At 63.1% G+C, this 52,100-nt stretch carries 58 protein-coding genes (2 of these 58 cut by a window edge); 34 read left to right on the top strand and 24 right to left on the bottom strand.

Annotation, left to right across the window (positions count from 1 at the left end):
* On the bottom strand, nucleotides 1-625 hold the 5' portion of the coding sequence (gene sseA / locus AC6BYQ_RS05955) for a 3-mercaptopyruvate sulfurtransferase (RefSeq protein WP_074054759.1). Its footprint begins 221 nt before the window's first position; 625 of the gene's 846 nt are visible here — the first part of the coding sequence; the start codon lies at nucleotides 623-625; its stop codon lies beyond the left edge, outside the window.
* Nucleotides 626-731: 106 nt separating this feature from the next.
* Here sseA and AC6BYQ_RS05950 point away from each other — a divergent pair, with 106 nt between their 5' ends.
* Nucleotides 732-1,154, top strand: a complete 423-nt coding sequence (locus tag AC6BYQ_RS05950) for an NUDIX hydrolase (protein ID WP_198635619.1) — start codon at nucleotides 732-734, stop codon at nucleotides 1,152-1,154.
* A gap of 10 nt (nucleotides 1,155-1,164) precedes the next feature.
* Here AC6BYQ_RS05950 and AC6BYQ_RS05945 read toward each other — a convergent pair whose 3' ends face one another.
* The 4 genes from AC6BYQ_RS05945 to AC6BYQ_RS05930 form a co-directional block, all read right to left on the bottom strand.
* The gene (locus tag AC6BYQ_RS05945) at nucleotides 1,165-1,830 is read right to left on the bottom strand and encodes a Rossmann-fold NAD(P)-binding domain-containing protein (RefSeq protein WP_498056495.1); all 666 of its coding nucleotides are present in this window, start codon (nucleotides 1,828-1,830) and stop codon (nucleotides 1,165-1,167) included.
* The gene (locus tag AC6BYQ_RS05940; protein ID WP_435981274.1) at nucleotides 1,827-2,852 is read right to left on the bottom strand and encodes an AraC family transcriptional regulator; all 1,026 of its coding nucleotides are present in this window, start codon (nucleotides 2,850-2,852) and stop codon (nucleotides 1,827-1,829) included. Before AC6BYQ_RS05940 ends, AC6BYQ_RS05945 begins: the two co-directional genes overlap by 4 nt.
* 10 nt (nucleotides 2,853-2,862) lie before the next feature.
* Complete coding sequence (locus tag AC6BYQ_RS05935) at nucleotides 2,863-3,750, bottom strand: Rossmann-fold NAD(P)-binding domain-containing protein (protein WP_498056494.1); 888 nt, start codon at nucleotides 3,748-3,750, stop codon at nucleotides 2,863-2,865.
* Nucleotides 3,751-3,828: 78 nt separating this feature from the next.
* Nucleotides 3,829-5,265: an aminotransferase-like domain-containing protein gene (locus tag AC6BYQ_RS05930; protein ID WP_498056493.1), complete on the bottom strand. Its 1,437-nt coding sequence runs from the start codon at nucleotides 5,263-5,265 to the stop codon at nucleotides 3,829-3,831.
* Between the two features lie 176 nt (nucleotides 5,266-5,441).
* On the opposite strand from AC6BYQ_RS05930, the gene AC6BYQ_RS05925 reads away from it, so the two are divergent.
* The 3 genes from AC6BYQ_RS05925 (at nucleotide 5,442) to AC6BYQ_RS05915 (ending at nucleotide 7,622) form a co-directional block, all read left to right on the top strand.
* Complete coding sequence (locus AC6BYQ_RS05925) at nucleotides 5,442-5,630, top strand: DUF1127 domain-containing protein (protein ID WP_019454672.1); 189 nt, start codon at nucleotides 5,442-5,444, stop codon at nucleotides 5,628-5,630.
* A gap of 9 nt (nucleotides 5,631-5,639) precedes the next feature.
* The gene (locus AC6BYQ_RS05920; RefSeq protein ID WP_498056492.1) at nucleotides 5,640-6,263 is read left to right on the top strand and encodes a glutathione S-transferase family protein; all 624 of its coding nucleotides are present in this window, start codon (nucleotides 5,640-5,642) and stop codon (nucleotides 6,261-6,263) included.
* A gap of 228 nt (nucleotides 6,264-6,491) precedes the next feature.
* Entirely contained in the window at nucleotides 6,492-7,622 is a 1,131-nt protein-coding gene (locus tag AC6BYQ_RS05915; RefSeq protein WP_498056491.1) for a Gfo/Idh/MocA family protein, read from the top strand.
* A gap of 102 nt (nucleotides 7,623-7,724) precedes the next feature.
* Here the strand turns inward: AC6BYQ_RS05915 and AC6BYQ_RS05910 are convergent, their stop codons facing one another.
* From AC6BYQ_RS05910 to AC6BYQ_RS05900, 3 genes are read right to left on the bottom strand one after another with little or no spacing between them, the layout of a single operon-like run.
* Nucleotides 7,725-9,596, bottom strand: a complete 1,872-nt coding sequence (locus AC6BYQ_RS05910; RefSeq protein WP_498056490.1) for an amidohydrolase — start codon at nucleotides 9,594-9,596, stop codon at nucleotides 7,725-7,727.
* 21 nt (nucleotides 9,597-9,617) lie between these two features.
* A complete protein-coding gene (locus tag AC6BYQ_RS05905) occupies nucleotides 9,618-10,163 on the bottom strand; it encodes an antibiotic biosynthesis monooxygenase (RefSeq protein WP_019454668.1) in 546 nt (181 codons plus the stop codon).
* 49 nt (nucleotides 10,164-10,212) lie between these two features.
* Nucleotides 10,213-10,857 carry a hydrolase gene (locus AC6BYQ_RS05900; protein WP_004939390.1) on the bottom strand — a complete coding sequence of 215 codons (645 nt, stop codon included), beginning with the start codon at nucleotides 10,855-10,857 and terminating at the stop codon, nucleotides 10,213-10,215.
* Between the two features lie 140 nt (nucleotides 10,858-10,997).
* Between AC6BYQ_RS05900 and AC6BYQ_RS05895 the strand changes: the two genes are divergently transcribed.
* The 9 genes from AC6BYQ_RS05895 to AC6BYQ_RS05855 all read left to right on the top strand — a co-directional run bounded on the left by AC6BYQ_RS05895 (nucleotide 10,998) and on the right by AC6BYQ_RS05855 (nucleotide 18,749).
* On the top strand, nucleotides 10,998-11,909 hold the full coding sequence (locus AC6BYQ_RS05895; RefSeq protein WP_063918998.1) for a LysR substrate-binding domain-containing protein: 912 nt from the start codon (nucleotides 10,998-11,000) through the stop codon (nucleotides 11,907-11,909).
* Nucleotides 11,910-11,952: 43 nt separating this feature from the next.
* Complete coding sequence (locus AC6BYQ_RS05890; protein WP_025159996.1) at nucleotides 11,953-12,327, top strand: cell envelope integrity TolA family protein; 375 nt, start codon at nucleotides 11,953-11,955, stop codon at nucleotides 12,325-12,327.
* Between the two features lie 140 nt (nucleotides 12,328-12,467).
* Nucleotides 12,468-12,944 (top strand): OsmC family protein, encoded by a 477-nt coding sequence (locus tag AC6BYQ_RS05885; protein WP_019454665.1) that lies wholly within the window; start codon nucleotides 12,468-12,470, stop codon nucleotides 12,942-12,944.
* Between the two features lie 89 nt (nucleotides 12,945-13,033).
* Nucleotides 13,034-14,092, top strand: coding sequence for a fatty acid desaturase (locus AC6BYQ_RS05880; protein WP_498056489.1), 1,059 nt, complete (start codon nucleotides 13,034-13,036; stop codon nucleotides 14,090-14,092).
* A 13-nt stretch (nucleotides 14,093-14,105) separates the two neighbouring features.
* The gene (gene osmF / locus AC6BYQ_RS05875) at nucleotides 14,106-15,035 is read left to right on the top strand and encodes a glycine betaine ABC transporter substrate-binding protein OsmF (RefSeq protein WP_019454663.1); all 930 of its coding nucleotides are present in this window, start codon (nucleotides 14,106-14,108) and stop codon (nucleotides 15,033-15,035) included.
* Between the two features lie 61 nt (nucleotides 15,036-15,096).
* On the top strand, nucleotides 15,097-16,257 hold the full coding sequence (locus AC6BYQ_RS05870) for an ABC transporter permease (RefSeq protein ID WP_498056488.1): 1,161 nt from the start codon (nucleotides 15,097-15,099) through the stop codon (nucleotides 16,255-16,257).
* Nucleotides 16,254-17,189 carry an ABC transporter ATP-binding protein gene (locus tag AC6BYQ_RS05865; protein WP_498056487.1) on the top strand — a complete coding sequence of 312 codons (936 nt, stop codon included), beginning with the start codon at nucleotides 16,254-16,256 and terminating at the stop codon, nucleotides 17,187-17,189. The genes AC6BYQ_RS05870 and AC6BYQ_RS05865 overlap by 4 nt, the downstream gene beginning before the upstream one ends.
* On the top strand, nucleotides 17,186-17,959 hold the full coding sequence (locus AC6BYQ_RS05860; RefSeq protein WP_498056486.1) for an ABC transporter permease: 774 nt from the start codon (nucleotides 17,186-17,188) through the stop codon (nucleotides 17,957-17,959). The genes AC6BYQ_RS05865 and AC6BYQ_RS05860 overlap by 4 nt, the downstream gene beginning before the upstream one ends.
* Nucleotides 17,960-17,966: 7 nt before the next feature.
* A complete protein-coding gene (locus AC6BYQ_RS05855) occupies nucleotides 17,967-18,749 on the top strand; it encodes a phosphate/phosphite/phosphonate ABC transporter substrate-binding protein (RefSeq protein WP_025159995.1) in 783 nt (260 codons plus the stop codon).
* 6 nt (nucleotides 18,750-18,755) lie between these two features.
* Here AC6BYQ_RS05855 and AC6BYQ_RS05850 read toward each other — a convergent pair whose 3' ends face one another.
* The 3 genes from AC6BYQ_RS05850 to AC6BYQ_RS05840 all read right to left on the bottom strand — a co-directional run bounded on the left by AC6BYQ_RS05850 (nucleotide 18,756) and on the right by AC6BYQ_RS05840 (nucleotide 20,327).
* The gene (locus tag AC6BYQ_RS05850) at nucleotides 18,756-19,475 is read right to left on the bottom strand and encodes an SDR family oxidoreductase (protein WP_498056485.1); all 720 of its coding nucleotides are present in this window, start codon (nucleotides 19,473-19,475) and stop codon (nucleotides 18,756-18,758) included.
* Between the two features lie 106 nt (nucleotides 19,476-19,581).
* A complete protein-coding gene (locus tag AC6BYQ_RS05845; protein ID WP_019454657.1) occupies nucleotides 19,582-19,962 on the bottom strand; it encodes an HVO_A0114 family putative DNA-binding protein in 381 nt (126 codons plus the stop codon).
* Nucleotides 19,962-20,327: a toxin-antitoxin system TumE family protein gene (locus AC6BYQ_RS05840; protein WP_498056484.1), complete on the bottom strand. Its 366-nt coding sequence runs from the start codon at nucleotides 20,325-20,327 to the stop codon at nucleotides 19,962-19,964. The genes AC6BYQ_RS05845 and AC6BYQ_RS05840 overlap by 1 nt, the downstream gene beginning before the upstream one ends.
* A 98-nt stretch (nucleotides 20,328-20,425) precedes the next feature.
* Here AC6BYQ_RS05840 and AC6BYQ_RS05835 point away from each other — a divergent pair, with 98 nt between their 5' ends.
* Complete coding sequence (locus AC6BYQ_RS05835; RefSeq protein ID WP_019454655.1) at nucleotides 20,426-21,337, top strand: LysR family transcriptional regulator; 912 nt, start codon at nucleotides 20,426-20,428, stop codon at nucleotides 21,335-21,337.
* Here the strand turns inward: AC6BYQ_RS05835 and AC6BYQ_RS05830 are convergent.
* The 4 genes from AC6BYQ_RS05830 to AC6BYQ_RS05815 all read right to left on the bottom strand — a co-directional run bounded on the left by AC6BYQ_RS05830 (nucleotide 21,325) and on the right by AC6BYQ_RS05815 (nucleotide 23,964).
* Entirely contained in the window at nucleotides 21,325-21,501 is a 177-nt protein-coding gene (locus AC6BYQ_RS05830; protein ID WP_016928550.1) for a YohO family small membrane protein, read from the bottom strand. The genes AC6BYQ_RS05835 and AC6BYQ_RS05830 overlap by 13 nt on opposite strands.
* Nucleotides 21,502-21,607: 106 nt before the next feature.
* Nucleotides 21,608-22,528 carry a drug/metabolite exporter YedA gene (gene yedA / locus AC6BYQ_RS05825; protein WP_498056483.1) on the bottom strand — a complete coding sequence of 307 codons (921 nt, stop codon included), beginning with the start codon at nucleotides 22,526-22,528 and terminating at the stop codon, nucleotides 21,608-21,610.
* Between the two features lie 108 nt (nucleotides 22,529-22,636).
* Entirely contained in the window at nucleotides 22,637-23,131 is a 495-nt protein-coding gene (locus AC6BYQ_RS05820) for a DUF2878 domain-containing protein (RefSeq protein WP_063919001.1), read from the bottom strand.
* Nucleotides 23,132-23,310: 179 nt separating this feature from the next.
* On the bottom strand, nucleotides 23,311-23,964 hold the full coding sequence (locus tag AC6BYQ_RS05815; protein ID WP_025159993.1) for a helix-turn-helix transcriptional regulator: 654 nt from the start codon (nucleotides 23,962-23,964) through the stop codon (nucleotides 23,311-23,313).
* 103 nt (nucleotides 23,965-24,067) lie between these two features.
* Here AC6BYQ_RS05815 and AC6BYQ_RS05810 point away from each other — a divergent pair, with 103 nt between their 5' ends.
* The 6 genes from AC6BYQ_RS05810 (at nucleotide 24,068) to AC6BYQ_RS05785 (ending at nucleotide 28,651) form a co-directional block, all read left to right on the top strand.
* A complete protein-coding gene (locus tag AC6BYQ_RS05810) occupies nucleotides 24,068-25,522 on the top strand; it encodes an MFS transporter (RefSeq protein WP_498056482.1) in 1,455 nt (484 codons plus the stop codon).
* 30 nt (nucleotides 25,523-25,552) lie between these two features.
* On the top strand, nucleotides 25,553-26,401 hold the full coding sequence (locus AC6BYQ_RS05805; RefSeq protein ID WP_019454650.1) for an AraC family transcriptional regulator: 849 nt from the start codon (nucleotides 25,553-25,555) through the stop codon (nucleotides 26,399-26,401).
* Nucleotides 26,402-26,472: 71 nt separating this feature from the next.
* Entirely contained in the window at nucleotides 26,473-27,183 is a 711-nt protein-coding gene (locus AC6BYQ_RS05800; protein WP_498056481.1) for an AzlC family ABC transporter permease, read from the top strand.
* Nucleotides 27,180-27,491 carry an AzlD domain-containing protein gene (locus tag AC6BYQ_RS05795; protein ID WP_019454648.1) on the top strand — a complete coding sequence of 104 codons (312 nt, stop codon included), beginning with the start codon at nucleotides 27,180-27,182 and terminating at the stop codon, nucleotides 27,489-27,491. The genes AC6BYQ_RS05800 and AC6BYQ_RS05795 overlap by 4 nt, the downstream gene beginning before the upstream one ends.
* 69 nt (nucleotides 27,492-27,560) lie before the next feature.
* Complete coding sequence (locus AC6BYQ_RS05790; RefSeq protein WP_074054741.1) at nucleotides 27,561-28,130, top strand: helix-turn-helix domain-containing protein; 570 nt, start codon at nucleotides 27,561-27,563, stop codon at nucleotides 28,128-28,130.
* 2 nt (nucleotides 28,131-28,132) lie between these two features.
* Nucleotides 28,133-28,651 carry a GNAT family N-acetyltransferase gene (locus AC6BYQ_RS05785; RefSeq protein ID WP_498056480.1) on the top strand — a complete coding sequence of 173 codons (519 nt, stop codon included), beginning with the start codon at nucleotides 28,133-28,135 and terminating at the stop codon, nucleotides 28,649-28,651.
* Between the two features lie 3 nt (nucleotides 28,652-28,654).
* Here AC6BYQ_RS05785 and AC6BYQ_RS05780 read toward each other — a convergent pair whose 3' ends face one another.
* From AC6BYQ_RS05780 to ompC, 3 genes are all read right to left on the bottom strand, one after another.
* Nucleotides 28,655-29,485, bottom strand: coding sequence for a 5'-nucleotidase, lipoprotein e(P4) family (locus tag AC6BYQ_RS05780; RefSeq protein WP_154746772.1), 831 nt, complete (start codon nucleotides 29,483-29,485; stop codon nucleotides 28,655-28,657).
* 16 nt (nucleotides 29,486-29,501) lie between these two features.
* A complete protein-coding gene (locus AC6BYQ_RS05775; protein ID WP_154746773.1) occupies nucleotides 29,502-30,350 on the bottom strand; it encodes a GNAT family N-acetyltransferase in 849 nt (282 codons plus the stop codon).
* Nucleotides 30,351-30,529: 179 nt separating this feature from the next.
* Nucleotides 30,530-31,627, bottom strand: coding sequence for a porin OmpC (gene ompC, locus AC6BYQ_RS05770; RefSeq protein ID WP_498056479.1), 1,098 nt, complete (start codon nucleotides 31,625-31,627; stop codon nucleotides 30,530-30,532).
* A gap of 241 nt (nucleotides 31,628-31,868) precedes the next feature.
* On the opposite strand from ompC, the gene AC6BYQ_RS05765 reads away from it, so the two are divergent.
* The 4 genes from AC6BYQ_RS05765 (at nucleotide 31,869) to dinG (ending at nucleotide 35,629) form a co-directional block, all read left to right on the top strand.
* Nucleotides 31,869-32,525: a glutathione S-transferase family protein gene (locus AC6BYQ_RS05765; protein ID WP_498056478.1), complete on the top strand. Its 657-nt coding sequence runs from the start codon at nucleotides 31,869-31,871 to the stop codon at nucleotides 32,523-32,525.
* A 124-nt stretch (nucleotides 32,526-32,649) separates the two neighbouring features.
* Nucleotides 32,650-32,982 carry a carboxymuconolactone decarboxylase family protein gene (locus AC6BYQ_RS05760; protein WP_019454641.1) on the top strand — a complete coding sequence of 111 codons (333 nt, stop codon included), beginning with the start codon at nucleotides 32,650-32,652 and terminating at the stop codon, nucleotides 32,980-32,982.
* The gene (locus AC6BYQ_RS05755; protein ID WP_019454640.1) at nucleotides 32,972-33,364 is read left to right on the top strand and encodes a tautomerase family protein; all 393 of its coding nucleotides are present in this window, start codon (nucleotides 32,972-32,974) and stop codon (nucleotides 33,362-33,364) included. The genes AC6BYQ_RS05760 and AC6BYQ_RS05755 overlap by 11 nt, the downstream gene beginning before the upstream one ends.
* Before the next feature lie 66 nt (nucleotides 33,365-33,430).
* Nucleotides 33,431-35,629: an ATP-dependent DNA helicase DinG gene (gene dinG, locus AC6BYQ_RS05750; protein ID WP_498056477.1), complete on the top strand. Its 2,199-nt coding sequence runs from the start codon at nucleotides 33,431-33,433 to the stop codon at nucleotides 35,627-35,629.
* Here dinG and AC6BYQ_RS05745 read toward each other — a convergent pair whose 3' ends face one another.
* Nucleotides 35,630-36,064 (bottom strand): Lrp/AsnC family transcriptional regulator, encoded by a 435-nt coding sequence (locus tag AC6BYQ_RS05745; protein ID WP_038880548.1) that lies wholly within the window; start codon nucleotides 36,062-36,064, stop codon nucleotides 35,630-35,632.
* A 136-nt stretch (nucleotides 36,065-36,200) separates the two neighbouring features.
* On the opposite strand from AC6BYQ_RS05745, the gene AC6BYQ_RS05740 reads away from it, so the two are divergent.
* Nucleotides 36,201-37,109, top strand: coding sequence for a DMT family transporter (locus AC6BYQ_RS05740; RefSeq protein ID WP_498056476.1), 909 nt, complete (start codon nucleotides 36,201-36,203; stop codon nucleotides 37,107-37,109).
* 3 nt (nucleotides 37,110-37,112) lie between these two features.
* On the opposite strand, the gene prpR is transcribed toward AC6BYQ_RS05740, so the two are convergent.
* Entirely contained in the window at nucleotides 37,113-38,711 is a 1,599-nt protein-coding gene (gene prpR / locus AC6BYQ_RS05735; RefSeq protein WP_154746777.1) for a propionate catabolism operon regulatory protein PrpR, read from the bottom strand.
* Between the two features lie 245 nt (nucleotides 38,712-38,956).
* Here prpR and prpB point away from each other — a divergent pair, with 245 nt between their 5' ends.
* From prpB to AC6BYQ_RS05715, 4 genes are all read left to right on the top strand, one after another.
* Nucleotides 38,957-39,847 carry a methylisocitrate lyase gene (gene prpB / locus AC6BYQ_RS05730; protein WP_063919012.1) on the top strand — a complete coding sequence of 297 codons (891 nt, stop codon included), beginning with the start codon at nucleotides 38,957-38,959 and terminating at the stop codon, nucleotides 39,845-39,847.
* Nucleotides 39,848-39,880: 33 nt separating this feature from the next.
* Nucleotides 39,881-41,044 carry a bifunctional 2-methylcitrate synthase/citrate synthase gene (gene prpC, locus AC6BYQ_RS05725; protein WP_498056475.1) on the top strand — a complete coding sequence of 388 codons (1,164 nt, stop codon included), beginning with the start codon at nucleotides 39,881-39,883 and terminating at the stop codon, nucleotides 41,042-41,044.
* Nucleotides 41,045-41,094: 50 nt separating this feature from the next.
* Complete coding sequence (locus AC6BYQ_RS05720; protein ID WP_498056599.1) at nucleotides 41,095-42,546, top strand: bifunctional 2-methylcitrate dehydratase/aconitate hydratase; 1,452 nt, start codon at nucleotides 41,095-41,097, stop codon at nucleotides 42,544-42,546.
* Between the two features lie 79 nt (nucleotides 42,547-42,625).
* Nucleotides 42,626-43,255, top strand: coding sequence for a LysE family translocator (locus AC6BYQ_RS05715; RefSeq protein WP_309531024.1), 630 nt, complete (start codon nucleotides 42,626-42,628; stop codon nucleotides 43,253-43,255).
* On the opposite strand, the gene AC6BYQ_RS05710 is transcribed toward AC6BYQ_RS05715, so the two are convergent.
* Nucleotides 43,252-44,091, bottom strand: a complete 840-nt coding sequence (locus AC6BYQ_RS05710; protein ID WP_498056474.1) for a helix-turn-helix transcriptional regulator — start codon at nucleotides 44,089-44,091, stop codon at nucleotides 43,252-43,254. The two genes, AC6BYQ_RS05715 and AC6BYQ_RS05710, sit on opposite strands and share 4 nt — an antisense overlap.
* A gap of 99 nt (nucleotides 44,092-44,190) precedes the next feature.
* Here AC6BYQ_RS05710 and AC6BYQ_RS05705 point away from each other — a divergent pair, with 99 nt between their 5' ends.
* From AC6BYQ_RS05705 to AC6BYQ_RS05690, 4 genes are read left to right on the top strand one after another with little or no spacing between them, the layout of a single operon-like run.
* Nucleotides 44,191-45,615 carry an MFS transporter gene (locus tag AC6BYQ_RS05705; RefSeq protein ID WP_063919016.1) on the top strand — a complete coding sequence of 475 codons (1,425 nt, stop codon included), beginning with the start codon at nucleotides 44,191-44,193 and terminating at the stop codon, nucleotides 45,613-45,615.
* Nucleotides 45,616-45,672: 57 nt separating this feature from the next.
* Nucleotides 45,673-46,302, top strand: a complete 630-nt coding sequence (locus AC6BYQ_RS05700; RefSeq protein ID WP_019454631.1) for an FMN-binding negative transcriptional regulator — start codon at nucleotides 45,673-45,675, stop codon at nucleotides 46,300-46,302.
* Between the two features lie 38 nt (nucleotides 46,303-46,340).
* On the top strand, nucleotides 46,341-47,300 hold the full coding sequence (gene ybiB, locus AC6BYQ_RS05695; protein ID WP_019454630.1) for a DNA-binding protein YbiB: 960 nt from the start codon (nucleotides 46,341-46,343) through the stop codon (nucleotides 47,298-47,300).
* Between the two features lie 46 nt (nucleotides 47,301-47,346).
* Nucleotides 47,347-49,203: a M3 family metallopeptidase gene (locus AC6BYQ_RS05690; RefSeq protein ID WP_498056473.1), complete on the top strand. Its 1,857-nt coding sequence runs from the start codon at nucleotides 47,347-47,349 to the stop codon at nucleotides 49,201-49,203.
* Nucleotides 49,204-49,265: 62 nt separating this feature from the next.
* Here AC6BYQ_RS05690 and AC6BYQ_RS05685 read toward each other — a convergent pair whose 3' ends face one another.
* The 3 genes from AC6BYQ_RS05685 to AC6BYQ_RS05675 form a co-directional block, all read right to left on the bottom strand.
* Nucleotides 49,266-49,901: a carbonic anhydrase gene (locus tag AC6BYQ_RS05685; RefSeq protein ID WP_004939270.1), complete on the bottom strand. Its 636-nt coding sequence runs from the start codon at nucleotides 49,899-49,901 to the stop codon at nucleotides 49,266-49,268.
* A 289-nt stretch (nucleotides 49,902-50,190) separates the two neighbouring features.
* Nucleotides 50,191-50,451 (bottom strand): multiple stress resistance protein BhsA, encoded by a 261-nt coding sequence (bhsA, locus tag AC6BYQ_RS05680; RefSeq protein ID WP_025159991.1) that lies wholly within the window; start codon nucleotides 50,449-50,451, stop codon nucleotides 50,191-50,193.
* 167 nt (nucleotides 50,452-50,618) lie between these two features.
* The gene (locus AC6BYQ_RS05675) at nucleotides 50,619-51,248 is read right to left on the bottom strand and encodes a flavin reductase family protein (protein WP_498056472.1); all 630 of its coding nucleotides are present in this window, start codon (nucleotides 51,246-51,248) and stop codon (nucleotides 50,619-50,621) included.
* Between the two features lie 118 nt (nucleotides 51,249-51,366).
* Here AC6BYQ_RS05675 and rlmF point away from each other — a divergent pair, with 118 nt between their 5' ends.
* Nucleotides 51,367-52,100: the 5' portion of a 23S rRNA (adenine(1618)-N(6))-methyltransferase RlmF gene (gene rlmF, locus AC6BYQ_RS05670; protein WP_019454626.1), read on the top strand. Its footprint extends 232 nt past the window's final position; the window shows 734 of its 966 coding nt (coding positions 1-734); the start codon lies at nucleotides 51,367-51,369; the stop codon falls past the right edge of the window.

The raw sequence follows: 52,100 nt of genomic DNA, 5'->3' as shown, positions 1-52,100 counted from the left end.
CCAGCAGCTCGCCGTACGGAATATTGATGCTGCCGGGAATGTGGCCGCGATGCAGGCCGGGGCGCGGCTCTGGCGCTTCGGCATAAAAGCGCGGCGCGGCGCGCGCGTCGAGAATTTGCACCGGCGTGCCTAACGCCTGCTCCACTTGCCGCATATCCACTACCGCTTCGGCGTTGAAGCGGGCGTTGAAGGTCTGCGGCTCAGGCTGCGCCGGGCCGGTTTCCAGCGCTTGCCCCAGCGCGGTCCAGCCGTTCAGCCCTTCGTCCAGCACGTAAACGCGCTGGGCGCCGAAATTGCGGAAAGTCCACCAGCCGCGCGGCGCGGAGAACTGGTTGCCTTCGTCGTAAATCACCAGGGTGTCGCGCTCGCTGATGCCCAGCTTGCCCGCCGCTGCGCCGAATTCCGCCGCCGTTGGCAACATGTGCGGCAGCGTGGTGTTCTTGTCCGCCACCTCGTCGATATCGAAGTAGACCGCGCCGGGGATATGGCCGCGTTCGAACTCGGCAAGCATGTCTTTTTTCGGCGTCAGCCCGACCGGCGACATTCGCACGTCGAGAACGACCAGATTTTCATCGTTGATATGTTGCGCAAGCCATTGGGGAGTCACCAGAAACGGAGAGTTCATCGTCATTGTTCGCCTGTTGTGAAAACGGGTTTTCACTATACACCAGGCCGCGCGGGGATGAAGTATGATGTTCAGTGACAGGGGATGGACGGGGTGAGGAGAAAATATGACGGAACGGGCGTTTGGCGGAGCCAAGATCGCGCTGCTGTGCGACGGTTTCCTGCTGGTTTACCAACGGGACGATAAGCCGGGCATTCCGTGGCCCGGCCTGTGGGATCTGCCCGGCGGCGGGCGGGAAAACGGCGAAACGCCGCTGCAGTGCGTGCAGCGGGAGACGCGGGAAGAGTTCGGCGTATCGATCGCCGAACGGCAGATCGTCTGGCGGCGGCGCTACGACGGCATTTCGCCCGGCGGTTCGCCGACCTGGTTTATGGCCGGGATGATCACTCCGGCGCAGATCGCCGCGATTCGCTTTGGCGACGAGGGGCAGCGTTGGCGGATGATGCCGGTGGAGCAGTTTATTCACCATCCGCAGGGTATCGAACATCTGCGCCGCCGGGTGGCGGAGTATTGGCGGCAGGGCGGTTAACCCCGTTGTTTCAGGACGCCGCCACTCGGTTGATCTGCGCCGGCTCCAGGATGCGTAAGTCGGTTTCCCGGCGCGCCACCGCCAGCATCGCCAGCCCAACCCGCTCGGTGGTGGTCACCTGAGCGGGAAGCAGCCGCAAAGCGCTAAGCCACAGCGGTTTGAACAGCCGATAGGCCAGATCGTAGAGGCGGGTTTTGGAGCGAATGCCGTGCAGCGGCACAATGGCGCCAGGGCGGAACATCACCGCGTGGAACGGCAGCGTCAGCAAGGCGTTTTCGGTAGCGCCCTTGACCCTGGCCCACATGCTGCGGCCGCGTTCGCTACTGTCGGTGCCGAGGCCGGAGACGTAAATAAAGACCATCGTCGGGTTCAGCATCGCCAACGGGCGGGCGGCGGCCAGCGTCAGATCGTAAGTCACCGCGCGATACTCGGCCTCGCTCAGGCCGGCGGACGACGTTCCCAGGCAGAAGAAACAGGCGTCGTAGCCGGCGAGCTGCGGCTCCAGCGCAGACAGGTCGCGCAGGTCGGGCAGGGTGAGCTGACGCAGTTTGGCGTGGCTCTGGGCCAACGGGCTTCGGCCGATGCTGAGCACTTCGCTGACCTGCGGATCGCGCAGGCATTCCCGCAGTGCGCCCTGGCCCACCATGCCGCTGGCGCCGAAAATAATCACTTTCATGTTCTGTTCTCCCATTGGCCGACGGCGCGCTGCGTGCGCCAGCGGCTGGGCGTCAGCGCTTCCCACTGCATGAACGCGCGGCTGAACGAATTCAGTTCTTCAAATCCCAGCACAAAGGCGATTTCTCCCGGCTCGAGATCGGTGTCCGCCAACAGCCGACAGGCGGTGCGGTGGCGGGTTTTGTCCAACAGCTGCTGGTAGCTGTAGCCGTGCTGTTGCAAGCGGCGCTGCAGCGTGCGCGGGCTGAGATAGAGCTCAGCGGCCACGCTGTTGACGCTGGGGCGTTGGCCGCGCATGCTGCGCCCGAGGATCGCCATCACCTGCGTCGGCAGATCGTGTTCCGCCAAAGAGCGGGCCAGCTCCGCCTCCAGCCCCGGCAGCAGCACCGCCAGCATGTCCTGGTTATAGGTGACGAAGGGTTGACGCATCAACGCGCGATCGAACACCAGCACGTCCAGCGGGGCGTTGAATGTCACCGGGCAACCGAAATAGCGCGCCAGCGGGGAGGCGGCATCCGCTCGCCGGGTCAACTCGATCGCCAGCGGCTGCAGGGGCAGGCCGGTGCCGCGTCGACACAGGGTGGTGATGGCGGCGAACATGGCGTCGATCAGCATCGCCGGCGCATGGCCTTCGCTCATGGTCCAGCGAGTGTGCAGGCGCATGCTGTCGCCGTCTTCCACCAGCATCAGCTCCTCCGGGCAGACCAGCCGTTTGTAGCGCGCGATCTTTTGCAGCGCTTCGCCCAGCGTCGCGGAATGCAGCGCGGCGACCGAAGCGATGTCATAGTGTTCCGGCGCCACATCGCCGCCGAGGCGCAGACCGAAACCCGGGTCGTCGCTCAGCTGCGGCAGGGTGCGCCAGACGGAGAAAAATTGCTGCGTGGTGAGTTTCACCTTGTCGCGCCGTTCGCCGAACAGCCCGGCGGGCAACCCGGCCAATCGGCCGAGCTGCTCGATATCGACGCCCAGCGCCGCCAGGCGTACCGCCAGTGCGCTGGAGACCGGAATTTGATCGCTGCTCAATGCGGGCTCCTTAGGGTTTTCCCGTCACCACCGCCGCCATCGCGGCGTGATCCGGTGAGCTGTCGTCGTGGTCGGTGCTCAGGCTGAGAGCGCGGAATGCCGTGTCTTCCGCCTGACGTTCGGCCAGGATCTGCGCCGCCATATGCACCGCGTCGCTGCCGAGCAGCAGGCGCAGCGGAGGGGCTTCCAGCGCCGCCAACTGCAGGATCGCCTGCGCCGCCTTGGCCGGATCGCCGGTTTGGCTGCCGTTATGCTGCTGCAGGAAGGCCAGCATCGGACCCAGCGTCGGCTGATAGGCTTCGCCGATCGGCGCAATGGTCATTGAAGAACCGGCCCAATCGGTGCGGAAGCCGCCGGGCTCGACCATCGTCACCTTAACGCCGAACGGCGCGATCTCTTTGGCCAGCGATTCGGAGAAACCTTCGACCGCCCACTTGGCGGTATGGTAGGCGCTGAGACCGGCAATGCCGAGGCGAGCGCCGATGGTGGCGATCTGGATGATATGGCCGCTGCCCTGCCGGCGCAATATCGGCAACGCCGCGCGGGTGACGTTGAACACGCCGAAAAAGTTGGTCTCGAGCTGCGCGCGGAAGTCCGCCTCATCGGCTTCTTCTATCGGCGCGATATTGCCGTAGCCGGCGTTGTTGACCAGCACGTCCAGCCGGCCGAAGCGTTCGATCGCCGTGCGCACCGCGCGTTCGGCGGCCCTGGCGTCGGTGACGTCGAGCGCGACCGTGGCGACCCGATCGCCGTAGCGTTCCACCAGCGGCTGCAGCTGTTGCGCCTGACGGGCGGTGGCGACCAGACGGTGTCCGGCGGCCAGCACCGCCTGCGCCAGCTGTTGGCCCAGGCCGCGGGAGCTGCCGGTGATTAACCATACCTGTGACTGAGACATCATGACCTTCCTGATTGCGAGTGGGTGTGATGCCACTTTAGAGCGCCGGGCCGCGCAGCGATAATCCGATCGCGTCAAGATTTAATCCGATTGCGCCAAACTGTCGGCCGGCATCAGCGCCTGGATGGTGGCGCCGACCTTCTGCACCGCTTGCTCTATCTCCGGCGTCAGCGCCGGCGCATAGTTGATGCGCAGGCAGTTGCGGTATTTGCCGGCGGCGGAAAAGATGCTGCCGACGGCGATCTGCACGCCCTGCTGCTCGAGATGACGGTTGAGGCGCAGGGTGTCGAACGCCTCATCCAGCTCGATCCACAGCATAAAGCCGCCGCGCGGGCGGCTGACGCGGGTGCCTGCCGGGAAGTATTTCAGGATCAGATCGGTCATCCGATCGCGGTTCTGCCGGTAACGGGCGCGCATGCGCCGCAGGTGCTGCAGATAGTGCCCGCCGCGAATAAACTCGGCGATCGCCAGCTGCGGCTGGGTGGCGGTGGCGCCGGAGCCGATGAATTTCATATGCAGCACCCGCTCCAGGTAGCGGCCGGGCGCGATCCAGCCCACGCGCAGCCCCGGCGCCAGCGTTTTGGAAAACGAGCTGCACAGCAGCACGCGGCCATCTTCGTCGAACGACTTGATGGTGCGCGGCCGTGGGTAGTGATAGGCGATGTCGCCGTAAACGTCATCCTCGATGATCGCTGCGTCGTGGCGCTGCGCCAGCGTCAGCAACCGCTGTTTGTGGGCGTCGGGCATGATGTAGCCCAGCGGGTTGTTGCAGTTGGGCGTCAGCAGGATAGCCTTGACCGGCCACTGCTCCAGCGCCATTTCCAGCGCTGCCAGGCTGACGCCGCTGAGCGGATCGGTGGGGATTTCCAGCGCCTTGATGCCCAGGCCTTTGAGTGTCTGCATGGTGCCGTGGAAACAGGGCGAGTCGACCGCCACGATGTCGCCGGGTTGGCAAACGGCGCGCAGCCCGGCGGAGATCGCTTCCTGGCAGCCGGTGGTGATCAGCAGCTGATCGGGGCCGATTTGGCAGCCCGAATCCAGCAGCAGGCGAGCGACCTGTTCGCGCAGCGCGGCCACGCCCTGAATGCTGTCGTAATACAGGCTGCGCAAATCGCCGTGGCGGGCGGCGTTGCGCAGGGCGACGATCAGCGGTTTCATCGTCGGTTCGGCGATATCCGGCATGCCGCGGCCTAGCTGAATCAGGCCTTCGCGCGGCCGGCTGCGCACCAGTTCCAGCACCTGTTCCCATTGTGAAATATCCACCGGCCGCTGCACCGGCGCCGTCATGGCAGGCAGCTCGGCCTGCGCGCGGCGCGCGTGCACGAAGTAACCCGACTTCGGCCGCGCTTCCACCAGGCGCTGTTCCTCCAGCAGCCGATAGGCTTGTTGCACCGTACTGATGCTGACGCCGTGCTCCTGGCTCAGCGTGCGCACCGAAGGCAGGCGGTCGCCGGCCGGATACAGTCCTTGCTGGATGCGCTGGCTAAGAATGGCGGCCAGGGTGGCATAGCGTGTCATACAGATGCCTCTCGTTGAGTTGAATGCCGTAAAAACCGGTACAGATACTTTCAAAGTAAAGCATTCAGCCTGTTTTTGGGTATGGCTGTATGAAAAAAATAACGCTGACGTGAATCTGTATTGTTTTTTGCTCGCACAGCATCATGACGGCAGAGTCAGTTGCCCAGGAGAACATGATGACCGTCTTGTCTATCGTAAAAGCCGCCATGCCGCGGCGAACATGGCTATCCCGCTGGCGTTTGTATCAACTGCGCCAGCGGACGCGAAGAGAGTTGCTGCTGCTGAACGACAGGCAACTGGCGGATATCGGCCTGACGCGAGCGGATGCGCGCCGCGAAGGGGATAAGCCTTTCTGGAGAGGGTGAGGAAAGCGGATGCTGAAATTATTGGGTAAGGCTTCATCGATCAACGTGCGCAAGGTGTTGTGGACCTGTCATGAGCTGGCGCTGCCGCTGGAACGGGAGGAGTGGGGCAGCGGCTTTCGCTCCACGCAGGAACCCGAGTTTTTGGCGCTCAATCCCAACGGCCTGGTGCCGGTGCTGATCGACGGCGCCCGAGTGCTGTGGGAGTCGAACACCATTTGCCGCTATCTGGCGGGGCGGGAAGGACGGCAAGATCTGCTGCCGCAGGCACCCGGCGCGCGGGCGGCGGTAGAGATGTGGATGGATTGGCAGGCCACCGATCTAAACGGTGCCTGGCGCTATGTGTTCATGTCGCGGGTGCGCGGGCATGCGGATTATCAGGATGCCGCCAGCCTGGCCGCCGCCGAGTGCGAATGGAACCGGCTGATGGGCTTGTTGGACGCACATCTGGCGCAGCGCGGCCCTTACGTCGCCGGCGCCGTTTTTACGTTGGCGGACGTGGTGCTGGGGTTGTCGCTGAACCGTTGGTTGATGACGCCGTTCGAGCGGCCGCATTATGCGGCGCTGGCGGACTATCAGCAGCGCCTGCTGCAACGTCCCGGCTACGTGCGGCACGGCGCCAACGGTTTACCGTGATATGAAATAAATGGTTCATTTTATCTCGTCCGGATACGACCTGCCGTGTCCGGACTTTCTCCGTTGCATCATCCCGTCAAGGTTTCATGAACGTCATCACGAATATGAACTTTATTTTCCCGTGTGCTTGTTATTGAAATTTATATTCCATATAAACCCGTTATCAACCGGCGCGTTTCATTGAGCGGCGCCTGGTTCTACGCAGGATTTCTGTCACGGGAGAGAATGATGAAACAGGTACGCGTTGGGTTAATCGGCACCGGCTATATCGGGCGTTGTCACGCTATCGCCTATGCGCAGGCCGCCACGGTATTCCCCCTCAAGGGGGAACTGGTGCTGGAGATGCTGGCGGAGGTGACGCCCGAGCTGGCGGCGCAGCGCGCCGCCGAATTCGGTTTTGCGCGCTCGACCGGCGACTGGCGGCAGCTGGTGGCCGATCCGGCGATCGACGTGGTGGACATCTGCGCGCCCAATTTCTTGCACAAAGAGATGGCGCTGGAGGCGATACGTCACGGCAAGCACGTGTATTCGGAAAAGCCGCTGGCGCTGGACGCCGCCGACGCGGCGGAGATGGTGCAGGCCGCTCGCGCCGAGGGTGTGAAAACGCTGGTCGGTTTTAACTACATGAAAAACCCCACCAGCCAACTGGCGCGCGAAATTATCGCCAACGGCGAAATTGGTGAAGTGGTGCATTTTTACGGCACCCACAATGAGGATTATCTGGCCGACCCGCGCACGCCGATCGACTGGCACTGCCGCCGCGCCAGCGCCGGGCTGGGCGCGCTCGGGGATCTGGCGGCGCACATCGTCAATATGGCGCACTACCTGGTGGGCGATATCGTGGCGGTTTCCGGCGATATGCAGACCGTGATCAAACAGCGCCCGGATCCGCAAGACCCGACGCGCCTGCACCCGGTGGAAAACGAAGACCAGGCCAGTGCGCTGCTGCGTTTCGCCGGCGGCGCGATGGGCACTATCGAAACTTCGCGCATCGCCTGCGGGCGCAAGATGGGGTTGACCTATGTGGTCACCGGCACCAAAGGCACGCTGAGCTATACCCAGGAGCGGATGGCGGAGCTGAAGCTGTATCGGCACGATGAACCGGCGGAGCGGCAGGGGTTCAAGACGCTGCTGGTGGGGCCAAAGCACCCGGACTACGCGGCGTTTTGCATCAGCGCCGGGCACGGCATCGGTTTTAACGATCAGAAGACGGTGGAGATCCGCGATCTGGTCAACGGCATCGCCGCAGGCGACCGCATGTGGCCCGACTTTGAAGAGGGGTGGAAGGTGTCCTGCGTGCTGGATGCGATAGCTGCCTCCGCCGAACAGCGGCGCTGGCTGGAGATCAACCGCGATTGAAAATGAAATGGCGCTCTCCCGTGGACAGCGCCATTAATTTATTATGCTGTTAGCTTAATACCTTATTAAGTTAATTTTATAATAAGTTATTGGCTTGATAGCTTAGAACGAGAAACACGAACAGCCGAACGCGCCCCAGAAGGCATTCTCATCCGACACCGGGATGCTGGAGCGGCGCGCGATGTCATGCTGGTGTGCGTGCACGCCGCACGGGCCGCAGCATTGATGCGCCTGGCTCAATACCCCGACGCGGGCCGCCGCCGACGGCGGTGCGGAGCGGTAATGGCCCGGCACCTGGATGACCGGCGACCAGTCCGGCAACACCGGCAGCGGTGGCGGCGCCAGTGGCGAGAAGCTGCCGGCGGCGTAGACCACTTTGCCGTCCACCACCGTCATGACCGACTCGATGCCTTTGATCTGCTCTTCCGGCACGCTGAAGTAGTCCTGCGACAGCACCGCCAAATCCGCCAACTGACCGACCTTGATCTGGCCTTTCTTGCCCTGTTCGGTGGAGAACCAGGCGCTGCCCTGCGTCCACAGCATCAGCGCCGTTTCGCGATCCAGCCGGGCGCTGTCGTCGTACATCGCCATGCCGCCGACGGTGCGGCCGGAAACCAGCCAATACAGCGCCGTCCACGGGTTGTAGCTGGCGACGCGGGTGGCGTCGGTGCCCAGCCCGACCGGCAGCTCGGCCGCCAGCATTTTCGCCACCGGCGGCGTATGTTTGGTGGCTTCGATGCCGTAGCGGTCGGCGAAATACTCACCCTGGAACGCCATGCGGTGCTGCACCGCAATGCCGCCGCCCAGCGCCTTGACCCGCTCGATGTTGCGTTCGGTAATGGTCTCGGCGTGATCGAACAGCCAGTGCAGGCCGTTGAACGGAATGTCGCGGTTCACCTTCTCGAACACGTCCAGCATGCGGCTGATGGATTCGTCATAGGTGGCGTGCAGGCGGAACGGCCAGCGGTGCTCGACCAGATGGCGCACCACCCGCTCCAGCTCGTCTTCGGTGCCCGGCGGCAGATCCGGGCGCGGCTGCAGGAAGTCTTCGAAGTCGGCGGCGGAAAACACCAGCATCTCGCCGGCGCCGTTATGGCGGTAAAAGTCGGTGCCCTGACCCGGTTTGAGCATATCGGTCCACAGCTCGAAGTCTTCCAGCTCCTGCTTCGGCCGCTGGGTGAACAGGTTATAGGCGATGCGGATGGTCAGCTGCTTTTTCTCGTGCAGCTCGGCGATCACCTGATAGTCCTCCGGGTAGTTCTGGAAGCCGCCGCCGGCGTCGATGGCGCTGGTGAGGCCGAGACGGTTCAGCTCGCGCATAAACTGGCGGGTGGAGTTGACCTGCTGCTCCAGCGGCAGCTTCGGCCCTTTCGCCAGCGTAGCGTACAGGATCATGGCGTTGGGTTTGGCGATCAGCATGCCGGTCGGGTTGCCGTTGGCGTCGCGTTGGATCTCGCCGCCTGGCGGGTTCGGCGTGTCTTTGGTGTAGCCGACCACCTTCAGCGCCGCGCGGTTGAGCAGCGCGCGATCGTAGAGGTGCAGAATGAACACCGGCGTGTCCGGCGCCGCCTGGTTGATCTCGTCCAGCGTCGGCATGCGGCGTTCGGCGAACTGGAATTCGGTCCAGCCGCCGACCACCCGCACCCACTGCGGGCTCGGCGTGCGCAGCGCCTGCTCTTTCAACATGCGCAGGGCGTCGGCCAGCGAAGGCACGCCTTCCCAGCGCAGCTCAAGGTTGTAGTTCAGGCCGCCGCGGATCAGGTGCAGGTGCGAGTCGTTCAGGCCTGGAATGGCGGTGTGGCCGTGCAGGTCGATCACCTGGGTTTCCGGCCCGGCGTGTTGCATGACTTCGCCTTCGCTGCCGACCGCCAGAAACTTGCCGTCGCGGATGGCGGCCGCCTGTGCGGTAGGATTTTGGCGATCGACGGTGTGAAACTTGCCGTTGGTGATGATCAATGAAGCGTGGTGGTTCATAACATTCTCCCGGCGAACCGCCTAGCGGCGGGTCAGCCATTGATGAAAAACGCGAGTCACGATAGGCATCCACAGGTACACCACTAGGGCGACCACGGTGGCGTCATTGAGAAAATGGCCGAGCAGCGTGCCGTCCAGCTGCGGCAGCACCAGCCCCCAAAACCAGGGCACCAGATTGGTGGATGGAAAGATCACCAGCAGGGTGATGATGAATTGCTTCCACTGAGGCGGCTGGCGCACGCTGGGGTTGGGCGGGGTAAACCAGAACTCCGCGCCGGGGCGGATCTCGATATGGTCGTTCTCCAGCAGCAGCGGGGCGACCTCTTCGATGTATTGCTTGCGCAGCGGCGAGTGGATCCAGCGGTACAGGTTGTCGAGATTGTCGAAGCGCACCAACACCGTATAGGCCTGTTCATCGCCGGAAGGGCGGATAACGTTGACGCCCAGATGGCCGGTGAAGCTTGCGGCATCCGGCATGATGCGGTTCAGCCAGGCCTCATAGGCTTGCTCGTTCCCCGGCGCCAAACGGTGGGTGATCACCAGCGTGACATGCTGCGGATGGGCCATAAAACCAACTCCTGAAAATACCCCGGCACAGGGCCGGGGCAAGGGGGGATTATTTCACCGTGCGCGCCGGTGCGTGGTGCACCATGGTGTAAGCGTAGTCGACGCCCATGCCGTACGCGCCGCTGTGTTCGCGCACCAGCGCCATCACCGCGTCGTAGGTGTCTTTGCGCGCCCAGTCGCGTTGGTATTCCAGCAGCACCTGCTGCCAGGTGACCGGTACGGCGCCGGCCTGCACCATGCGGTCAATCGAACGTTCGTGCGCATCGACGGACGTGCCGCCGGAGGTGTCGGTCACCACATACACTTCATAGCCGGCTTCCAACGCCATCAGCGCCGGGAAGGTCAGGCACACTTCGGTCCACAGCGCGGAGATCACCAGCTTTTTGCGGCCGGTGGCTTCCACGGCTTTGACGAAGGCCGCGTCTTCCCAGGAGTTCATCGAGGTGCGTTCAATCGGGGTGATTTCAGGGTGTACCGCCAGCAATTCCGGCCAGATGTAGCCGCTGAAGCTTTCGGTTTCGACCGAGGTGAAAAGGGTGGGGACGTTGAAAATCTTGCCTGCCTTCGCCAAACCAACAACGTTGTTTTTCAGTTGCTGACGATCAATATTAGCCACGCCGAAGGCCATTTGTGGTTGATGGTCGATAAAAATCAGTGCGGAATTGTCTTTATCAAGCAGTTGAAACTTGGACATAATTTACCTTCCCAGTGATATTTCGGTTGAACATCTGATGAGTGTAACGCCGATAAAACCCATGGTAGGCAGAGGGCGATTTCAAAGATACCGCAGAATTTTTGCCGACTTGTTGAGTTTTTTTATACACGGGAGAAAGCATGAGATTAAACCTGGAAGCGCTGCTGATTTTGGACGCGCTGGACCGGCACGGATCTTTCGCCGCCGCGGCCGCCGCACTGTTTAAAACCCCTTCGGCACTGAGCTATATGGTGCAAAAGCTGGAGAACGATCTCGACATCACCCTGCTCGATCGCTCCGGGCATCGGGCGAAGTTCACCGATACCGGCAAGCTGATGCTGGAAAAGGGGCGGGTGCTGCTGCGGGCGGCGCAGGATCTGGAACAACAGGCGCGCTATGTCGAAAACGGCTGGGAAAGCGAGATCACGCTCGGGATTGACGCCTCTTTCCCGTTTGCCCGCCTGTTGCCGCTGATCGACGAGTTCTACCAACAGCATCACCATACCCGGCTGCGCTTCAGCCACGAGGTGCTGGCCGGCTCCTGGGAGTCGCTGGTCTACGGTTGCGCCGACATTATCATCGGCGCCATCTGCGAGCCGCCGTCGCGGGTGGGCTATGCGTTCAGCAGGCTGGGGCAGCTGGATTACGTGTTCGCCGTCGCGCCGCTGCATCCGCTGGCGGCATTGCCGGAACCCTTGCCGAAGGACGAAATCCGTCAGCACCGGGCGGTGGTGGTGCGCGACACTTCGCGGGTCAACGCGCCGCAGAGCCTGAATCTGCTGGAAGAGCAGGATACGCTGACGGTGTTCGGCTTCGACGCCAAGCTGCAGGCGCAGCTGGCCGGGCTGGGCTGCGGCTATCTGCCGCGTTCCTTGGCGGAACCTTACCTGAACAGCGGCGAACTGGTGGCGAAACGCGTCGAGTCTGAACGCTGCAGCGACGTCGCCTATTTCGGTTGGCGGGAAAGCGCCAGCGGCCTGGCGGCCAAATGGTGGCGCGAACGGCTGCAGCGCTACGCGGATGACGGCGAGGCCTACCCTTCGGGGCAGTAAGCGCCGTCATATAGGGATCAACAACCCGATAAGGACATAGGGAATGAAAAAGAGACTGAGTCTGTTGGCGCTGCTGCTGTTGAGCGGTTGCGGTACGAGCGCCGGGCGTCAGGCCGGCATACCGTTACCGGCGCCGCAGGCTGAAGCGTTGGCCACGACGCCGCTCAGCTATCCGGTGCGGGTGCATAATGCGGTGAGTCGCGAACTGCGTTTGCCGGAGCACGCGCGCGGGCAACGATGCACCATCGGCATTCGTCTGCTGCCGAACGGCAAGCTGGCGAGCAGCAAGATCGTAAGAGGCGATGCGCCCCTGTGCGCGGCGGCCAGCGCGGCGGTGCAGCAGGCGCAGTTTCCGCCGATGGCCAGCGCGACCGAATACGCGCTGTTCAACGCCGTGGTGCTCGATTTTGTTCCCTGAAAACCTATGACCGACGGGCCGCTTGCGCGGCCCGTTTTTTCTCGTTTCGCCGTTTGCATCTTCGCGCTTTTCCGCCAATAGTGTTCTCCGGACATGCAGCAAGGCGATTTTTCATTGGCCGGTCAACGGGAGAAAAAGGCATGAAAGGCGAGCATCATTATCAGGTGGCGGTCACCTGGCAGGGGAATTTGGGCGCAGGCACCGAAGATTACCGCGCCTATGGGCGCGATCACCTGATCGGCGCCGTGGGCAAGGCAGATATCGCCGGTTCAGCCGATCCGGCCTTTCGCGGTGACGCGACGCGCTGGAATCCGGAGGATTTGCTGGTGGCTTCGCTCAGCGCCTGTCACAAATTATGGTATCTGCATCTGTGCGCTACCTCGGGCATTTCCGTACTGGCCTATCAGGACAACGCCGTTGGGGTGATGCGTGAAGATGCGGCGCGCGGCGGCTTTTTCACCTCGGTGACGCTGCGGCCGCAGGTCACGGTGCGCGACGGCGACGATCTGCGGCTGGCGCAACAGCTGCACGAGAAGGCGCATCACCTGTGCTTTATCGCCAACTCGGTGAATTTCCCGGTGGCGTGCGAGCCGCAGGCCGAGTACGCAACCCGCTGAATTTTCACTTAGCTTTGCCATTTTCGTTATTTTGAACGCCGTTACGGCTCACGGATACTGGAGGAAAATCCTCAACCGCGAGCCGCAGCATGTCCTACGCCCACTATTTGCATCCCGAACAGCGCGAACGCATCCGGCGGCTTCATCGGCGCTGGTATTGGCGGCTGGAGCTGCCCACCTGGGGAATGATGGCGGCAGTGTATGGCGGCTGGTTCGGCGTGGCGCACTATTGGCAGGCGTTGGGCCCGTGGCTCGGCGCACCGGCGCTTGTCCTGCTGACCACCTGGTACCTGTCCTTGCAGCATGAGCTGATCCACGGCCATCCGACGCGCTGGCCGCGCGTCAATCAGCTGTTCGGCCTGTTGCCGCTGGCGGTGTGGTATCCCTATGGGCTGTATCGCGATTCGCATCTGCGCCATCACCGCAACGATCACCTGACCGACCCGCACGAAGATCCCGAGAGCTACTATTTCAGCGCCGCGCAGTGGCGGCGCTATCCTCGCCTGTTGCCGCGGCTGGCCGCCGTGCGCAATACGCTGATTGGCCGAGTGTTGTTCGGCCCGGCGCTGGATATCGTCGCCACGCTGTTCGGCGCCGTGAAGACGCTTGCGGCGGGCGATCTGCGCGCCTGGGCGATGTGGCTGACGCATCTGTCGCTGTTGGCGGTGCTGCTGCACTGGCTGCAGACGCAGGGCATCGGCGCGGCGTTTTATCTGTTGGCCATCAGCTACCCGGCGCTGGCGCTGACCAAGGTAAGATCGTTTTTTGAGCATCGCGCCGTGGACGCACCGCAGGCACGTTCTATTATTAATGAGGCGGGCTGGCCGTGGCGGCTGCTGTTTCTCAATCTGAACTACCATTTAGTGCATCACGATTTGCCCGGCTTGCCCTGGTATGGCCTGCGCGAAGTCTATCTGGCGGAACGCGAGGCGTATCAGCGCCGCAGCCAGGGATTCGTCGCGCAGGGTTATGGTGAGTGGCTGCGCGATTACGCGCTGACGCCGATCGACGTCGGCGTGCATCCGCTGAGCGCCGGTGAACGGCGTGAGGAACGCGATGCCCTGCCGAAGAAAAAATTTATTGCGCGCTGGAAGCGCGTTTCTCAGGATTTTCCAACCGAACTGGCCCATGAGCCGGAAAACGTATAACCAGAGGAAAAGTATGGCAATCACCTTATCACGCGGACGTTCCTTTGCCGTCGCACTGACGCTGCTGGCCACCAGCGGTCTGGCGCAGGCGGCTGACTCGGTGCGCGTCGGCTCCAAGATCGATACCGAAGGTTCGCTGCTCGGCAACATCATCGTGCAGGTGCTGGAAGCCAATGGCATCAAAACCACCAACAAGCTGCAGCTCGGCACCACCAAGGTGCTGCGTGGCGCCATCACCTCCGGCGAGATCGACATCTACCCGGAATACACCGGCAACGGCGCGTTTTTCTTCTCTGATGAGAAAGATCCGGCGTGGAAGAACGCCCAGGCCGGTTTCGAGAAGGTGAAACAGCTCGACTACGACAAAAACAAAATCGTCTGGCTCGATGCGGCGCCGGCCAACAACACCTGGACCATCGCCATTCGTCAGGACGTGGCGGACGCCAACCATCTCAAAACGCTGGCGGATCTCGGCAAGTGGATCAACGACGGCGGCAAGTTCAAGCTGGCGGCCTCGGCGGAGTTTATCGAGCGGCCGGATGCGCTGCCGGCATTCCAAAGCGCCTACGGCTTCAAGCTGAATCAGGATCAGCTGCTGTCATTGGCCGGCGGCGACACGGCGGTGACCATCAAGGCGGCGGCCGAGCAGACCTCCGGCGTCAACGCGGCGATGGCCTACGGCACCGATGGCCCGGTAGCGGCGTTGGGGCTGCAGACGCTGGCGGACCCGAAAGGCGTACAGCCTATCTACGCGCCGGCGCCGATCGTGCGCGAGGCGGCGTTGAAAGAACACGCCAACCTGCCCGAGTTGCTGAAACCGGTGTTCGCCTCGCTGGACGGGCCGACGCTGCAAAAGCTCAATGCACAGATCGCCGTGGAAGGGCAGGACGCCAAACAGGTGGCGGCCGCTTACCTGAAAGAGAAAGGGTTTGTTAAGGGATAACGCCGAGGTGCCCCCTCTGTCGCCGGGAGAGGGGGTGAACCGATGGAGCCGGAGAGTTTCTTTGATTATCGCCGTAAAACATCGCGTCTTGTTGACGCTGTTCATGCTGTTGCTGCTGGCCGCCTTCGGCCTGCCGTTCCTCAGTTACGCCCCCAATCGTCTGTTGTCGGGTAAAAGCCTTTCCTTGTACTCCCTGCTGCACGGCCCGGCGCTGTGGCTGCTGTTGCCGCTGGCGACATTGGCGATCCTCAGCCTGCTGCCGCCGACGCGGGGGCGTGCGCTGCTGGCGGCGTTGGCCGCCTGTGGTGTACTAACGCTGGCGTTCTGGATCAGCGGCCAGGCCGCCGGGCGTCTGGCGCAGGAGGGATCGCGGCTGGCTCGCACCTCCTGGGGCAGCGGCTGCTGGTTGACGATGGCGCTGAGCCTGCTGATCGCCGCCGACGCCATGGCGCGTCTCACGTCATCGCACCTGCGGCGGATGCTCGGCAATGCGCTGGTGCTGGTGCCGCCGGCGCTGCTGCTGTTCGGCCATCAGCTCGATCAGCTGTCGCTGCTGAAGGAGTACCATAATCGGCAGGAGGTGTTTGACGCCGCGCTGTTGCAGCACCTGACCATTCTGCTGGCGACGATGGCGCCTGCGCTGGCGATCGGTGTGCCGCTCGGGGTGCTGTGCTTTCGTTCCGAGCGCTGGCAGCGGCCGATCTTCTCCGTGTTGAACATTATCCAGACCGTGCCGTCGATCGCGCTGTTCGGCCTGCTGATCGCACCGCTGGCGGGGCTGGCGGTGGCGGTGCCCTGGCTGGCGGAACACGGCGTCAGCGGTATCGGCATGGCGCCGGCGATCGTGGCGCTGGTGCTGTACGCGCTGTTGCCGCTGGTGCGCAGCGTGGTGGCGGGGCTGCAAAGCGTACCGGCCGGCGTGATTGAGTCCGCTACCGGCATGGGGTTGACGCGCGGGCAGATCTTCCTGCGCGTGCAGCTGCCGTTGGCGCTGCCGCTGTTCCTGACCGGCGTGCGTATTCTGGCGGTGCAGACCGTCGGCATGGCGGTGGTGGCGGCGCTGATCGGTGCCGGCGGCTTTGGCGCCATCGTATTTCAGGGGCTGCTCAGCAGCGCGCTGGATCTGGTTCTGCTGGGGGTGATCCCGGTGGTCATGATGGCGGTCATCGTCGATTCGCTGTTTAAATTTTGGGTTTCAATCCTGGACGTATCGCGCCGATGATTCACTTTGAGCAAGTCAGCAAAATTTTTCAGGGCAAGCCGGCGGTGGACGATCTCACGCTGCACATCGCCGAGGGCGAATTCACCGTGTTGATCGGCACCTCGGGCTCCGGCAAGTCCACCACGTTAAAAATGATCAACCGCCTGATCGAACACGATCGGGGCAAGATTTTCTTTGCCGGCGAAGAGATCCAGTCGTTTAAACCGCAGGATCTGCGGCGGCGCATGGGCTACGCGATCCAATCGATCGGCCTGTTTCCGCACTGGACGGTGGAGGAGAACATTGCCACCGTGCCGCAGTTGCTGAAATGGCCGCGCGCGCGCATTCGCGATCGGGTTAGCGAACTGCTGGAGCTGTTGCATCTGGAGCCGGATCTGTTTCGCCGCCGCTATCCGCATCAGCTTTCCGGCGGGCAGCAGCAGCGGGTGGGTGTGGCGCGCGCGCTGGCGGCCGATCCCGAGGTGCTGCTGATGGATGAACCGTTCGGCGCGCTGGATCCGGTCACCCGTGCGGCGTTGCAGGCGGAGATCGCCCGCATTCATCAGCTCTCCGGCCGCACCATCGTGCTGGTGACGCACGACATCGACGAAGCGCTGGGCCTGGCGGATCGTCTGGTGCTGCTCGACCAGGGGCGGGTGGTACAACAGGGCACGCCGCTGGAATTGCTGACCGCGCCGGCCAACGACTTCGTGCGTGACTTTTTCGGGCGCAGCGATCGCGGCATCAAACTGCTGTCGCTGGGGACGGTGGCGGAGCGGGTGCGGCCCGGCGTCGCCGCGGGCGAACCTATCGCCGCCGCCCTGAGCCTGCGCGAGGCGCTGTCGGTCTTTGTGGCGCGCGGCAGCGACTGCTTGCCGGTGGTGGATGAACAGGGCGAAGCGTTGGGGGTCTTGCATTTCAACGATCTGATCGCCGGGCAGGCGCTGTCATGAGCGGGCGCATCGGGCGCCTGCTGCGCGATCCGCTGCTCTGGACGCTGGCGCTGCTGTTGGTGCTGGTATTTGGCATGGATCATTTACGCGGTCTGTTCGCCGCCTGGTTCCCCGACCTGGATCGGCCAATTTACCAGCAAGACAGCTTCATCGCGTTGGTGGCAGCGCACCTGCTGCTGGTGGCGATCTCCAGCCTGATCGCGGTGGCGATCGGCGTGGCGGCCGGTGTCGCCGTGACCCGGCGCAGCGGCCGGGAGTTTCGTTCGCTGGTGGAAACGGTGGTGGCGGTGGGGCAGACCTTTCCGCCGGTGGCGGTGCTGGCGGTAGCGGTGCCGGTGATGGGCTTCAGCGAACAGCCGGCGATCATCGCGCTGGTGCTGTACGGCCTGCTGCCGATCCTGCAGGGCACGCTGGCGGGTATCGAATCGGTGCCGCCCGCCACGCGAGAGATCGCCCGCGGCGTAGGGATGAGCGCCTGGCAAATTCTGTGGCGGGTGGAACTGCCGCTGGCGGCGCCGGTGATCGTCGCCGGGATCCGCACCTCGGTGATCATCAATATCGGCACGGCGGCCATCGCTTCCACCGTCGGCACCAAGACGCTCGGTTCGCCGATCATCATCGGCCTGAGCGGGTTTAACACCGCCTATGTGATCCAGGGCGCGGCGGTAGTGGCGCTGTTGGCTATTATCACCGATATGCTGTTTGAACGTTGGGTGCGTTATCTCACCGCCTGGCGTCAGCAGACGCTGGCGACCACTCCGGCGGGGTAAGGGGGAAATGATGCAGGTGTCTCTACCGATGTACGGCGTTGGCCGGGAGCAGGCCGAATCCTTCTGGCAGGTTCTGCGCGACAAACTGCTGCGGCTGGGGTTGCCGGCCGCGCCGGAGCAGCTCAGTTGGCCGGACGATCTGGCGCAACACTGGCGGCGCGAGGATCTGCTGCTCAGCCAGACCTGCGGTTATCCGTTGGTCAGCAGCCTGCCGCAGGTGCAGCTGATCGGCACTTACCATTACCGGGTTGAAGGGTGCGACGGGCCGAATTATCGCAGTTGGCTGGTGGTGCGCGCCGACGATCCCGGCGAGCGGCTGGCGGATTTTCGCGGCCGGACGGCGGCCTATAACAGCACCGATTCCCAGTCCGGCTACAACGGCCTGCGCGCGCTGATCGCGCCGCTGGCGCAGGACGGGAAATTCTTCGGCGCGGCTATCGCCTCCGGCGCGCATTATCAGTCGCTGAAGCTGATCCGCAGCGGGCAGGCCGATATCGCCGCCATCGATTCCATCAGCATGGAACTGCTGCGCCGCGCACAGCCGCAGGCGCTGGAGGGGCTGAAAATCATCGGCCGCACGGCGGCGGTGCCGGGTTTGCCGCTGATCACCGCCGCGGGCACGCCGCCGGAGCAGCTGGAAATTCTGCGCGCCGGCGCCCGAGCGATGCTGGATGAGGCGGTCAGCGATCGCCTGCTGATCGGCGATTTCAGCCTGGTGCCGCGTTCGGCCTACCAGATTATCACCGTGCTGGAACAGCAGGCTGCCGCGCAGGGCGTGACGGCGCTCTAGCCGCCGTTACAACAGGCCGCCGCCGTCGATGTCGATCACGCTGCCGGTGACGAAGCCGTTCTCCATCGCCAGCAGGTAACCCGCCGCGACGTCGGCCGGCTGGCCGATGCGACCGACCGGCAGACTGCCGCCAACCCGTTCGAACAGCGCCTGACGCTGTGCGGCGCTCATGCCGTCGTAGGCTTCGGTGGCGGTGATGCCGGGGCTGACCACGTTCACCCGCCGCGGCGCCAGCTCCTTCGCCAGCTGCTTGCCGGCCGCTTCCAGCGCGGCGTTGATGGCGGTTTTGATCAGCTGGCCGCCGAGGTATTTGCGCGACAGCTGGCCGGAGGTCAGGGTGATGGAACCCTGCGGCGCCAGCGTCGGCAGCGCGGCCTGCACCGCGCGCAAACTGCCCCAGAATTTGACGTTGAAGTCGGCCTGCGCCTGTTCAAGGGCGGTCTCCGCCAGCGGTTTCGCCTGCACCAGCGGCCCGGCGGTGATCACCAGATGGTCGAAAGCGCCGACGGCGGCAAACAGCGCCTGCAGCGACGTTTCATCGGCCAGATCGGCCTGCATCAGGCGCAGCGCACCGTTTTTCTCCCCGGCCTGAGGAAGGCGGCGCGAAGCCAACACCACTTCAGCGCCGCGCGCCGCCGCCGCGTAGGCCACCGCGGCGCCAATGCCGCTGGTACCGCCCAGGATCACCAGCTTTTGTCGTTTCAGGGGGGAATCGGGAATCGTCATGTTAAGGCCTCTTTTAGGGTAAGTTTCAACGGGATCTATCTTTCCTGATTGAAAATCACCTAACAATCGGCCTTACTGACAAACACTTGTTAATGAATTTTAAAGATCATGCCGCGCTAAAGCGGGCGTTTAACTTCTGATCCACGATAATTTCGAAATCGGTAAACAGCGCGCGGGGTTTCACCGAACGCCCCTGTTTTTCCAGCGCCACCAGGCCGTGCCCGCTCAGCGTTTTCAGCGTGGTTGACAGGTTGCTGACCTGGCGGCCCGACAGTTCGGCCAACTGACTGATGGTCTCTGGGCGGGCTGTGTCGATCAGACGCAGCAGGGCGATATTCTCGTTGCTGAGCACCTGGGCCAGCGCAATCATCGACGTGAACCACACGTTGGGCTCACGCTCCTGCGGCTGATATTCCCCTTTTGCGATCGCCAGTATGCGTTTGCGAATCAGTTCTTCAGGCATCACGCCAATCAGTGCTTTCATCATCAACCTCGATTTTCTCTCTTGCGTATGACTTCATCTATCCGGGTAAAAAAATCCTCCACCAACTGATAAGCGGAATAAAACTCGTAGGGTGAGCCTTCGTCCGTTGGGGAGTCGTGTTGGTGATCGTAAACGACGCGGCCAGAAAACTTTCCTTTGCGGGGCGTTTTAGTGGCATGCGCGTTATCTATGCCAAAAATCCGGGTATTGTGGTTATCATGCAGGGGCAAATTGTAACGGATGCCATGAGGGATAAAGGCCGTTTGGGTCACCGTCCAGGCTTCTATTTTCCACCAATAGCCATCCTCACGATTAACCCGCGTGCCATGCAGGCTAAGGATGTAGTCCAGTCCATTGCGTTCATCCATTGCTCAAAACTTCGTTTGTTATGATCTAATCATAATCATTGGGCGTTTTATCGTCAACCCGCCATGCCGCGAAGTCGGCTTTCTAAGAAGGGAAATGCATGACCTCATTTGTCGATCTCGAGGTGTTTGTCCGCACGGTGGATGGCGGCAGTTTTTCCGCTGCCGCGCGCGCGCTGGATATGACGCCGGCGGCGGCCAGCATTGCGGTGAAAAGGCTGGAGCAGCAGCTGGGCGCGCGGCTGTTGGTGCGTTCAACGCGCAGCCTGAGGCTGACGGAGGAGGGGGCGCGCTATCTCGACAGCGCGCGCCTGGCGTTGGGGGCGTTGGCCGAAGGAGAGCAGGCGATCCGCGAGAAGCATCAGGGGCTGTCCGGGGTGCTGCAGATTTCCGCGCCGTCGGATTTCGGTCGCAATCTGCTGCTCGGCTGGCTGGATGAGTTTCGGCTTCAGCACCCGCATATTCAACTGCAGCTCCTGATCAACGATCGGCAGGCCGATCTGTTTCGCGAGCCGGTGGACGTGGCGTTGCGTTTCGGATCGCTGGCCGACTCTTCGCTGGTGGCGCTGCCGATCTTGCCACAGCATCGGCGGTTGATCTGCGCCAGCCCGGATTACCTGCGGCGGCACGGCGAGCCGCAAACGCCGGCCGATTTGGCCAGGCACAGCATTCTGGTGTATCAACCCAGCGGCAAACGGCAGGTGGAATGGCGGCTGTGGCGCGGTGAGGAGCTGGTCGAAGTGCCGCTGAACGGCAGCTATTTTACCGATGACGGCGAGGTGGCGCGGCGCTGGGCACTGGCCGGGCACGGCGTGGTGCGCAAGTCGGCGATCGACGTGGCGGCCGACATTCGCGCCGGGCGGCTGGTGCAACTGTTGCCGGAATGGCGCAGCGACGCGGTGCCGATCAATCTGGTCTGCCCGCATCGCTCGCAGATCTCGGAGCGCGTCAGGCAGCTGCAGCGCTTCTTACAGCAGCGCTGCCAGCGTTGGATGGACGATCACTTGGCCTGAAGGGTTTCGGTTTGCGCCGGTGTGGCGGCGGCGTCCCCGGCAGGCGCGCTTTCTTCGTGCGGGGTGGTGGAACGGGTGTAGATGTTCAGCCCGGCGAGGAACACGCCGCCCAGAGAACCGAAGGCGCACAGGGCGATGACGATGACGAACGCTTTTTTCAGCATAGGAATAATTTCGCAGGTTGCTTGGAACAGCGGGAATTATAGCCCCTTCGCCGGGTGAAACAAGAATCGTTTTTAACGGCGGCCCGCAGACCGCCCTTTGTGATCGCTACCGTTCGCTGTCGATGGCCTGCACGCGGGCCGGGCGGGCGAACAGGTATTTTCCCAGCGTCACCAGCACCACCGCCGCCACGATGATCACCAGCGCCAGCCACTCGCGCGGCGCCAGCGATTCGCCGGCAAAACCGATGCCGAGCAGCACCGCCACCACCGGGTTGACGTAGGCATAGCTGGTGGCGACCGCCGGGCGCACGTTCTTCAACAAGAACATATAGGCGCTGATCGCCAGCATCGAGCCGAAGACGATCAGATACCCCAGCGCCAGGAAGCCGCTGGCGCTCGGCATCTGAGTCAGGTGCTCGCCGCTCAGTTGGCTGGCGGCCAATAACACTACGCCGGCCACCAGCATCTCCGCCGCACCGGCCATCGGCCCGGCCGGCAGCGAGATACGCGATCCCAATACCGACCCAAAGGCCCAGCTGGCCGACGCCAGCAAGATCAGCAGCGCACCGGTCGGGTTGCCCACCAGGTTGTTGCCGGTGTTAAGCAGCACGATGCCCACTAACCCGAGCGCGATGCCGGCCCATTCCAGTTTGGTGTTGCGCATGCCCCACAGCAAGCTGAAGCAGAGGGTGAACAGCGGTACCGTCGCCACCATCACCGCCGCGATGCCGGAGGGCACGTGTTGGTGTTCCGCCACCGTCACCAGGCCGTTGCCCACCGCCAGCAGCAGAATGCCGATGACGCCGGCGGCCAGCCACTGCTTCGGCGTCGGCAGCGCGTGACCGCGCCAGGCCAGGAAACCGAACAGCACGATGCCGGCTGTCAGAAAGCGAATGCCGGCCATCATCAGCGGCGGCCACTGCGCGACGCCGAGACGAATGACGAAATAGGTGGAACCCCAAACGATATATAACGTGAACAACGCCCCGATCAACGGCAGGACGCTACGGCTTTGTTGGCTAAGCATAGGATTGTATTTTGCAGGGATGATTATTATTAGAACGCTCAGTAAACCCGATCGGGCAACCGATAAGCAATGGCCTTCGGCATTATTTTTCCGGCTGCCGAAAGCCGTTCAATGGTCCTGCTGTTTCCACCGCAGCCAGCTGACTGCCGGCAGGTAAATCGACCAGCCGATGGCCAACAGCAGCAGCATGAACTCCGGCGGCACGCCGGGCAGCAAGGCGTCCAGCTTCCAGGACACGGCGTAGGCGAAGGGGCCGACGGCGGCGCCCAACACCGCCAGCGGCCAGGGCGCCGCTCTGACCACGTCCAGCAGCCAATACCACCAGCAGCCGAAGCCGATCCACAGCGCGATGGTCCAGAGCGGCAGGCCGTGTTGCCCGCTGTAGTGCAGCACGCCGCTGTAGCTCCACAGCCCATCCATGCCGATACCGCCCAAGGCGGTCAGGGCCGCGCCTTTGCGGCGGGCTGCGGGGGTAAAGATCAATGCCAGCGCCGCGCCGGCGAGCAGTATGCCGTTGAGCCGATCGCGAGTCAGCAGCGCCAGCAGCCAGCAGACGCCCAGTCCCAGCGTCGCCAGCCAGAATCCGGCATGCGGCTTCTTCATCGTTCAACTCCCGTGGGGTTACTCTGCCGCTGCGCGCTAAACGCGCCGACGGATTTGCCAGAGCGGGCGCGAGGCCCGCCGTTTGCCTGAATGTTCGTTAATTAAACCTTAGAAGGGAAGGTGCAGGGTGCACAAGCAGAATAATCTGTACCGGTTGAAAACCGGGGCAAAAATAGTCGTTACAGGAGAGAAATCCGGTAGGCGCAGCGGCGCGAGCCGGCCAGAATATGCTCGGCGCGTTCCACCTGGGCCTGCAGCACTTCGGTGAAGATGCTCAGTTCCGCCCGGCAGAAGCCCTGGCAGACGGTGGCGGCGGCGCAGATCGGGCAGTGGTTCTCCACCAGCAAGTAGGAACCGTCCTCTTCGCGGCCCCATTCGGCCATATAGCCTTCGCGGCAGCGGATTTCGGTCAGGCGCGCCACGCGCTCTTCCAGGTCAGCGGCGCCGATCATCGCCTGCTTGTAGTTGATGCGGTTTTCCTGCTCGCGCGTCTCGATCAGCACGTCGATCGCCTGTTCGCCCAGCTTGTCGCGCACGGTGCGCAGCAGCTGCACCGTCAGGTCCGCATGGGTATCGGGAAAGCGCGCGTTGCCGGCCGAGGTCAAATGCCACAGCTGCACCGGGCGGCCCACGCCGCGCGTTTCCGCCACCGCTTCGACCAGTCCCTCTTTCGCCAGCTTGACGAACTGCTGGCGGGCCGCCTCACCGGTGGTGCCGAGCACCTTTCCTGCATCAGAAGCTTGCTGCGGGCCGCGGGTTTTCAATAGCGTCAGCAATCGGTCACTGACCGATTGTGCGGTGCCTCCGCCATTTTCCAAGTTTATTCTTGACATATTTCTCCGCCTCGCCCTAACTTATTCCAAGATAACTCTTGTTAAATTTAACGCAATCTCATGACCAACTCAATGCCATTCCTCTGAAAACAGGACGACAACCGTGATAACCCATGACGATAGCCGCTGGAGCGACCTTTTCTCCGGCAAAAATGCGGCCAGTGCGATCGCGCTTTCGCTCGGCGTAGCGCTGCATGCCATCAATATTCTGGTCGCCACCACCATTCTGCCCTCGGTGGTGCAGGATATCGGCGGGCTGGATCTCTATGCCTGGAACACTACGCTGTTCGTGGTGGCGTCGATCCTCGGCTCCGCGTTGTCGGCCCGCTTGCTCAGCGGTTACGGCGCGCGCAGCGCCTATCTGGTGGCTTCGCTGTTCTTCCTCGCCGGGGCGGCCCTGTGTGCGCTGGCGCCGAGCATGCCAGTGATGCTGATCGGCCGCACGGTGCAGGGCTTCGGCGGCGGGCTGATCTTTGCGCTCTCTTACGCGATGATCAACCTGGTGTTCGAGCAGCGGCTGTGGCCGCGCATCATGGCGCTCATCTCGGCGATGTGGGGCATCGCCACCCTGGTGGGGCCGGCGGTGGGCGGCATTTTCGCCGAGCTGCACGCCTGGCGCTGGGCCTTCGGCATTCTGCTGCCGATCATGGTGCTGTACGCCGCGTTTACCTTTGTGATCCTGCCCAAGGGCAAGGCGCAGCAGGCGGCCGCGCCATTGCCGACCGCACAGCTGCTGTTGCTGACCGTGGCGGTGCTGGTGGTGTCCGCCGGCAGCCTGGCGCACAGCGCCTGGATCAACCTGGCGGGCATCGCGCTCTCGTTAGCGCTGATGGCCTGGCTGCTGAAACGCGAAGCGCACTCGCGCGCCCGCCTGTTGCCGCACGGCGCGCTGCGGCGCGGTTCATCGCTGGCGGCGCTCTACATCACGATCACGTTGTTGACGATCGGCATGACCAGCGAAATCTTCGTGCCGTATTTCCTGCAGCTGCTGCACGGCCAGTCGCCGCTGATCTCCGGTTATATCGCCGCCACCATGGCCGCCGGCTGGACGCTGTCCGAGATCCTCAGCTCCGGCTGGCGCGGGGCGGGCATTCGCCGGGCGATCGTCAGCGGGCCGCTGTTCGTGCTGGTGGGGCTGTTGGCGCTGGCGCTGCTGATGCCGGTGCCGTCCGGCGGCCACTGGCAGGCGCTGACGGCGCTCGTCATTGCGCTGTCGCTGGTGGGGTTCGGTATCGGCTTAGGCTGGCCGCACCTGCTGACGCGCATTTTGCAGGTGGCGCCCGAAGCGGACAAAGATATCGCTGGCGCTTCGATAACCACGGTGCAGCTGTTCGCCACCGCATTCGGCGCGGCGCTGGCCGGGATGATAGCCAACCTGGCGGGGTTGAACGATCCGGGGGGCGCGGCGGGGGCGGCGTCGGCGGCGCGTTGGCTGTTCCTGGCATTTGCGCTGGCGCCGCTGCTGGCGGTATTCAGCGCCTGGCGCTGCGCGGCGATTGCACCACCGAGCGCCGAGACGGGCAATTTTGTACAAAACCCGTCCTCGCGCGAGTGCTAGAATGCCTCTCATTCAGCGGAGGTAGGCAAGATGAAGGCGGAAGGCGCAGCACGCAAAGCATCCCGGGAACAGGCCCATTTCATGCACGTCGACGATCTCGGCGGGCTGGAAGTGCTGCAGGCCACCTACCGCCGCCAGAGCTTCTCGCGCCATAGCCATGAAGGCTTTTGCGTGGGCGTCATCGACGACGGCGCCCAGCGCTTCTACCGTACCGGCGGTGAACACGTGGCGCCGCTGGGCAGCATTATTCTGGTCAACGCCGACGACATCCACACCGGCAGTTCCGCCACCGAAGAGGGCTGGTCATATCAGGCGATGTATCCGACGCCGGAGCTGCTGGCCTTTTTGTCGCGCGATCTGAAAACCGGCGCCGGCGCGACGCCTTATTTCCCCAACCCGGTGGTGCATGACATCGGCCTGGCCGGTCAGCTGCGGATGGCGTTCAGCCTGCTGCGCAGCGATGAGAACCGGCTGATGAAGGAGACCATGGTATTCTCGGCGCTGACCTGGCTGATGCTGCGGCACGGCAAAAGCCGTATCGACCCTGCGCCGCAGAGCCGGGCGCAAAGCCAGGTGGCGCGGGTGAAAGCCTTTCTCGACGATTTTCCCGAGGCGGACATTTCGCTGCTGGAGCTGGCGGAGCGCGTGGCGCTCAGCCCTTATTACCTGCTGCGACAGTTTCAGCAGGCCACCGGTCTGCCGCCGCATGCCTATCAAATTCAGGCGCGGTTGCGCAAGGCGCGCGGCATGCTGAAGGCCGGCAGCAGCGTGCTGGACAGCGCGCTGAGCTGCGGTTTTCACGATCAAAGCCATTTCCACCGCCATTTCCGCAAATCGATGGGCGTTACGCCGGGCGACTACGTCAAATCGCTGAAATAGCCGGGCAATCGGGTGCAATACCCGTGTGCACGCGCGCCGTAAGCTGGCTTCTTCAACCCAAGGAGAAGCGCATGACTGATTCAATCCCCCTCATCACACCGCCGTCCGCCCGCCTGCGTCCTGCGCTGCAGGGCGGGGCGGCGATCTTGCCGCTGTGCCTGGCGGTGGTGCCGTGGGGCGTACTGGCCGGATCGATGGCGATGCAAAGCGGCCTGACGCCGGCGCAGGGGCTGGGCATGTCGGCCATCGTGTTCGCCGGCGCGTCGCAGCTGGTGGCGATGGGCATGATCAAGGGCGGCGCCGGGCTGCTGGCGATCTTGTTATCGACCTTTTTCGTCACCGCCCAGCATTTTCTTTACGCGCTGCGGTTGCGCGAGCGCATCGCGCCGCTGCCGCTGCGCTGGCGGCTGGCGCTGGGGTTCTTGCTCACCGATGAGCTGTTCGCGCTGACCGGCGAACAGACGCCGGCGAGTTTTAACCGCTGGTATGTGCTGGGTGCCGGGCTGACCTTCTATTTGTGCTGGTTCCTCTCCACGCTGCTCGGCATTGTGGCCGCCGGCAGCGCCGGGGATCTGGACGGTTACGGGCTGGACTTTTCCATCGCCGCCACCTTTATCGCCATCGTGGTGCCGCTGGTGCGCAGCCTGCCGGTGTTGGCCTGCGTGCTGACCGCGCTGCTGCTTTCCATCGTGCTGCACCATTTTCAGACGCCGGGCGCATTGGTGATCGCCACCGTGGCGGCGATGCTGGTCGGGTTGCTGTGCAGCGGGGGGCGCGGATGATCTGGCTGACGATCGCCTTGATGGGGCTGGTGGTGTTCTTCAACCGCTACTGTTTTCTGGCGCCGGGGTTGCCGCTGCGCCTGTCGCCGCGCGTTAAGACCCTGTTGAGTTTTTCCGTACCGGCGGTGCTGACGGCGATTTGCGGGCCGATTGTCGCCTTCAGCGGCGACCAGCTGCGAGCCGCGCCGGACAATCCTTACCTGTGGGGCGCGGTGTTTGCGGTGATACTGGCATTTTTCCTGCGCAACATGCTGGCGGTGGTGTTGCTGAGCATGCTGATTTTCATCGCGCTGCGCGGCGTTTTTTAAAATCCGCTTGCCATATCTCTAATTTGAGATTATTTCTCTTATATGGGATTTTGACGCGGAGTATGAACGGTGGATAACGGTCTGGATCATGCCGACCTGAGGTTGGCGCAACGGCTGGCGGATTTGCGTCAGCAACGAGGGTGGTCGCTGGAGGCGCTGGCGCAGCGCACCGATCTTAGCCGGGCGACCCTCTCGCGGGTAGAGCGCGCAGAAACCAGCCCGACGGCGTCGTTGCTGAACCGGCTGTGCGCCGCCTACGGGCTGACCATGTCGCGCCTGCTGAGTGAAATCGAAGACGAACCGCCGGAGCTGCTGCGGCTGCAGCAACAGCCGGTGTGGGTCGATCGCGCCAGCGGTTTTCAGCGCCGCGCCGTTTCTCCTCCCGCCGCGCTGTATAAGGCCGAGTTTATCGAAGCCCGGCTCGATGCCGGCACGCAGATCGATTACGACCTGCCGTCGATTCCGGCGCTGGAGCATCACCTCTGGCTGCTGTCCGGGCAGCTGGAACTGACGCTGGAAGGGCGCGTTTTCCGGCTGTCGCCCGGCGACTGTCTGCGCTATCGCCTGTTCGGCGCCTCCCGTTTCCATGTCCCCGGCGCTGAGCCGGCCCATTACACGCTCGTTATCTGCAGGCCCTAATCATGATTGAACTGCAACAGTGGGACGCCGGCGCGGCGCAAAGCGCCATTGCCGACTTGGCCGAGATGCTGTACGCCAGCGTAGCGCACGGCGCAAGCATCGGTTTCGTCATGCCCTTTACGCTAGAACAGGCGCAGGCGTTTTGGCAGGGGCTGCTGCCGGCCCTGGCGCGGGGAGAACGCGCGATGCTGGTGGCGCTCGCGCACGGCCGGCCGGTCGGCACCGTGCAGCTGCTGCTGGCGATGCCGGACAACGGCCGCCACCGGGCGGAAGTGGTCAAGCTGATGGTGCACCCGCAGGCGCGGCGGCAGGGCGTCGCGCGGCTGCTGATGCAGGAAGTGCAGGCGCTGGCGGCGCGCCATCAACGCAGCCTGTTGGTGCTGGACACCCTGAGCGGCAGCGCGGCGCAGGGGTTATACCGCCAATTGGGATTCGAGGCGGCGGGCGACATTCCGCAATACGCCCGCGCCAGCGACGGCGGGGCGTTGGAGGCCACCTGCTATATGTACAAACTGCTGTGAGGGTTAGCGCCCGCTCCAGGCGTTGATCGCCTGCTGGCGCACCTGCAATTTTTGCTGCGGCGTCAGCTTGTTGTAGTCGCGGGCCAGGCCGCTTTCCCAATCGCCGTACATCGGGTTGGGCAGCACGATGAATTCGGTGCCGAACTTACTCTGGTTCTCGCTGACGAACGCCCGGCGCTGCGCGTTATCCTGGTGGTAAGTCGCGGCGCCGAAGTCGTTCAGGTTGTCGCCCGCGTACACCACGATGTCATAACCGGCTTGTTTGATGGCGTCGAAGCGCGCCTGCTTATTGGAGGTGTCGGTGCTGAGCAGCACGGTTTTTTCCGACATGCCGGTGAAACCGAGTTTCTGCATGTTGGCCACCGTGGCGGCATATTCGCTCTGTTTGCGGTTCGAGACGTAGAACATCGTCCCCTGATGGCCGTTGACGTAGCGGGCGAACGACACCGCGCCCGGCACCGCGCGGGCCTGTTCGGCTCGCGTCCATTGGGCCCAGGTGGCGCCGTCGTACGGCTGGCCCTGCTGCGCTTGCCAGCCGGAGTAGGCGCTGTTGTCCAGCATGGTTTCATCCAGATCGACCACCACCGCCTTTTTGCGGCCCGGTGCGGCCCTGGCCTGATCGAAGGCGCGCTGCGCGCTGTTGAACGCCTGATGCGCCAGCGCCTGGTATTCGCCGGACTGCTGGAACCAGTTCACCGCCAGCACCGATTGATCCGCCAGCCGCTGCTGGACCTGCGCATCGGTGCGCGGCGGCTGCGCGCAACCGGCCAATGTCAGCAGCGCGACGCCAATCGCCGCGCCGAGGGTGAGTTTTCGTACCTGTTTTCCTGCCATCGTTATCTCTCGCTTTTTATTGTGGACTGTCCAGCAGCATATCCATCTCGAACTGACGCAGAGGATCCTGCCGCCAGCCAAGATGCGTAAAGAAGGGGGCGGCCACCTCCGGCACAAAGACGTTGGCGGTCAGCGGCAAAGGGGCGAACTGCGCCTGCAGCGCGGCCAGCAAGGTGCGGGCATGCCCCTGGCCGCGGTGCTGCGGCGGCACGTAGATCAGGCGCAGCCAGCAGTGCTCGGCGCCGGGCATCACCACGGCGTAAGCCTGACGATTGAGCGTATAGGCTCGCGGTTTGCCCGGCAGTTTGAACAGCGATTCGGGGGCGATCAGCCAGGGCAGGTCGGTGGCGCCTTCCGCCGTCAGGCGATGGCTGACGGTCAATGGATCGACCGCCTGCAGAGTCGCCGTGCCTGGCGGCATTTCCGCCGGCGCCTGGTGGCCGGTCAGGGTGCGCACGATGCGCAGCCCGGCGCCATGATACAGCGCCAGCGCGGCGTCGTTGCCTTCGATCACCTCCAGCGACAGCCGCCGATCGCCGCGCTGGCGGGCATCCGCCACCAGCCGCCGCATCAGCGCCTTGCCCAACCCCTGGCCGCGCATCTCCGGGCGCACGGAAAAGGCCGCCACCCGGCTGTGCTGGCCGCGGCGGGCGATCAGCGCCACCGCCACCGGTTCATGGCGATGGGTGACGATCAGGCTGTCGTTGAGGCTGAGGTCTTCGGCGCCGAAGCGGGCGGCGAAGGTCGGCCCGTCGACAACGAAGCGCACGATGTAGTTTTCAAAACAGTGGTTGAGGATGTTGGCCAGTTCGTCGCTGCTGTAGCGCAAGGCGTTGTGGTAATCGAAGCGTCCGTCGTTATGCATGGCTGATTCCGCTCGGGGGGAAAGCTATACATGTAGACCCGTTTGTTTGGCAAGGCAAGCCGGGGGATTCGTTGGCGGGAAAATAAAAACAAAAAAGCCGGACGCAGCCGCCCGGCGAAATAAAACTCTGGGTATCAAGTGACGCTAAAGTTTGCAGTGGTGGTTATTCATTCATCACATCAGAACTGGTAGGTCAGGGCGACGGCAATCACGTTGTCGTCTTTCAGACCCAGCTTGTTATTGCTGTCGAGCTGGTTGATTTTATAATCGACATAGGTCGACATGTTCTTGTTGAAATAGTAATACGCGCCCACGTCGATATATTTCACCAGGTCGGTATCGCCGATGCCTTCAATATCTTTACCCTTCTGCTGAACGTAACCCAGCGATGGACGCAGACCGAAATCGAACTGATATTGTGCAACCAGTTCCAGGCCTTCGGCTTTATTGGCGAAGCCGCTGACGGAGGTGGAACGGTTATTGATGGTGGCGGTGCCGGAAATAGGCGCGATGTTGCGGCTTTCCGAGTAGGTCGCGGCCAGATAGACATCGTTATTGTCGTATTTCAGACCGGCGGCCCAGATATCGGCCTTGTCGCCTTTACCGAAGGTGCCCGCTTTCTGGCTGGCGGTACGGTTGGAAGAGGCATAGGCGGCGCCCACGCTCAGACCGTCGATGATTTCATAGCTGGAGGAAAGGCCCCAGCCGTCGCCGTTCGCCTTGCTGGTGGAGCGGCTGTCGTTTTCGTTTTTGCCCTGGTACTGCACGGCGAATTTCAGACCGTCGACCAGGCCGAAGAAGTTGTTATTACGGTAGGTGGCGACGCCGTTGGTGCGGCCGTTCATGAAGTTGTCGGTTTTGACGTAAGCGTCGTCACCGAATTCAGGCAGCATATCCGTCCAGGCGCCGACGTCGTAAATAATGCCGTAGTTGCGACCGTAGTCGAAAGAACCGAAGTCTTTATATTTCAGACCGGCGAAGCCCAGGCGCGTTTTAGTGTCTTTGGTGCCGTCGGATTCAGAATGGTTGGCGGCGATCTGATATTCCCACTGGCCGTAACCGGTCAGCATGTCATTAATCTGGGTGGCACCTTTAAAGCCGATACGAACGTAGGTTTTATCACCGTCGTTGCCGGCATCATCGGAGAAATAATGCAGGGCTTTCACACGACCGTAAAAATCGAGTTTGTTGCCGTCTTTATTGTAGATTTCTGCTGCCTGTGCCGCTTGCGCAAGTAAAAGTGCCGGAATAATAACGGCCAGAAGATTACGTTTCATGGGTTACCCTGCTTTATTCGATTAAAAGACGCTTATCATCAGTTGCATTGCTGTTTTACTGTGCCGCCTGACTGTTGGCGGCGGAGAATTTTTACCGTAGTAATGTGATCTATTTATGACAAAAAATTCATTTTCATGTCGAACGATTAAAAAAGTCGCGCAAAGGGTGAATTTTTTCTTCAGCCGACGGTCAGCGGCTGGTCTACAGTTACCGATACCTTGTTTCGCTGCCGGAGGAATCATGCACGATACTTATACGTTGTTCGGTACGCAGGGCTGTGGCTCGACGATCGTGGCCGCCGCGTTGGTGTTGACCGCTTTCCCGTGGGGCTATGAGGAAGTGGATTACACGCAGGACGGCCCGGAGCGGGAGCGTCTGTTCGCCCTGAACCCGCTCGGCCAGGTGCCCACCTTAGTGTTGCCCAATGACGAAGTGATGACGGAGAGCGCGGCGATTATTCTGCTGTTGCACGATCGCGCGCCGCACGCCGAGCTGGCACCCCCTGGCGGTTCGCCGCTGTTGCCGCGTTTTCTGCGCTGGCTGTTGTTCATCAACGCGGAGATTTACCCCACCTTCACCTATGCCGACCATCCGCAGCGCTGGCAGCCGCAGCCGGCGGGGGCGGAACAGCTGAAAAACGCGGTGATGGGCTACCGCGAGCGTCTATTGCAGCAGCTGAACGCCGCCGCCGGCGCCACGGGCCCGTGGTTTCTCGGCAAAAGCTTCAGTGCGTTAGATCTGTACGTGGCGGTGATGTGCAACTGGCGGCCGGGCCGTGCGTGGTTCCGGCAACACTGCCCGCGGCTGTACGCCATCGCCGAGCGGGTGGAGCAGCGGCCGGAGCTGAACGCGCTGCTGAGCGCCCATTTCGACGGCGTTGCCCCGCTGGCGTCGTAAAATCCTCCCCGCCGCCGGCGGGGAACCCTCCCGTTTTTCTGAACCGAGCCTGCCGAAAATCCCGATTTTCACTCGCTGCGGCGGCGGGTAGCGTAAGGCTATCCGCAACTGACAGGAGAGTGTGATGCCATCAAAATCCCAGGCCGGGCAACAGGCGTTCGGCGATATCGCCCCCAAGCTGGCGCAGCTCAGCGACAGCGTCTTGTTTGACGATGTTTGGCAGCGGCCGGCGCTGAGCCCGCGCGAACGCAGCCTGATCACCGTCGCCGCGCTGGTGGCGCTTAACCGGGTGGAACAGCTGCCGTTTCACCTGCAACTGGCGCAGCGCAACGGCGTGGCGCATCAGCAGCTGGCCGAGCTCATCACCCATCTGGCGTTCTACGCCGGCTGGCCCGCGGCGGCGTCGGCCGTGGCGCGCCTGCGCGAGCTGGAACAGGAGGACAACCATGCCGTTTAGCCGCATCGCCCTGCATCAGGGCAAGTCCGCCGACTATCTGCAAACCTTGTCCGACAGCCTGCATCAGGCGCTGGTGGAGGCCTTCGAGGTGCCGCCGGCGGACAGGTTTCAGGTTATCGATCAATACCGCCCCGGCGAACTTATCTACGATCGCGATTATCTCGGTGGGCCGCGCAGCGCGGATTTCGTACTGTTTTACATCACCGCCGGGCGGCCGCGCGACACCGACACCAAGCGGCGCTTCTACGGGCGGCTGGCGGCGCTGCTGGCGGAAAACCTGCGGCTGAATCCTGAGGATGTGATGGTGGTGATCACCACCACCCAGCGGGACGAGTGGTCGTTCGGCGCCGGGCGCGCTTCGATGATCGATCCGCAGGCGTAACTCGGGCTGACGTCGCCGGCGGTCTGTGGGACAATAGCGCCATCATTTCGTTTAGATAAGAGTTGAATGGCGCTCTCCTCCGCAGTTAAAGATCAGATTGGCCAGTGGTACAAAGCCCTGCAGCAGCAAATACCGGATTTTATTTCCCGCGCGCCCCAGCGCCAGATGATCGCCGAGGTGGCGAAGACGCTGGCCGGCGACTACCCGCGCCATCTGGCGATCGAGGCGCCGACCGGCGTCGGCAAAACGCTGTCTTACCTGATCCCGGGCATCGCCGTCGGGCGGGCGGAGAGCAAGCCGCTGGTGGTGAGCACCGCTAACGTGGCGTTGCAGGACCAGATCTACAGCAAAGATTTGCCGCTGCTGAAGAAGATTATCCCCGATCTGAAATTTACCGGTGCCTTTGGCCGTGGGCGCTACGTGTGCCCGCGCAACCTGGCGGCGATGAGCACCGACGTCAGCCAACAGGGCGATCTGACGCTATTTCTCGACGACGAGCTGGCGCCGTCCAGCGGTGAAGAGCAGGCGCTGTGCCAGAAGTTGACCAAGGCGTTGGCCCGCTTCGAGTGGGACGGGCTGCGCGATCACTATCAGCAGAGCATCGACGATCCGCTGTGGGCCAAGCTGAGCACCGACAAGGCCAACTGTCTGGGGCGCAACTGCCACTACATCCGCGAATGCCCGTTCTATATCGCCCGCAAAGAGATCGAAAGCGCCGACGTGGTGGTGGCCAACCACGCCCTGGTGATGGCGGCGCTGGAGACGGAATCGGTGCTGCCAAACCCGAAAGAACTGCTGCTGGTGCTGGACGAAGGCCACCATTTGCCGGAGGTGGCGCGCGACGCGCTGGAGATCGACGGGGAAATCACCGCGCTGTCGACCAACCTGCAGCTGGACATGATCGTGCGCCAGGTCGAGCAGTGCATGACGCAGTACCGGCCGAAGAACCCGCCGGGGCTGAGCAACAGCGAGCGGCTGAAGAACCATTGCGAAGAGCTGCGCGAACGGGTGCAGATCTTCGAGCATCAGGTCAGCGCCTACCTGCCCGGCGACAGCGTGGCGGCCGAGCACCGTTTTGAAATGGGCGAGCTGCCGGCGGAGATGGTGGAGAGCTGCGCTCGGCTGTTCAAACTGACCGATGCATTGCGTGGGCTGGCGGAGTTCGTGCTTAACGATCTCACTGAGCAGACCGGCAAGCACGACATCATGCGCCTGCATCGCGCCATCCTGCAGATGAGCCGCACGCTGGGCTATCTGGAGGCGATGAGCAAGCTGTGGCGGCTGGCGGCGCTCGACAAGTCGTCGAACGCGCCGATCTCCAAATGGGTCACGCGCGAGCTGCGCGATAACGTCACCCATCTGTATCTGCACTGCGTCGGCATTCGCGTCAGCGATCAGCTGGAGAAGCTGCTGTGGCGCAAGGTGCCGCACGTGGTGGTCACCTCGGCCACGCTGCGTTCGCTGAACAGCTTCGCGCGTTTGCAGGAGATGAGCGGGCTGAGCGAGAAGGCCGGCGATCGCTTCGAAACGCTCGCTTCGCCGTTCAATCACGTCGAGCAGGGCAAGATTGTCATTCCGCAGATGCGTTATGAACCGGCGCTCGCCAACGAAGCGGAGCACCTCGAGGAGATGGCGCGATTTTTCCGCGCCGAGCAGGCGAGCGGCAAGCACAAAGGCATGCTGATCCTGTTCAGTAGCCACCGGGCGATGCAGACCTTCCTCAGCTACGTGACCGATCTGCGGCTGATGCTGCTGGTGCAGGGCGACCAGCCGCGCTACCGGCTGGTGGAAGAGCACCGCAAGCGGGTGGAGAAGGGCGTCGCCAGCGTGCTGGTGGGGCTGCAATCGTTCGCCGAAGGGCTGGATTTGAAAGGCGAGCTGCTGACCCAGGTGCATATTCACAAAATCGCGTTCCCGCCGATCGACAGCCCGGTGATCATCACCGAGGGCGAGTGGCTGAAATCGCTGAAGCGTTATCCGTTCGAGGTACAGAGCCTGCCGAGCGCCTCGTTCAACCTGATCCAACAGGTCGGCCGTCTGATCCGCAGCAACCAATGCTACGGCGAGATCGTAATCTACGATCGCCGGCTGCTGACCAAAAATTACGGTTCGCGGCTGCTGGCGTCGCTGCCGGTATTCCCGATCGAACAGCGCGCGGTGCCGGAGGCCGACAAGGCGCATCTGGCGGCGCTGAAATCCGCCGCCGACGCGGCCAAAAAAGAGAAGAAGCGCGGCAACCCGTTCGCCCGCAAGCGTCGGCGTTAATCAGAGCAGCGGCGGCAGGCGGCGTTTAACCGGCGTGGTTTTCACGATTGAGGTGTTGCTCTGCGCATGCTCGGCCAGCCGATCGAGGGTGTGGTCGAGCTGCTCCATCGAGTGCGCCACCAGCCGCACGATAAAGCAGTCTTCGCCGGTTACCTTGTCGCATTCGACCACTTCCGGGATCGCCTGAATCAGCTGTTCGACCTTCTTCAGCATGCCCGGCAGCGGCTTGATGCGCACCAGTGACTCGAAGGCGTAGCCCACCGCCTGCAGATTGACGTTCAGGGTATAGCCCTGGATCACGCCGCTTTCCTCCAGCCGCCGCAGCCTTTCCGAGGTGCTTGGCGACGACAGCCCCACCTGTGCGCTCAGCGTCTTCAACGACGCGCGCGCGTCCTGCGCCAAAAGAGTCAGGATCTGGCGATCGATATCATCCATAACGCCTCCGTTAGGTATTTTCTTGATTATAGCTACGAGAAAAAGGCAGTTAAGCATAACTGCCTTTTTTATGCCATGGAAAGCCGCCCCGCAAAGCCGCAAGCTATGTCTCTGGACCGATTTGGAGAAACGCACCATGAATGCAGAGATAAAACGCGGATCGCTGGAGATGACGGCGGCGATGTTGATTTCCGGCTCCATCGGCTGGTTTGTGCTGATGTCCGGCCAGCCGGTGGTCAACGTGGTGTTTTGGCGCTGCGCGGTAGGGGCGCTGGTGCTGCTGGCGGTGTGCGGCGTATTGGGGCAGCTGCGACGCGATGCGCTGACGCGCGCCACGCTGCTGCTGGCGATCGCCGGCGGCGTCGCGCTGGTGATCAACTGGCTGCTGCTGTTCGCCGCCTATGCCTATGCGTCTATCTCCATCGCCACCGCGGTGTACAACACCCAGCCGTTTATGCTGGTGGGGCTGGGGGCGCTGTTTCTAGGGGAACGGCTGACCGCCCGCAAGCTGTTATGGCTGGGGCTGGCGTTTGGCGGCATGATGCTGGTGGTGCTGGCGCAGCCACGGCAGGCGGGGGGACAGAGCCATTATCTGGCGGGCATTGTGCTGGCGCTCGGCGCGGCGTTTTTCTACGCCCTGATGGCGCTGGCGGCCAAGCGGCTGAAAGGCACGCCGCCGCACCTTATTGCGTTGATTCAGGTGGCGGTGGGAGCGGTGATGTTGCTGCCGTGGGTGGATTTTCATACCTCGGTAAGCGCTGGGCAGTGGGGAATGCTGGCGACGCTCGGCGTGCTGCACACCGGCCTGATGTACGTGTTGATGTACGGCGCCCTGCAGAAGCTGCCGACCAACCTGATCGGCTCGCTGTCGTTCATCTATCCGATCGCCGCCATGCTGGTGGATCGGCTGGCCTTTGGCCACCGGCTGGCGGTGTGGCAGCTGCTGGGCGCGGCGATTATCCTGCTGGCGGCGGCGGGCATGAACCTGCTGGGTGAATGGCGGCCGCGATTGACGCCGCTGCCGGCCAGCCGGCGTGGCAGCTGATGCTCAGTTCGGTTTTTTCAGCCGACGCCATAAAGTGGTGCGGCTGATCCCGAGCAATCGGGCGGCGGCGGCGTGGTCGCCGCCGCATTGCGCCAGCGCTGCTTGGGCGGAAAGGGGCGGCTCTGGCGCCTCGGGCGAGGTTGGCGCCGCCAGTTCCGGCAGCAGCCACTGCAGCGTTTCACCGCTTGGCGCGGCGCCGGTGCTCAGCATCAGCGCCAACCGTTCCATCATGTTGCGCAGCTCGCGCAGGTTGCCGGGCCAGGCGTAGTGACTGAGCGCGGCGTAACAGCCGGCCATGGCGGTGCGCAGCGGCTCGCTCAGCGGCACGTCGAGCGCCGCCAGCGACTGTTTCAGAAAGTGTTCCGCCAGCATCGCGATATCGTCGCCGCGCGTCCGCAGTGGCGGCAACTGCAGCCGCAGGGCGCTCAGGCGGTAGAACAGGTCGGCACGAAATTCGCCCAGCTGAATCGCCTGTTCCAGCCGGTTGTGAGTGGCGCTGATGACGCGAAAATCGACCGCCACCGGCTGTTGCCCACCGACCCGGGTGACGGTTTTCTCTTCCAGCGCGCGCAGCAGCCGGGTCTGCAGATGCAGCGGCATTTCGCCGATCTCATCCAGAAACAGGGTACCGCCGTTGGCGGTCTCCAGCAGCCCGCGCCGGCCGCCGCGCCGTGAGCCGGTAAAGGCGCCTTCCTCATAGCCGAACAGTTCCGCCTCCAGCAGCGATTCGGCGATGGCGCCGCAGTTGATGGCGACGAACGGCGGTGTTGCGCCTCTGGACGGCGCACCGCGCCGGGAAAAGTATTCCCGGTGGATCGCCTGCGCCGCCAGCTCTTTGCCGGTGCCGGTTTCTCCTTCGATCAACACCGCCGCCGGCGAGCGGGCGTACAGCATGATTGTGCGCCGCGCCTGCTCCATCTGCGGGGAGTCGCCCTGCAAATCGCCCAGCCCATAGCGCGGCTGCAGGGTATTGCGCGCGGCGTAGTCGCCGCGTTTGGCGTTGCCCAGCATCAGGCGCGTCACGTCCAGCGCATCGCTGAAGGCGGCGCGCAGGGTGGCGGCGGAATAGAGAAAAATGGCGGTGAGCCCGGCTTCTTCCGCCAGATCGCTGATGAGGCCCGCGCCGACCACGGCCTGAATGCCGGCGGCTTTCAGCTCGGCGATCTGGCCGCGGGCGTCCTCTTCGGTCACGTAGCTGCGCTGCTCCAGCGGCAGATCGAAGGTTTGCTGGAACTCCATCAGCGCGGGCAGCGGCGTTTTGTAGGTGATGACGCCGATCCGATCGGCGGTTCTGCGCGCCTTGCTCAGCGCCTGCAGCAGATCGAAGCCGCCGGGTTTGACCAAAATGACCGGCACCGACAGGCGGCTTTTCAGGTAGGCACCGTTGGAGCCGGCGGCGATGATGGCGTCGCAAGGCTCGGTCGCCAGGCGAGCGCGAATATGCTGCACCGCCTCCTCAAAGCCGAGGCGGATCGGGGTGATGGTCGCCAGGTGGTCGAACTCGAGGCTGATATCCCTGAACAGGTCGAACAGACGGGTGATGGAAACGGTCCAGATCACCGGTTTGTCCGGCGTCCGGGGTGGCGTGATGTGATCGCTCATAGTCTGTTACCGAATGAAAGTGGCTGCAGTAGGTGTAGCCTTGTTTCAGTCATGTTTCAAATATGACGCGTGAAACAGCGATTGAAACGTTAACTGAAACGTTTTTTATCGCTTGGCCTGCCTAATGGCGACGCGGATTTTATAACTTACTTATTTTTATCGTTTTTAATTTTTTCCCTCACCGAAGTGCAACCTGGCCCGCCCCTTGCTCTGTCTGTTTCATCTAGCTAATCGGAGAGAACGTCATGACGCTGCGCTCACCCGGGCTCGCCTTTCGTCAGGCCCTGAGTAACGAAAAACCCCTGCAAATCGCCGGCGCGATCAACGCCAACCATGCCCTGCTGGCCCAGCGGGCCGGATTCCAGGCCATCTACCTTTCCGGCGGCGGCGTGGCGGCCGGTTCGTTGGGGTTGCCGGACCTGGGCATTTCGACGCTGGACGATGTGCTGACCGACATTCGCCGCATCACCGACGTCTGCCCGCTGCCGCTGTTGGTGGATGTCGACAGCGGCTTCGGCGCTTCGGCGTTCAACGTCGCCCGCACGGTGCGCTCGGTGAGCAAGGCCGGGGCGGCGGCGCTGCATATTGAAGATCAGGTCGGCGCCAAACGCTGCGGCCATCGGCCCAATAAGGCCATCGTTTCCACCGAAGAGATGGTGGATCGCATCAAAGCGGCGGTGGATGCGCGCAGCGATCCGGACTTCGTGATCATGGCGCGCACCGACGCGCTGGCGGTAGAGGGGCTGGAGGCGGCCATCGAGCGTGCTCAGGCCTACGTGGCGGCCGGGGCCGACATGTTGTTCCCGGAGGCGATTACCGAACTGGGCATGTACCGCCGTTTCGCCGAAGCGACCGGGGTGCCGATCCTCGCCAACATCACCGAGTTCGGCGCGACGCCGCTGTTCACCACCGATGAGCTGCGCAGCGCGCAGGTGGATATGGCGCTGTATCCGCTGTCGGCTTTCCGGGCGATGAATCGGGCGGCGGAGCGGGTGTACCGCGCCCTGCGCGAGGAGGGCACGCAGAAAAACGTCATCGACACCATGCAGACCCGCAACGAGCTGTATGAAAGCATCAACTACTATTTGTTCGAAGAGAAACTCGACGCTCTGTTCGCGCGCCAGCGCGACGAATAAGCGCCATTCACGCAATAGCCAAATGAGGACAGTATGAGCCAAGCGATCCCTCCGCAAAGCCCGACTGGCGATAAGCCGAAAAAATCCGTGGCGTTATCCGGCGTGCCCGCCGGGAATACCGCGCTGTGCTCCGTAGGGCGCAGCGGCAACGATCTGCACTATCGCGGTTACGACATTCTCGATCTCGCGCGCCACTGCGAGTTTGAAGAGGTGGCTCACCTGCTGATCCACGGCAAGCTGCCCAACCGCGACGAACTTCATGCCTATAAACATCGCTTGAAAGCGCTGCGCGGCCTGCCGGCCAGCGTGCGCACGGTGCTGGAGGCCCTGCCGGCGGCGTCTCACCCGATGGACGTGATGCGCACCGGCGTCTCGGCCCTTGGCTGCACCCTGCCGGAAAAAGAGCAGCACGGCGCGGCCGGCGCGCGCGACATCGCCGACCGGCTGCTGGCGTCGCTGGGATCGATGCTGCTCTACTGGTATCACTACAGCCACAACGGCGAACGCATTCAGCCGGAGACCGACGATGACTCCATCGGCGGCCACTTCCTGCACCTGCTGCACGGCGAAGCGCCTTCCGCCAGCTGGGAGCAGGCGATGCACGCCTCATTGATCCTCTACGCCGAGCATGAGTTCAACGCCTCGACCTTCGCCGGCCGGGTGATCGCCGGCACCGGATCCGATATCTATTCGGCGATCGTCGGCGCCATTGGCGCGCTGCGCGGGCCGAAGCACGGCGGCGCCAACGAGGTGTCGCTGGAGATCCAGCAGCGCTATGAAACGCCGGACGAAGCGGAAAGCGACATTCGCCGTCGCATCGATAACAAAGAGGTGGTGATCGGTTTCGGGCATCCGGTGTACACCGTCTCCGATCCGCGCCATCAGGTGATCAAAGAGATCGCGCTGCGCCTGTCGCAGGAAGCGGGCGCGATGAAGCTGTATGACATCGCCGACCGGCTGGAGAGCGTGATGCGCGACACCAAAAAGATGTTCCCCAACCTCGACTGGTTCTCGGCGGTGTCTTATTACCAGCTGGGCGTGCCCACCGAAATGTTTACGCCGCTGTTTGTCATGGCGCGCGTCAGCGGCTGGTCGGCGCACATCATCGAGCAACGGCAGGACAACAAAATCATTCGTCCGTCCGCCAACTATACCGGGCCGGAAGCGCGGGCGTTCGTACCGCTGGATCAGCGCTGAGCGCCGATCGTTATCGTGTCATTTTCACTATGGAGCCTTTGGGAATCATGATGCTTGAGTCTGCCAATACCCGCCGCCCGCCGTTCGATCGCGAAATGGTCGATATCGTCGATTATGTGATGAAAGAGGCCGTCGATACCCCGGCGGCGTACCGCACCGCCCACTATTGCCTGCTCGATACCCTCGGCTGCGGGCTGGAGGCGCTGAGCTACCCGGCCTGCAAGAAACTGATGGGGCCGGTGGTGCCGGGCGCCGAGGTGTTGAACGGCAGTCGGGTGCCGGGCACCCGCTTCCAGCTGGATCCGGTGCAGGCTGCGTTCAATATCGGCGCCATGATCCGCTGGCTCGATTTCAACGACACCTGGCTGGCGGCGGAATGGGGCCACCCGTCAGATAACCTGGGTGGGATCCTGGCGGTGGCCGACTGGCTCTCTCGCCAGGCGGTGGCGGCGGGCAAAGCGCCGCTGACCATGCGGCAGGTACTGATCGCCATGATCAAGGCGCACGAGATCCAGGGCTGCCTGGCGTTGGAAAACGCCTTCAACCGGGTGGGGCTGGATCACGTGCTGCTGGTGAAAGTGGCGTCCACCGCGGTGGTGGCGCAGATGCTCGGCCTGAGCCGCGCGGAGATCCTGAACGCGGTGTCGCTGGCGTGGGTGGACGGGCAGTCGCTGCGCACCTATCGCCACGCGCCGAACGCCGGCACCCGTAAATCCTGGGCGGCGGGGGATGCGACCTCCCGCGCGGTGCGGTTGGCGCTGATGGCCGCCACCGGCGAGATGGGTTATCCCTCGGCGCTGACGGCGCCGACCTGGGGGTTCTACGACGTTTCTTTCAACGGCAAACCCTTCCGCTTCCAGCGGCCGTACGGCGCGTACGTGATGGAGAACGTGCTGTTTAAAATTTCGTTCCCGGCGGAGTTCCATGCCCAGACCGCCGTGGAGGCGGCGATGACGCTGCATCGCCAGATGCAGGCCGCCGGCAAAACCGCCGCCGACATCGCCAGAGTGAGCATCCGCACCCACGAGGCCTGCCTGCGCATTATCGACAAACAAGGGCCGCTGGATAATCCGGCGGATCGCGATCACTGCATTCAGTATATGGTGGCGATCCCGCTGCTGTTCGGGCGGCTGACGGCGGCCGATTACGAGGATCGGGTGGCCGAGGATCCGCGTATCGACGCGTTGCGCGGCAAGATCCACTGCCATGAAGATCCCGCCTTCACCCGCGATTATCACGATCCGGAAAAACGCTCGATCGCCAATGCGCTGACGATAGAGTTCACCGACGGCAGCCGTCTGGATGAAGTGGCGGTGGAGTACCCCATCGGCCATGCGCGGCGGCGCGAAGAGGGCATCCCGCTGCTGATCGAGAAGTTCAAAATCAACCTGGCGCGCCAGTTCCCGGCTCTGCAGCAGCAGCGCATTCTCGAGGTGTCACTGGATCGGCAGCGGCTGGCGCAGATGCCGGTCAACGAGTACCTGGATTTGTGGGTGATCTGACGCGAGCGGCGCTGACAAGCCATGTCGGCGCCGCTATGATGAATGCTCCATTCCCGTTCGTTTTCTTATCGGGTGATTCATGATTGATGCCGCAACGCTGCTGTTGTTTTCCGGCGCCTGCGTGGCGCTGGCGCTCACCCCCGGTCCGGATATGCTGCTGATCGCTTCGCGCAGCGTCAGCCAGGGGCGGCGCGCCGGTTTCGCTTCGCTGGCGGGCATCCAGCTCGGTACGTACTGCCACGCGCTGGCGGCGGCGCTGGGGTTGTCGCAACTGTTCGTCGCCGTGCCGCTGGCCTACGACGCGGTGAGGATGCTGGGTGCCGCCTATCTGCTCTATCTGGCGTGGAAAACGCTGCGATCCGGCAGCAGTCTGCAGGCTTCTTCCGGGTTGCAGGCGGTGCCGACGGCGCGCATTTTCCGTCAGGGATTGTTCACCAACATTCTCAACCCGAAAATGGCGCTGTTCGTGCTGGCGTTGTTCCCGCAGTTTATCGATCCGCGCGCCGGCTCGGTGGTGGGGCAGATGCTGGCGCTGGCGACGGTGTTGAATCTGGTGGGCTTGCTGATTAACGGCGGGGTTATCCTGGCGGTCAGCGGCATGAAAAGCCGCTTTGCCGGCCGCCGTTTCAGCGCCCGTTGGCCGAACTACCTGCTGAGCGGGGTATTCGCCGGGCTGGCCTGCAAACTCATTTTCGACAGTCGTCGTTAACCCTCGCGCAGCAGCGCTTCAAACGCCGCGCTGGCCGGTTCGTCCGGCAGCGCGCTGTACATCACCAGCCGCAGGTGATTCTCTTCGTCGACGATGAAAGAGGCATGGTCAAAGGTGACCGGGCCGATTTCCGGGAGGGTGAAGCTGCGCCGCCCCTGGCAACGCCCGTGAATGTCATGCTGCCGCCAAAGCTGGCGGAACTGCGGCGATACCCGCTCCAGCGCCTGCACCCGTTGACGCATCACCTCATCCTCCGGCGCACGGGCATAGTCGCGCCGGAAACTGGCCAGGATCTGCGGCGCCTGCGCCCGCCACTCCAGCAGGCGCGCATTGAGCTGCGGATCGGCAAACAGCATCCACAACATGTTGCGCTCTTGCGCCGGGTGCTCGTCGATGGCGAACAGCCGCTGCGCCGCCGGGTTCCAGGCGATGATGTCCCAACTGAGGTTCATGACGTAGGCCGGCCGCAGCGCCAGATCGTCCAACAGCCGCCGCACCAACGGCGAAACCTGGCACCACTGATGTCCGACCGGCACCGGTGGCCGCTGATGCGCCAATAAGAACAGGTGGTAGCGGCCGGCGGCATCGAGCTGCAGCACCCGCGCCAGATTTTCCAAAAACGCCACCGAGGCATTGATTTCCCTGCCTTGCTCCAGCCAGGTGTACCAGGTGAGGCCGACGCCGGCCAGCGCCGCGACCTCCTCACGCCGCAATCCCGGCGTGCGGCGGCGGCTGCCGCTCGGCAAACCGACCGCCTGCGGCGACAGCTGTTCTCGTTTTTGACGCAGAAAATCCGCCAGTTCGTGGCGGGTGCGTTCCAGGGTGCGTGGGGGCATGGCGGCCGTCCTGTTGCTGTTAGTAATAGTATAACTGGCTATATAGTAACAGTTTAAACCCTGTTCCATACTGCGGCCATCATAATCTCTGGAGGTGGTATGGAACATTCATTATCTGGTGAACGGCGGGGATTGCCCGGCCTGCCGGTACTGCTGTTGGGCGGTTTTGTCACGGTGTTCGATCTGTTTGTGGTCAATGTGGCGGCGCCGGTGATCCAGCAACAGTTCGCCGCCGATTTCGCCGCTATCGGTTTGATCGTCGCCGGTTATGAGCTGGCGTTTGGGGTACTGCTGATCGCCGGCGGACGCCTGGGGGATCGCTTCGGGCGTCGGCGTCTGTTCAGCCTCGGCATGCTGGGATTCACGCTGAGTTCCCTGTTGTGCGGGCTGGCGGGGTCGCTCAGCCTGCTGATCGCCGCCCGTGTTCTGCAAGGCGCGGCGGCGGCGCTGCTGTTCCCGCAGATCTACGCCCTGATGCGGGTGCTGTACCCGCCGCAACAGCGGCGGCGCGCTTTCGCCTGGCTGGGGATGACGCTGGGATTGGCGGCGATCTTCGGCCAGATCCTCGGGGGTTTCATTATCGAGGCCAATCTGTTCGGCAGCGGCTGGCGCATGATCTTCCTGATCAATCTGCCGATCGGCGCGCTGGCGCTGTGGGCGACGCGCCGCATTCCCGAATCGCGGGTGGCACAGGCGCAGCGGTTAGACGGCGTTGGCCTGCTGCTGGCGGCGGCCGGCCTGTCGCTGTTGCTGCTGCCATTGCTGGAAGGGCCGGCGCGCGGTTGGCCGTGGTGGATCGCGCCGATGCTGGCATTGGCGCTGCTGACGCTGTGGGGTTTCCTGCGTTGGGAACGCCGCCTGGCAAAGCGCGGTGGCGATGCGGTGCTCGATCCGGCGCTGTTCCGCCAGGCGGGCTTCGCACCGGGCATGGCGGTGGTGTTGGCGATTTATGCCACCGCCTCCTCGTTTTTCTTGTGCTTCGCGCTGCTGCTGCAGGCGGGGGCGGGGCTGACGCCTTTTCAGGCGGGCAGCCTGTTCGCCCCGGCCAGCGCGGCCTTTATGCTGGCCTCGATGCTGGCGCCCCGGCTGGCGCTGCGTTGGGGTAACGATGTGCTGAGCGCGGGCGTGGCGATTTACGCCGTCGGGTTGGCACTATTGATGACGCAGGCGCTGTGGGGGGCGGCGCTGGCACATCCCCTGCGGTTGCTGCCGGGGTTGGTGGTACTGGGATTCGGCCAGGCGCTGAGCATGACGCCGCTGCTGAATCTGGTGCTCGGTTTGGCGCAGGAGCGGCAGGCGGGCATGGCGGCGGGTCTGGTTGCCACCGTGCAGCAGGTGGGGGGCGCGCTGGGCATCGTGGTCAGCGGCGTCGGCTTCGTGCCGCTGTTGGCGAGCGGCGGCGCGGCGGAGCGCTACGCCCAGGCATTCGCCGGCGCCATGGTGTTTAATCTGTTGGCGATGGGCGTCGCCCTGCTGTTATTAAACCGGATCAACCGAAATAGCCGGAAAGCGGATCTTAAGTAGGCCGCCGGCGGGTGCTTTACTGTCGTCATCATGAGAGAGCGATAAGGAGCCACACTGATGTTTCAACCCGCCGCATTTCGCGAAGACGATCTCGATACCCAACTGGCGCTGGTGCGCGCCCATCCGCTCGGGCTGCTGGTCAGCCACGGCGAACAGGGATTGACGGCCGATCCGCTGCCGTTTGTGGCCGATGTCGAGCAAGGGCAGCTCCGGCTGCGGGGGCACCTGTCGCGCGCCAACGAACACTGGCGGCGGTTGCAACAGGTGGCCGAATGTCTGGTGATCTTTCAGGGCGTGGAGGGCTATGTGTCGCCCGGCTGGTACCCGAGCAAGCGCCAGAGCGGCAAGGTGGTGCCGACCTGGAACTACAGCGTCGTGCAGCTGTATGGCGTGCCGACGGTGACGGACGACCCGGCCTGGCTGCGCCGGCAGCTGATCGATCTGACCGCGCAGCAGGAAGGGCGGCGTCCTGAACCCTGGCGGCTCGACGATGCGCCGGCCAACTACATCGCCGCACAGCTTAAAGGCATCGTCGGTATTGAGATCGCCGTCACCCGGCGCGAAGGCAAATGGAAGATGAGTCAAAACCGCAGCGCCGACGATGCCGACGGGGTGATCGCCGGGCTGCGCGACGGCGATGAAGCGCAGCGGCGGCTGGCGGCGGAGGTTGAGCGGCGGCGCGGATAGGGTATGCTAACCGAAGAGTGAGCTGAGGGAACCTTCGGATGGATTACACCAAAATTATCAAAGAAATAGGCCGCGGCAAAAACCATGCGCGCGACCTGGACCGGCAGACCGCTTTTCAGCTGTATCAGGCGATGCTGGCCGGGGAGGTCCCCGAGCTGGAGCTGGGCGGCATTCTGATCGCGCTGCGCATCAAGGGCGAAGCCGAAGAGGAGATGCTGGGCTTCTACCAGGCGATGCAGCAGCAGGTGCTGCCGCTGCAGGCGCCGCAGGGGCGGCCATTGCCGGTGGTGTTGCCGAGCTACAACGGCGCGCGTAAGCAGGCCAATCTGACGCCGTTGCTGGCGCTGCTGCTCGCTAAGGTGGGCCTGCCGGTGGTGGTGCACGGCGTGCTGGACGACAGCACCCGCGTGACTAGCGCCGAGATTTTCCGCGCGCTTGGGCTGCCGTGGTCAGAACAGGCCGATCACGCCCAGCGGCGTCTCGATAGCGGCGAGGCGGTATTCATGCCGGTTTCCACGCTGTCGGCGCCGCTGACGCGGCAGCTCGGGTTGCGTTGGCGCATGGGGGTGCGCAACAGCGCCCATACGTTGGCCAAGCTGGCGACGCCGTTCGGCGAACAGGATGCGCTGCGCCTCGCCAGCGTTTCACACCCGGAGTATGTCGGCCGGGTGGCGTCGTTTTTCCGCCAGATCGGCGCCCGCGGGCTGCTGATGCACGGCACGGAAGGCGAAGCTTACGCCAACCCGCTGCGCTGCCCGCAAATTCACCATATCGTCGGCGGCGAACAGCGCATCTTGCTGGAACGCACCTTGCAGGATGAAACGCCGCTCTTGCCGGCGGCGAAAGACGCGGAAACCACCGCGCGCTGGACCGAGCGCTGCCTGGCCGGCGAGGTGGCGATCCCGCTGGCCATTCAGCGGCAGATCGCCTGTTGCCTGGTGGCCACCGGCGAAAGCGAGACGCTGGAGCAGGGGCTGCGGCGCCTGCATCAGGCCTAGGCGAGACTATACTGGGATATTTCCTCATCGGCTGAGAAGGACGGTTATGCAACAGGCTCTCGATTACTTCAATCAATTGAACCAGGATTACCTCGACGTTCACCGCGCCAAAGAAGAGCTATTCTGGCAAAACTACATGGGCACCGGTGGCGAAGACGTCTCGGCGCGCTTTTCCGCCGCCGAAAGCGCCTATAAGCGCTTTATCGCCGAACCGCGTCGGCTCGGGGAGATCCGCAGCCTGCTGGCCGGGCTGGAGGCGCTGCCGCAGGAGGCGCAGCGCGATGCGCTGATCCACGGCCTGCAAGGTTGGCTGCGCTTTTTCGACTGCAACGCCATCGAAGATCCTCAGGCGCAGGCGCTGTTGGATCAGATCATCCACGCCGAGTCCGATCTCTACTCGCGCCGCAAGGGCTATCAGGTCACCCATCTGAACGCCGACGGCCAGCGCGTGGCGGCTTCGCTCGGCGAGCTGCTGACCAATCAGGCGACCAACCCGAACGAAGAGTATCGCCGCAGCTCGCAGCAGGCGCTGCGCGATCTGGAGCAATGGCTGCTGCATAACGGTTTGCCGGCGCTGATTGGCCTGCGCAACCGCTTTGCGCGCCAGATGGGCTATCGCAACTATTTCGACTACAAGGTGAACAAAACCGAGCGCATGACGCCGGAGCAGCTGTTCGCCATTCTGGATCGCTTCGAGCGGGAAACCCGCGAGGCCAACGCGCGCAGCCTGCAGCAGCTGGCGGCCGAGAAGGGCAGCCAGGCGCTGGAACCGTGGAACGTGCGCTTCGCCAGCGCCGGCGACGTCACCCGCCAACTGGATCCTTATTTCCCGTTTTCCCGTTCGTTGGAACGCTGGGTCGACAGCTTCAAACGCCTGCACATCGGTTTTGGCGGCGCGGAGATGAACCTCGATCTGCTGGTGCGCAAAGGCAAGTATGAGAATGGCTTTATGCATGGCCCGGTGCCGCCGTTTGTGCGCCAGGGGGAATGGGTGCCGGCGCGCATCAACTTCACCAGCCTGGCGCAGCCGGGGCAGGTAGGCAGCGGTGCCTACGGGCTCAACACCCTGTTCCACGAGGGCGGCCATGCGGCGCACTTCGCCAATATTCGCCAGAACGCGCCGTGCTTCTCGCAGGAGTTCCCGCCGACCTCGATGGCCTATGCCGAAACCCAGTCGATGTTCTGCGACAGCCTGCTCGACGACGCCGACTGGCTGAAACGCTATGCGAAAAACGCTGCCGGCGAAGCGGTGCCCGATGCGTTGATCGAGGCCGGCATTGCGGCGCGTCAGCCGATGCGCGCGTTCAATGAACGCCATATTCTGTTGGTGCCGTACTTCGAATGGGCGCTGTATCAATGGGATGACGCGCAGCGCACGCCGGAAGCCATCACCGCGCTGGCGCGCGAGATCGAGCAAAAAATCCTCGGCATCAGCGGCAGCCCGCGCCCGACGCTGGCGATCCCGCATCTGCTGTCGCTGGAGTCAGCCTGTTCTTACCAGGGCTATCTGTTGGCGATGATGGCGGTGGAACAAACTCGCCAGTTCTTCCTGCAGCGCGACGGTTACCTGACGGACAACCCGGCCATCGGCCCGGATCTGGCGCGGCACTATTGGTTGCCGGGCAACAGCGTCAGCCATGACGACACGCTGCGCAGCCTGACCGGCGAAGGGTTCAACCCGGACTCTCTGGCGCAGGCCTGCAATCAGACGGTAGCGCAGGCGTGGCGGGAAGCGCAGCAGACGATGGCCGCCGCCGCCGCGCGCCCGCAACCGCCGGCGGATTTCGATTTGCAGGCGCATATTCGGGTGGTGGACGGCGAGACGGTATTGGCGGATAACGCCGACGGTGACGAACGAATGTGCCGCGACTTCGCTGCGGCGATAGAGGCGCGCTTGGCTTAAGGCGGATAATAAAATCCACGCCGCGGCGTGGATTTTATTTAATGGCTAAACCGGACGCTATGTTATTCGAAATAGACGTCGGGATTATCCGCCAGAGACACGAAGCTCTTGGTGTTTCTATCCAGCGTGCGAATTTCGCCGCTTTCGATGTCATAGACCCAGCCGTGCAGGCGCAGCCCGCTGTTGCGCAGACCCACAGCCACAGAAGGATGGGTTTTGATATTATTTAGCTGAGCTATAACGTTCTCTTCAACCATAGCGTTAACTTTGTCTGTTTCGCTATTCCAGGTTTTCTTCTCGACCACCGCTTTTGCCGCATCGGCATAGTGCAGCCAGTGGGCCACGGCCGGCATCGGATCGAGGCACTGACAGGAAGCGATGGCTTTCATGGCGCCACAGTTTGAGTGGCCGCAGATAACGATATCAGTCACGCCCAGCGCCACAACGGCATACTCGATGGTCGCGGATACCCCGCCCGGCTCCGGGCCAAAGGAAGGGACGATGTTGCCTGCGTTGCGGATAACGAAAAGTTGCCCCGGTTCTTGCTGGGTCACCAGCTCGGGCACCAGACGGCTGTCAGAACAGGAGATGAAAAGCGCTTTAGGATTCTGGCTGGAGGCAAGGCTGCGAAACAGTTCCTTACGCTGCGGGAAAATCTCTTTCTGGAAACTGAGGAAACCTTCAATGATATGTTGCATACAACGCTCTCTGCATCTGTAGTCTGCGTAACATGATTAATCATCCTTTCCCGTTAGTCCAGCAATGGCTAGGTAAAAAAATGTGTGCTCAAGCCACCCTGCAAACCCCATTGAATACAGGGTTTCTGCCGATTTTCGGCAACATGACCCGGCTCGTTTGCGCGTGGGTTGCCGATAGCGTGGACGGCCAGGAGCGCGCTGTCGTACCCATTCAGCGCCGACGCACACGAACATAAAAAAAGCCCGCCGGAGTCATATCCGACGGGCTTTCTGACGACTGGGGCAAGGATTATTTGTAGATAACCGCGGTCGCGTGCATCAGGTTATTGCCGCTGGTAGAGGTGATGGTGAAAGCCTTGGCGCCTGCGGCATCGGCTTTGGCGGCCAGCTGAGAGGTCAGGCTGCTCAGGTCGGTCGCGCCGCTGGCGACGATCACGCCGGCTTTTTCGAATTGGGCGGCATCCTGGGCGCTGAGGTGTTCAGCGGCGAAAGTGGTGAAAGAAACGGTAGCCAGGGCGATAGCAGCAGCAAAAGTTTTGATGGTTTTCATGTTGGTCATTCCTGTCAAAGTGAATTAGGGAGAAAGGGGTTTGCCTTTCGATGGGAAGATTATTGCGCAGTGACAGGCGGGATGAAATCGGAGAGTGTTGACGGTTTTATTCAGATTTTTTGATTGTTAATTCCCCCGTTCATCTTCTGCATAAACGGGGGAGACGATCAGCGCGTCGGGCGCGTCAGGTCGAACCGGTGCTGTTCCGAAATGCCGTAGTAGGCGGTCGGGCCGCCGGCGCGCAGGATAGGTTCGGCGGCGGCGGTCTGATACACGCCGTGTTCGTCCAGCAGCGCCGGGTCGAGATGCACCGCCACCACTTCGCCCAACACCAGCCAGGTTTCCACCTGTGCGCCATCGGCGGTTTGCAGCTGAATGCACTGGGTCAACTGGCATTCGAAGTTCACCGGGCTTTCCGCCACGCGTTCGGCTTTGACCCGCCGCCCGGGCAGCGGCGTAACGCCGGCGAAGGCGAATTCGTCCTCGCCGCGCGGCAGGTTGATGGCACTGTTGTTCATCGCTTCCGCCAGCGGGCGTGTCGCCAGGTTCCAGACGAACTCGCCGGTTTCCACGATATTCGCTACGCTGTCTTTCCAGCCGGTGCTGGCGAAACCGATGATCGGCGGACGGTAGTTGAAGCAGTTGAAAAAGCTGTAGGGCGCCAGATTGCGCTGGCCGGCGGCGCTGCGGGAAGATATCCAGCCGATCGGACGCGGGCCGACGATAGCGTTCAGCGGATCGTGCGGCAGGCCGTGGCCGGCGGCGGGTTCATAATAATAACGAGATTCACGGCTCATGGGGGACCCTGTGGCAATCGATGAAGCTTTCATTGTGCCGGGTTTCCCGCCGCTGCGCCATTGCGGGCCGGATGTGTTATCTTACGCGCCGGAAATACCTTCAAGAGAGCCCGTCACGGTGGAAAAAAAGAAAACCTTCCCGCAGCAGAAAAGCGGCCTGCATCCGCGCAACCGTCATCGTTCGCGCTACGACTTCCCGGCGCTGATCGCCAGCTGCCCGGCGCTGGCACCGTTCGTAAAACCGAACGCCTGGGGCGATGTCTCGGTGGACTTCGCCGATCCGGCGGCGGTGAAAATGCTCAACCGTGCGTTGCTGCAACACTTTTACGGCATCGAACACTGGGATATTCCGGCTGATTACCTGTGCCCGCCGATCCCCGGCCGCGCCGACTATCTGCATCACCTGGCGGACCTGTTGGCGACCAGCAACGGCGGTGAGATCCCACGCGGCAAGGGCGTGGCGATCCTCGACGTCGGCGTCGGCGCCAACTGCATCTACCCGATCGTCGGCCTGCGCGAATACGGTTGGCGTTTCACCGGATCCGAAATCGATCCGGTGTCGCTCAACTCGGCCAAAATGATCGTCGAGATGAACCCGACGCTGCGCAACAGCGTGCGTCTGCGGCTGCAGAAACAGCCGGAGCTTATTTTTACCGGCATTATCGGCGCGGCCGAGAAATTCGACGCCACCCTGTGCAACCCGCCGTTCCATGCCTCTGAACAGGAAGCGCGCGCCAGCACCCGCCGCAAGCTGCATAAGTTGGGCAAAGGGGAAGTGGCCGACAAGCCGGTACAAAACTTCGGCGGCAAGAACAACGAGCTGTGGTGCGAAGGCGGCGAAGAGGCCTTTGT

This window comes from Serratia sp. LTN-2 (assembly GCF_059740205.1).
Note: the sequence above shows the minus strand (reverse complement) of the source record. Positions and strands in the feature narration are given on the sequence as shown.

Bases quoted from the DNA above. Each gene is read 5' to 3' on its own strand.
- AC6BYQ_RS05950 (WP_198635619.1), top strand. From the start codon at position 732: ATGACGGAACGGGCGTTTGGCGGAGCCAAGATCGCGCTGCTGTGCGAC.
- AC6BYQ_RS05945 (WP_498056495.1), bottom strand. From the start codon at position 1,830: ATGAAAGTGATTATTTTCGGCGCCAGCGGCATGGTGGGCCAGGGCGCA.
- AC6BYQ_RS05935 (WP_498056494.1), bottom strand. From the start codon at position 3,750: ATGATGTCTCAGTCACAGGTATGGTTAATCACCGGCAGCTCCCGCGGC.
- AC6BYQ_RS05930 (WP_498056493.1), bottom strand. From the start codon at position 5,265: ATGACACGCTATGCCACCCTGGCCGCCATTCTTAGCCAGCGCATCCAG.
- AC6BYQ_RS05925 (WP_019454672.1), top strand. From the start codon at position 5,442: ATGACCGTCTTGTCTATCGTAAAAGCCGCCATGCCGCGGCGAACATGG.
- AC6BYQ_RS05920 (WP_498056492.1), top strand. From the start codon at position 5,640: ATGCTGAAATTATTGGGTAAGGCTTCATCGATCAACGTGCGCAAGGTG.
- AC6BYQ_RS05915 (WP_498056491.1), top strand. From the start codon at position 6,492: ATGAAACAGGTACGCGTTGGGTTAATCGGCACCGGCTATATCGGGCGT.
- AC6BYQ_RS05910 (WP_498056490.1), bottom strand. From the start codon at position 9,596: ATGAACCACCACGCTTCATTGATCATCACCAACGGCAAGTTTCACACC.
- AC6BYQ_RS05905 (WP_019454668.1), bottom strand. From the start codon at position 10,163: ATGGCCCATCCGCAGCATGTCACGCTGGTGATCACCCACCGTTTGGCG.
- AC6BYQ_RS05900 (WP_004939390.1), bottom strand. From the start codon at position 10,857: ATGTCCAAGTTTCAACTGCTTGATAAAGACAATTCCGCACTGATTTTT.
- AC6BYQ_RS05895 (WP_063918998.1), top strand. From the start codon at position 10,998: ATGAGATTAAACCTGGAAGCGCTGCTGATTTTGGACGCGCTGGACCGG.
- AC6BYQ_RS05890 (WP_025159996.1), top strand. From the start codon at position 11,953: ATGAAAAAGAGACTGAGTCTGTTGGCGCTGCTGCTGTTGAGCGGTTGC.
- AC6BYQ_RS05885 (WP_019454665.1), top strand. From the start codon at position 12,468: ATGAAAGGCGAGCATCATTATCAGGTGGCGGTCACCTGGCAGGGGAAT.
- AC6BYQ_RS05880 (WP_498056489.1), top strand. From the start codon at position 13,034: ATGTCCTACGCCCACTATTTGCATCCCGAACAGCGCGAACGCATCCGG.
- osmF (WP_019454663.1), top strand. From the start codon at position 14,106: ATGGCAATCACCTTATCACGCGGACGTTCCTTTGCCGTCGCACTGACG.
- AC6BYQ_RS05865 (WP_498056487.1), top strand. From the start codon at position 16,254: ATGATTCACTTTGAGCAAGTCAGCAAAATTTTTCAGGGCAAGCCGGCG.
- AC6BYQ_RS05860 (WP_498056486.1), top strand. From the start codon at position 17,186: ATGAGCGGGCGCATCGGGCGCCTGCTGCGCGATCCGCTGCTCTGGACG.
- AC6BYQ_RS05855 (WP_025159995.1), top strand. From the start codon at position 17,967: ATGATGCAGGTGTCTCTACCGATGTACGGCGTTGGCCGGGAGCAGGCC.
- AC6BYQ_RS05850 (WP_498056485.1), bottom strand. From the start codon at position 19,475: ATGACGATTCCCGATTCCCCCCTGAAACGACAAAAGCTGGTGATCCTG.
- AC6BYQ_RS05845 (WP_019454657.1), bottom strand. From the start codon at position 19,962: ATGATGAAAGCACTGATTGGCGTGATGCCTGAAGAACTGATTCGCAAA.
- AC6BYQ_RS05840 (WP_498056484.1), bottom strand. From the start codon at position 20,327: ATGGATGAACGCAATGGACTGGACTACATCCTTAGCCTGCATGGCACG.
- AC6BYQ_RS05835 (WP_019454655.1), top strand. From the start codon at position 20,426: ATGACCTCATTTGTCGATCTCGAGGTGTTTGTCCGCACGGTGGATGGC.
- AC6BYQ_RS05830 (WP_016928550.1), bottom strand. From the start codon at position 21,501: ATGCTGAAAAAAGCGTTCGTCATCGTCATCGCCCTGTGCGCCTTCGGT.
- yedA (WP_498056483.1), bottom strand. From the start codon at position 22,528: ATGCTTAGCCAACAAAGCCGTAGCGTCCTGCCGTTGATCGGGGCGTTG.
- AC6BYQ_RS05820 (WP_063919001.1), bottom strand. From the start codon at position 23,131: ATGAAGAAGCCGCATGCCGGATTCTGGCTGGCGACGCTGGGACTGGGC.
- AC6BYQ_RS05815 (WP_025159993.1), bottom strand. From the start codon at position 23,964: ATGTCAAGAATAAACTTGGAAAATGGCGGAGGCACCGCACAATCGGTC.
- AC6BYQ_RS05805 (WP_019454650.1), top strand. From the start codon at position 25,553: ATGAAGGCGGAAGGCGCAGCACGCAAAGCATCCCGGGAACAGGCCCAT.
- AC6BYQ_RS05800 (WP_498056481.1), top strand. From the start codon at position 26,473: ATGACTGATTCAATCCCCCTCATCACACCGCCGTCCGCCCGCCTGCGT.
- AC6BYQ_RS05795 (WP_019454648.1), top strand. From the start codon at position 27,180: ATGATCTGGCTGACGATCGCCTTGATGGGGCTGGTGGTGTTCTTCAAC.
- AC6BYQ_RS05785 (WP_498056480.1), top strand. From the start codon at position 28,133: ATGATTGAACTGCAACAGTGGGACGCCGGCGCGGCGCAAAGCGCCATT.
- AC6BYQ_RS05780 (WP_154746772.1), bottom strand. From the start codon at position 29,485: ATGGCAGGAAAACAGGTACGAAAACTCACCCTCGGCGCGGCGATTGGC.
- AC6BYQ_RS05775 (WP_154746773.1), bottom strand. From the start codon at position 30,350: ATGCATAACGACGGACGCTTCGATTACCACAACGCCTTGCGCTACAGC.
- ompC (WP_498056479.1), bottom strand. From the start codon at position 31,627: ATGAAACGTAATCTTCTGGCCGTTATTATTCCGGCACTTTTACTTGCG.
- AC6BYQ_RS05765 (WP_498056478.1), top strand. From the start codon at position 31,869: ATGCACGATACTTATACGTTGTTCGGTACGCAGGGCTGTGGCTCGACG.
- AC6BYQ_RS05760 (WP_019454641.1), top strand. From the start codon at position 32,650: ATGCCATCAAAATCCCAGGCCGGGCAACAGGCGTTCGGCGATATCGCC.
- AC6BYQ_RS05755 (WP_019454640.1), top strand. From the start codon at position 32,972: ATGCCGTTTAGCCGCATCGCCCTGCATCAGGGCAAGTCCGCCGACTAT.
- dinG (WP_498056477.1), top strand. From the start codon at position 33,431: ATGGCGCTCTCCTCCGCAGTTAAAGATCAGATTGGCCAGTGGTACAAA.
- AC6BYQ_RS05745 (WP_038880548.1), bottom strand. From the start codon at position 36,064: ATGGATGATATCGATCGCCAGATCCTGACTCTTTTGGCGCAGGACGCG.
- AC6BYQ_RS05740 (WP_498056476.1), top strand. From the start codon at position 36,201: ATGAATGCAGAGATAAAACGCGGATCGCTGGAGATGACGGCGGCGATG.
- prpR (WP_154746777.1), bottom strand. From the start codon at position 38,711: ATGAGCGATCACATCACGCCACCCCGGACGCCGGACAAACCGGTGATC.
- prpB (WP_063919012.1), top strand. From the start codon at position 38,957: ATGACGCTGCGCTCACCCGGGCTCGCCTTTCGTCAGGCCCTGAGTAAC.
- prpC (WP_498056475.1), top strand. From the start codon at position 39,881: ATGAGCCAAGCGATCCCTCCGCAAAGCCCGACTGGCGATAAGCCGAAA.
- AC6BYQ_RS05720 (WP_498056599.1), top strand. From the start codon at position 41,095: ATGCTTGAGTCTGCCAATACCCGCCGCCCGCCGTTCGATCGCGAAATG.
- AC6BYQ_RS05715 (WP_309531024.1), top strand. From the start codon at position 42,626: ATGATTGATGCCGCAACGCTGCTGTTGTTTTCCGGCGCCTGCGTGGCG.
- AC6BYQ_RS05710 (WP_498056474.1), bottom strand. From the start codon at position 44,091: ATGCCCCCACGCACCCTGGAACGCACCCGCCACGAACTGGCGGATTTT.
- AC6BYQ_RS05705 (WP_063919016.1), top strand. From the start codon at position 44,191: ATGGAACATTCATTATCTGGTGAACGGCGGGGATTGCCCGGCCTGCCG.
- AC6BYQ_RS05700 (WP_019454631.1), top strand. From the start codon at position 45,673: ATGTTTCAACCCGCCGCATTTCGCGAAGACGATCTCGATACCCAACTG.
- ybiB (WP_019454630.1), top strand. From the start codon at position 46,341: ATGGATTACACCAAAATTATCAAAGAAATAGGCCGCGGCAAAAACCAT.
- AC6BYQ_RS05690 (WP_498056473.1), top strand. From the start codon at position 47,347: ATGCAACAGGCTCTCGATTACTTCAATCAATTGAACCAGGATTACCTC.
- AC6BYQ_RS05685 (WP_004939270.1), bottom strand. From the start codon at position 49,901: ATGCAACATATCATTGAAGGTTTCCTCAGTTTCCAGAAAGAGATTTTC.
- bhsA (WP_025159991.1), bottom strand. From the start codon at position 50,451: ATGAAAACCATCAAAACTTTTGCTGCTGCTATCGCCCTGGCTACCGTT.
- AC6BYQ_RS05675 (WP_498056472.1), bottom strand. From the start codon at position 51,248: ATGAGCCGTGAATCTCGTTATTATTATGAACCCGCCGCCGGCCACGGC.